Raw genomic sequence first — 47,804 nt, forward strand, 5'->3', positions numbered from 1 at the left:
GATCGGCGCCCGCCGCGGAGCGGCTGATGTCACTGCTGCCCCGCGTCTGCGGCATGATCCGCCGGACAGGCCCTAGGGAACCGGCCACCGAACGAACTCTTTTGCCCATCCTTTAATCTTGGTGGGCCACTCGGTCCTCCATGAAAGGTGTGAGCGTCCGCCCATGGGCGAACCTCCCAGTACGCGACATCGCGCGATCCTCCCTGCCCTGCCCGACCATGGGACGGAGGTGACCCGATGACGGAAGTGCTTCTGCTGCTGGTGGCGATCCTGCTCTCGCTGATCTGTGGTGCCTTCGTCGCCGCGGAGTTCTCGCTGACCACCGTCGACCGCGGCGATCTGGAGCGCGCGGTCGAGCGCGGCGAGCGGGGCGCGGCCGGGGCCCTGAAGGCCGTACGCAGCCTCACCTTCCAGCTCTCCGGCGCGCAGCTCGGCATCACGGTCACCAACCTGGTGGTCGGCATGCTCTCCGAGCCGTCGATCGCCGCGCTGATCGCGGGCCCGCTGGAATCGGCCGGCGTCTCCCGCTCCACGGCGAGCTCCCTGGCCCTGGTGCTCGGTACGGCCCTGTCGACGGTGTTCCTGATGGTCGTCGGCGAACTGGTGCCGAAGAACTGGGCGATCTCCTCGCCGCTGGCCGTGGCCAAGCGGGTGGGCAACGCGCAGCGCTGGTTCAGCGCCGCGTTCCGCCCCTTCATCACCCACCTCAACAACACCGCCAACCGTGCGGTGCGCCTCTTCGGGCTGGAGCCCGCCGAGGAGCTGGCCTCGGCGCGCGGGCCGCAGGAGCTGGCCGCGCTGGCCCGGCACTCGGCCCGGGAGGGCGCCCTGGAGGCGGACACCGCCGAGCTCTTCGTACGGACGCTGAACCTCGCCGACCTGACCGCGGAGAACGTGATGACTCCGCGCGTGCAGGTCATCGCCCTGGACGTCCAGGCGACCTGCGAGGACGTGGCGAACGCGACCCGGGCGACCGGCCTGTCCCGGTTCCCGGTCTACCGCGGCAACCTCGACTCGGTCGTGGGCACCGCGCACATCAAGGACGTCCTGGCGGTGCCCGCGGAGCTCCGCACCCGCGTGTCCGTGTCCGAGCTGATGCGCGAGCCGCTCCTGGTCCCGGAGTCCCTCACCGTCGACCGGCTCCTGGACCGGCTGTCCGGCAAGCGCACGATGGCCGTGATCATCGACGAGTACGGCGGCACGGCGGGCGTGGCCACGCTGGAGGACATCGTCGAGGAGGTCGTCGGCGAGGTGCGGGACGAGCACGACCCGCACGAGACGCCCGACCTGGCCCGGGCCGGCACCGACGACGAGGGCCGCGCCCTGTACTCCGCGGACGGCTCCACCCGCACCGACCAGCTCGCCCGCGTCGGCCTGAGGGCCCCCGAGGGGCCGTACGAGACCCTGGCCGGCCTCGTCGCGACGGAGCTCGGCCGCATCCCCGCCGTCGAGGACCGGGTCGAGGTCGCGGGCTGGCTGCTGGACGTGGTGGACGCGTCGGGCCGCAGGGCCGCGCGGCTGCTGCTGCACGCACCGCTGCATGAAGGGATGACGGAGGTGGAGGGCAAGTGACCGCCGTTCAGTTGCTGATCGGTCTGGCGACCCTCGTCGTCAATGCCTTCTTCGTGGGCGCGGAGTTCGCGCTGATCTCCGTACGCCGCAGCCAGATCGAGCCGCATGCCGACCAGGGCGACCGGCGCGCGAAGAGCGTGCTGTGGGGTCTGCAGCACGTGTCCGCGCTGATGGCGGCCGCACAGCTCGGCATCACGCTGTGCACCCTGGTCCTGGGTGTGGTCGCGGAGCCGGCCATCGCGCATCTGCTGGAGCCGGTGTTCCATGCCATGGGTGTGCCCGCCGGCGCCGGGCACGCGGTCTCCTTCGTGATCGCGCTGACCCTGGCGACGTATCTGCACATGCTGCTCGGCGAGATGATCCCGAAGAACATCGCGCTCGCGGAGCCGGTGCGCAGCGCGCTGGTGCTCGGCCCTCCGCTGGTCGCCCTGTCCCGGGCGCTGCGGCCGGTGATCTTCACGATCAACGCCTTCGCCAACACCCTGCTGAAGCTCCTCAGGGTCGAGACCAAGGACGAGGTCGCGGCCACCTTCTCGGACGCCGAGCTGGCCCGGATCGTACGGGACTCCGGCGAGGCGGGGCTGATCGACGACCGTGCGCGGGAGCGGCTGCACGACGCGCTGGAACTGGGGCGCCGGCCGGTGCGGGACGTGGTGCTCCCCCTGGAACGCGTCGTCTACGCGCGCGTGGGCATCACTCCGGAGCAGCTGGAGCAGCTCTCGGCCGAGTCCGGGTTCTCCCGCTTCCCGGTGGTGGACGACGGGCGCCGCATCGTCGGCTACCTGCATGTGAAGGACGCGCTGGACGCCGCTCCGCGGAACGTGCCGTTCCGGGTGCAGGACATGCGGCCCAGCGCCCGGGTGCGGGAGAGCACCCCGCTGGACGACGTCCTGACGGCGATGCGGGGCAGCCGTACGCATCTCGCGGCCGTGCTGGGCTCCGACGGGCGGCTGACCGGTCTGGTGACCATGGAGGACGTGCTGCGGGAGCTGTTCGGGCAGCGGGCCTGATCGGTGAGGTGCGGGGGCCCGGGCCGACCGACCGGCGGGTATGGCCCCGGGTTACCATCTGTGACGCCATGCAGAAGAACCCCACGTACACCAGCCTGGTCTCGGTCGGCGACTCCTTCACCGAGGGCATGTCGGACCTGCTGCCGGACGGCAGCTACCGGGGCTGGGCCGACCTGCTCGCCGGGCGGATGGCCGCCCACTCCCCCGGCTTCCAGTACGCGAACCTCGCGGTGCGCGGCAAGCTGATCGGGCAGATCGTCGCCGAGCAGATCGACGTGGCGGCGGCCATGCGGGCCGACGTGGTCACGCTGGTCGGCGGGCTCAACGACACGCTCCGGCCCAAGTGCGACATGGGGCGGGTGCGCGCGCTGCTGACGGAGGCCGTGGAGCGGCTCGCCCCGTCCTGCGAGCAGCTGGTGCTGATGCGCAGCCCGGGGCGCCAGGGCCCGGTCCTGGAGCGTTTCCGGCCGCGCATGGAGGAGCTGTTCGAGTGCATCGACGGCCTCGCCGAGAAGCACGGCGCGCTGGTGGTCGACCTGTACGGGGCGCCGTCGCTCGGCGATCCCCGGATGTGGGACGTGGACCGGCTGCACCTGAGCGGCGAGGGGCACCGGCGGGTCGCGGAGGCCGTGTGGCAGGGGCTCGGCTACGAGCCCGAGGACACCGAGTGGCGCACACCGCTGCCCCTCACACCACCGCCGGGCTGGGCCGCCCGCCGGGTCGCGGACGCCCGCTTCGCCCGCCAGCACCTGCTGCCGTGGATCGGCCGCCGCCTGACGGGCCGCTCCTCGGGCGACGGACTCCCGCCGAAGCGGCCGGAGCTGTCGCCGTACGAGGGGCCCGCGGAGTAACCCGCCATGGCCACGCGGGTGATCAACGTCAGGGGCCGGCTCCACGAGTACGGCCCCCGGCTGGAACACGCCCCGGCGGACGTGGTCTACGTCGGCCGCCGCTGGACCATGGGCGGCTGGGACCTGCCCCGGCACCCGTTGTACAACCCGTTCGCCTACGACACCCCGGCGAAGCGGCGGGACGGCACCCGGGCGGAGGTCATGGCGAAGTACCGGGCGTACCTCCTCGAGCGGCCCGGGCTGCTGGAGCTGGTGCCGCCGCTGCGCGGGAAGGCGCTGGCCTGCTGGTGTGCGCCGGAGTTGTGCCATGCGGAGGTGCTGGCGGAGCTCGCGGAGACGCTCTCGTAGGTTCCGACAAGGGCACCCGTGGCGCTGGCCTGCAGGAATCGCCAGTAGAATCCGTACACGTGACTTCCGCTCCCGCCAAGCCCCGCATCCCGAACGTCCTCGCCGGACGCTACGCCTCCGCCGAGCTCGCCACGCTCTGGTCGCCCGAGCAGAAGGTGAAGCTGGAGCGTCAGCTCTGGCTCGCCGTGCTGCGGGCCCAGAAGGACCTCGGGATCGAGGTGCCGGACGCGGCGATCGCCGACTACGAGCGCGTCCTCGACCAGGTCGACCTGGCCTCGATCGCCGAGCGCGAGAAGGTCACGCGGCACGACGTGAAGGCGCGGATCGAGGAGTTCAACGCCCTCGCCGGGCACGAGCACGTGCACAAGGGCATGACCTCCCGGGACCTCACCGAGAACGTGGAGCAGCTGCAGATCCGGCTCTCCCTGGAGCTGGTGCGCGACCGTACGGTGGCCGTGCTGGCGCGGCTCGGGAAGCTGGCGGGCGAGTACGGCGAGCTGGTCATGGCCGGCCGTTCGCACAACGTGGCCGCGCAGGCGACGACCCTCGGCAAGCGGTTCGCGACCGCGGCCGACGAGCTGCTCGTGGCGTACGGCCGGGTCGAGGAGCTCCTCGCCCGCTACCCGCTGCGCGGGATCAAGGGCCCGGTCGGTACGGCGCAGGACATGCTGGACCTGCTGGGCGGGGACGCGGGCAAGCTGGCGGATCTGGAGCAGCGGATCGCCGGGCACCTGGGCTTCTCGCAGGCGTTCACCTCGGTCGGCCAGGTCTACCCGCGCTCGCTGGACTACGAGGTGGTGACCTCGCTGGTGCAGCTGGCGGCGGCCCCGTCGTCGCTGGCGAAGACGATCCGCCTGATGGCCGGGCACGAGCTGGTGACCGAGGGCTTCAAGCCGGGCCAGGTCGGCTCGTCCGCGATGCCGCACAAGATGAACACCCGTTCCTGCGAGCGCGTCAACGGCCTGATGGTCATCCTGCGCGGATACGCGTCGATGACCGGTGAGCTGGCCGGCGACCAGTGGAACGAGGGGGACGTGTCCTGCTCGGTGGTGCGCCGAGTGGCCCTCCCCGACGCGTTCTTCGCGCTCGACGGTCTGCTGGAGACGTTCCTGACGGTGCTCGACGAGTTCGGCGCCTTCCCGGCCGTCGTCGCCCGTGAGCTGGACCGCTACCTGCCGTTCCTCGCCACCACCAAGGTGCTGATGGGCGCGGTGCGCGCCGGCGTCGGCCGTGAACTCGCGCACGAGGCGATCAAGGAGAACGCGGTCGCCTCCGCGCTGGCGATGCGCGAGCAGGGCGCCGAACGCAACGAACTGCTGGACAAGCTGGCCGCCGACGAGCGCCTTCCGCTCGACCGTGCCCAGCTGGACGCGCTGATGGCCGACAAGCTGTCCTTCACGGGCGCCGCGGCCGACCAGGTCGCCACGGTCGTCGGCCGCGTCGAGGAGATCGTGAAGCAGCGCCCGGAGGCCGCGGGTTACACCCCCGGAGCGATCCTCTGACCCGCTTCACTCCCGAGGAGTTGGAGGCCGCCCGCGACCGTCTGGTACCGGACGTCGTCGCGGACGGCCTCCGCGTGCTGTTCTGCGGCATCAACCCCGGCCTCATGACGGCCGCGACGGGCCACCACTTCGCCCGCCCCGGCAACCGGTTCTGGCCGGTGCTGCACCTGTCCGGGTTCACGCCGAGGCTCCTGAAGCCGTCCGAGCAGCAGGAGTTGCTGTCGTACGGGCTCGGCATCACGAACGTCGTGGCCCGGGCGAGCGCGCGGGCCGACGAGCTGAGCGCGGAGGAGTACCGGGAGGGCGGGCGGCTGCTGGCACTCAAGGTGGCCCGGCTGCGGCCGCGTTGGCTGGCCGTCGTCGGGGTCACCGCCTACCGGGCCGCGTTCGACGACCGCAAGGCCCAAGTGGGGCCGCAGGAGCGGACGATCGGGGACACGCGGGTGTGGGTGCTGCCGAATCCGAGCGGGCTGAACGCGCACTGGACGGCCGCGACGATGGCAGAGGAGTTCGCGCGGTTGCGGGTGGCGGCGGAAGCTTAGGGCAGGCGGCGGGGGCGGAGGCTCAGAGGCGGGGGCGGAGGCTCACAGACAGGGCGGAGGCTCACAGGCGGGTCCGGAGGGCAAAGGCAGGTCCTGGAGGCGCCCTAGAGGATGTCGGCGCCCCACGCCGTCGCCTGCGGCAGGAACCTGTTCTTGGCCGCGTGGGCCGCCATGCGGGCGTTGCGCGCCTGGGCCTCGGGGCCGTCCGGCAGGTGGAACTCCTCGCCCGCCCGCGCGGAACCGGCCTGCACGTCGGTGGCGGTCGCCAGCCGTCGGCTCACGTACCGGTCGAGCGCGTCGGGTACGTCGGCCGGGGTCGCACCCGTGAGGGCGTCGCCGAGTACGGCCGCGTCCAGGATCGCCTGTGCCGCGCCCTGCGCCTGGAACGGCACCATCGCGTGGGCGCTGTCGCCCAAGAGAGTCACCCGTCCGATGTTCCATCGGGCGAGCGGGGCACGGGTGTAGAGGCCGTAGCGGAACACCTGTCCCGCGCGTTCCAGGACGTCGAGCACGCGGGGGTCCCACCCGTCGAACTCCCGCAGTTGCTCTCCCGGTTCCGCCCGAGCGGTCCACGACTCCTGCGCCGCCTCTGTCCCGAACACGGCCACGACGTTGAGCAGTTCCCCGCGACGCACCCGGTAGTGGACGAAGTGCCGGCCCGGTCCGAGCCAGACGCCGAGTTCCGGCAGGTCCAGGTCGGCCACCTGGTCGGCCGGGAGTACCGCCCGGTAGGCGGCGGTTTTCGAGAACACCGCCTCGTCCGCGCCGAAGAGCCACTGGCGGGCCGCGGACCGTATCCCGTCGGCTGCCACAACCAGGTCCGCGCGCAGGTGCTCGCCGCCGGCCGTGGTCACGTAGGCGACGTCGTCGTCCTGGTCGATTCCAACGACAGCCGTGTTCAGGCGCACCGACCGGGGCGGCACCGCGGCGGCCAGGGCCTGCTGGAGATCGGCCCGGTGGAGCAGGAGGTAGGGCGCCCCGAACGCGTCCTCGACCTCGCGGCCCAGCGCGTAGCGGCAGATCTCCGCTCCGTCGGACCAGGTGCGGAAGCTCAGGTGGGAGGGGCGGGCGGCGTGCGCGGCGACCTCGTCGAGGAGGTCGAGTCGGCGCAGCACGCGGGTGGCGTGGGGCGCGAGTTGGATCCCGGCTCCGATCTCGGTGAACCGCGGCGTCTGCTCGACGAGTGTGACCTCATGGCCGGCGCGGCGCAGGCTCAGCGTCGCGGCCAGTCCCCCGATGCCCGCCCCTACGACGATCGCCCGCATGCCACGACCTCACTTCGACGCCAGTCGCGTGCCCCTCTCCCGACCGGCGGCCCTGCCGAACACGGGGGCGTCGGTCAACCGGAGACGTCCGAAATGGCCGGTAACAGCGCTCGGTCACGGCGGGTCGATCTCCGTGACCACGGCGAGGAGTCGGACCTCGTCGGACGGGTTCAGGTCGGCGACGGCCACCCCGACCCAACGGCCGGTGCCCTCCGCCTCCCACACGTACGCGAGGCGTGCGTCCGAGCTGAGCATCGCCCAGGGCTCGGGTATCTCCTCCCGCTCGGTACGCAACAGGGTGGTCTGCAGGCTCATTGGTGCCGTGTGTCCCCAGCGCGGCGCCAGCAGTTCGTACAGGGCGTCCCGGTCCTTTTCGTACTGCTCCACCGTCGTGGCGCGCACCCCGCATTCGCTGTCCGCCGCACCCTGGCTTCTCTCTAACACCGCGACGTGGTACCCGGGTCCCTCCACGCCGACGTCCGACGAGCCGCGCTCCACCGGAAAGGGTCGGAAGCACAGCTCGTCGATGAGCGCGATGTGCCGTGCGATGTTCATGTGGTCCAGTAAACCCGGCGCCACTGACAATTGGTGTGGCGTCAGGCATACCGGCGTCAGGCGTCCCGGCGCCGCACGCTCCACGCCCCCGCCAGCAGCGCCGCCGCCGTCCACAGCGCGGTCACCGCGAGCCCGGACCACGGGCCCAGTGGGCCGTCGTACGTCTGGTGGAGGACCACCTGGCCGGCCCTGTCGGGCAGGAAGTCGGCGACGGTGCCCGCCGCGTCCCCGACGACGAACGAGACGACGAGGATGAACGGGATCAGAAGGGACAGCGTGGCGACTCCGCTGCGCAGCAGGGCAGCCAGACCGGCCGCGAACAATGCCATCAGCATCAGGTAGATCCCGCCGCCCACGACCCCGCGCAGCTGCTCCTCGACGGTGAGCCCGCTCGCCGCTTCGCCGAGGCCGGCCCGTGCCACGACGAGGGCGACGAAGGCGGTGAGCAGTCCCACGAGGAGGGCGGGTACGGCGATCGCGGTCACCTTGGCGGCGAACCAGCGTCCGCGCTGCGGCACCGCGGCGAAGGTCAGCCGGAGCCCACCCCCGTGGAGTTCTGACGACACGGCCATCGCACCGAAGGAGATCGCGGCGATCTGGCCGGGCGCGACCCCGGACAGCGCCATGAACAACGGGTCGAACTCGGGGTCGGACGTCTCGGAGACCCCGGCGATGGCGGAGAAGGCGGTGGTCGCGGCGAACACCGCCAGCAGTGCTCCGCACAGCGAGCGCAGTGTGCGGATCTTCAGCCACTCGGCGCGCAGAACGGGTGCGAACGACATGTCAGGCCTCCTGCGGCTGCGTCGCGGACGGGTGGGCGGCGAACTCGGCTTCCGGGGCCGTGAGATCGAGATAGGCCTGTTCCAACGTGCCTTCCACAGCAGCCAGTTCGAGGACCGGCACGCCCGCGCTCGACATGAGGCGGCCGATGTCGTCCACGCGCGCGTGGTGCACGGTCCAGTGCCCGTCCTCGTGCTGCTCGGCGTCGTGGCCGTGCCGGGCGAGGACCGCCTTGAGCGCGGTGGGGTCCGATGTACGGATGCGTACGCGGGGCCGCACGCGCGCATGGATGAACTCCCGCATCGGGGTGTCGGCGAGCAGGCGGCCGCGGCCGAGGACCACGAGATGGTCGGCGAAGGACGCGGTCTCGTTCATCAGATGGCTGGAGACCAGGACCGTGCGTCCCTCGGCCGCGAGCCGGCGCAGCAACTCGCGGATCCAGATGATGCCTTCGGGGTCGAGGCCGTTCGACGGCTCGTCGAGCATGACCACTTCGGGGTCGCCGAGCAGGGCGCCGGCGATGCCGAGCCGCTGGCGCATGCCCAGGGAGTACGTCCGCACCCGGCGCCGCGCCACCGAGGCGAGCCCGGTCTCCTCCAGCAGTTCGTCGACCCGGCGGTCCGGGATGCGGTTGCCCGCCGCCAGGGTGCGCAGGTGGTCGCGGCCGGTGCGGGAGCCGTGTGCGGCCTGCGCGTCGAGCAGGGCGCCCACCTGGTGGAGGGGTTCGCGCAGCGTGGCGTAGGCGCGGCCGCCGATCGTGGCGGAGCCGGAGGTCGGCCGGTCGAGGCCGAGCACCAGCCGCATGGTGGTGGACTTTCCGGCGCCGTTGGGGCCGAGGAAGCCGGTGACGCGGCCGGGCAGGACACGGAAGGTGAGGTGGTCGACGGCTCGTCGGGTGCCGTACTCCTTGGTGAGGTCCTGGACGTCGATGCTGGTCATGGCAGCAGCCTGGCCGCGGGGAGGGGGGCGGGGCCTCCCCCGCGCGTGGAGATCGTCTCCCCCGTGCGGGGGAGGTCCGTTGTCAGTGGCGGCTGGCACGATGACGAAATGGCCCGCATGCTGCGCCCGTTCGGTCGGGCGGTGACCTACACACGATTGCTGCATTTGTTCATCGCCATCGTGTGGCCGAGCATGTGGCTGTTCATCGAGGAAGCGTGGTGGACCTGGGTGGTGGCGGCCGCGGTGCTCGTCCCGGTCGGGCTGGTGCCCGCGATGCGTACCGTGGAGGGGCTGCAGGCCAGGCTGCTGCTGACCGGTCACCGGCCCGACAGTGAGAGCACCGACATCGTCGTCGCGCCGTCCGCCTCCTGGGGCGACCGGGGGCGGCTCGTCGTGTGGCTGGAGGCGCGGCTGCTGCTCGGCTGCGCGACCTCGTTCCTCACCGTCCAACTGCTCCTCGCTTCGGTGGACTTGGTGTCGTCGGCGTTCGGCCGTGACGTCGAGGAGGGTGTGCTGTTCCTCCTCGACGGCCACCAGTGGTGGCACGTGCTGCTCGTGCCCCTGGCGCTGGTCGCGCTGGCGGTGACCGTGGTCGCCCCGGGCCAGCTCATCACCGCACTCGCCCGCCGCCTCCTCGGCCCCTCCCCCGCCGAGCGGCTCGCCGCCATGGAGGAGCGCACCGAGCAGCTGCTCGAGCGCACCCGCATCGCCCGGGAACTGCACGACTCGATCGGCCATGCGCTGACCGTGGCCGTGGTGCAGGCGGGCGCCGCGCGCGCGGCCGGCGATCCCGCGTTCACGGACCGCGCCCTGGACGCGATCGAGGAGACCGGCCGGGCCGCGCTGGAGGACCTGGAGCGGGTGCTGGGCATCCTGCGGGAGTCGCAGCGGCCTGTCAGCAGTCGCCCGACGCTCACCGACGCCGACCGTCTGCTGGAGTCGGCCCGCGCCTCCGGGGCGAAGGTCGACATCGACGTGACCGGGCCCCTGGACACCGTGCCCGGACCGGTCTCCCGCGAGGGCTACCGCATCCTCCAGGAGTCGCTGACCAACGTGTTGCGGCACGCGGGAGCCGTCCCCGTCCGGGTCCGCATCGAGGTGGACGACAGCAGTCTCGGCCTGGAGGTCCGTAATCCGCTCACCGCCGACATACCCGGCCCCGGCCGGGGCAGCGGCCTGCGCGGCATACGCGAGCGCGCGGCCCTGCTCGGCGGCCGTGCGCACACCGGGCCGGACCAGGGCGACTGGCAGGTGCAGGTCGAACTGCCGTTGCGCTGATCTACGCTGGCCGGATGCCGGTCACCGTTCTCCTCGTCGACGACGAGCCGCTCGTACGTGCCGGTCTGCGGGCCGTGCTGGAGGCGCAGCCCGACATCGAGGTCGTCGGGGAGGCGGCCGACGGGGCGGCGGTGATCCCGCTGGTGCGGCAGCTGCGGCCCGACGTGGTCGCCATGGACGTACGCATGCCGCTCATGGACGGCATCGAGGCCACGCGCGCGGTGCTGCGGACGGTCGACGATCCGCCGAAGATCCTCGTGGTGACGACGTTCGAGAACGACGAGTACGTCTACGAGGCGCTGCGGGCCGGGGCCGACGGGTTCCTGCTGAAGCGGGCGCGTCCGGCCGAGATCGTGCACGCGGTGCGGCTGGTCGCCGAGGGCGAGTCGCTGCTGTTCCCGGCCTCGGTGCGGCAGCTCGCCGCCGAGTACGGCGACGACGGCGGCAACCGCGCGGCCCGCGCCGTGATGGAGCGCGCCCAGCTGACCGAGCGGGAGGCCGAGGTGCTGCGGCTGATGGCCCGCGGCCTGTCGAACGCGGAGATCGCCGCCCGGCTGGTGGTCGGGACGGAGACGGTGAAGTCGCACGTCAGCGCCGTACTGGCGAAGCTGGGGGCGCGGGATCGTACGCAGGCCGTGATCGCGGCGTACGAGTCGGGGTTCGTGGCGCCGGGCTGACCGGAACGCGTCGGCGGGCCGACGGCCCCAAGGACGGGAAACCCGCGGTGGGCCCGGACGGCCGACCGGCCGGATCCGGTCGGCGGGGCCGGGAGGCCGTCTCGCGCGTCCCGGCACTCGCCGGGGTCCGCCGCGCCGAGTACGATCCGGCCAACACGCGCACGAGCTGGGAGGACGGACGTTGGGGCGGCTGACCGGCGGGGATCCCTCGCTGCTGCGAAGGATCAACTCCGCGGTGGTGCTGCACGCGCTGCGCGCCACCGACTGCGCGACGCTGACCGAGATCACCCGGGTGACCGGACTGTCCCGGCCGACCGTCGAAGGTGTCGTCGAAGGGCTTATCGAGGCCGGTTACGTCGTCGAGAAGGCGGCCGACGAGAGCGTGGAGCGGCGGCAGGGGCGGCCCGCGCGGCGGTTCCGGTTCCGGGCCGAGGCCGGGCATCTGCTGGGGGTGGAGATCGGGGCGCACCGCGTGGCCGCGCTCCTGTCCGACCTGGACGGCCGGATCATCGGCGCGCAGGCCAAGGACGTCGACGAGACGGCCTCGGCGGACGAGCGCCTGGAGCGGCTGCGCACCGCGGTGGCCGAACTGCTGCGCCGGGCCGGGGTCGCGCGCGGCTCGCTGCGGGCCGTGGGCGTCGCCACGCCGGGGATCATCGAGGCGGACGGCACGGTCCGGCTGGGGACCGCGCTGCCCGAGTGGACGGGGCTGCGCCTCGGCGAGCGGCTGAGCCGCTCCTTCAAGTGCCCGGTGCTGGTCGAGAACGACGCCAACGCGGCGGCGGTCGCCGAGCACTGGAAGGGCTCCGCCACCGAGTCCGACGACATCGTGTTCGTGCTGGCCGGGCTGAGCCCGGGCGCCGGCGCGCTGATCGGCGGACAGCTGCACCGCGGCTACGGCGGGGCGGCCGGCGAGATCGGCGCCCTGCACCTGCTGGGCCGCGAGGTCACCCCGGAGACACTGCTGTCCACCACGGGCGAGCCCCTGCACCCGCTGGACGAGCAGGCGGTCGCCGCGGTCTTCGCGCAGGCCCGCGAGGGCGACCAGCGGGCCCGCGCGGCCGTCGACCGGTTCATCCAGCGGCTCGTGCACGACGTGGCGGCACTCGTGCTGGCCCTCGATCCGGAACTGGTCGTGGTCGGCGGCTGGGCGGCCGGACTGGACGGCGTACTGGAACCGCTGCGCAGTGAGCTGGCGCGCTACTGTCTGCGGCCCCCGAAGGTCGCCCTCTCGCTGCTGGGCGAGGCGGCCGTGGCCACCGGCGCGCTGCGGCTGGCCCTCGACCATGTGGAGGAGCAGCTGTTCGCGGTGGAGAGGACGATGACGGCCCGGCGGTGAGGGCCACCCGCACGGAACAGCGCCCCGCAGCCGGCTGCGGGGCGCTGAGCATGGCACTACGGCGGTCAGGACGCCCGGCGCTCCGGGGCACCGACCAGGTGACTCAGGAGGCCCGCCGCTCGGGTCCCTGGTGGATCTCCACGCCACCGGAGTCCCCGAAGGTCAGCCGGCAGGTGTCCGCGCGGTAGGTGGCGACGGAGACCGCGGCCGTGCGGCCCTCGGCGATGTAGCGGGTGGTGACGACGAGGACGGGCGCCCCGGGGAGCCGGTCCAGCTGCCGGGCGTCGTCCGCGCGGGCGGAGCCCAGCTCGACGGCGCTCTCCTGGCCCTCCAGCTCCAGGCGCTGGAGCTCGCGCAGGACGGCACGCGCGCGTGCGACGCCGGCGGGCGCGTCTATGGCGGAGAGGTCGGGCACCGCCGACTCCGCGATGTAGAGCAGCTCGGCGGCGACGGGCTGGCCGTGGGTCGTGCGGGAGCGGCGCACCAGGTGCACGTTCTGCTCGGCGCCGGTCTCCAGGGCGGCCGCGACGGCCGCGGGCGGCACCTCCCGGGCGCAGTCGACGGGCTGCCAGTCGTCGCCGGCGGCTCCCGGCCAGACGTGCTGCTCCGTGCCGACGGCGACGCCCACGCGCGGCGGGGCGACGGTCGTACCGACTCCGCGGCGGCGCTGGAGGCGGCCTTCCAGTTCGAGCTGCTCCAGGGCCTGGCGGAGCGTGGCGCGGGCCACGCCGAAGCGGGCGGCGAGGTCGCGTTCGTTGGGCAGGATCTCGCCCACCGTGAACTCGGTGTCCAGTGCCTCACTCAGCACGGTCTTGAGATGCCAGTACTTCGGTTCCGGCACCGTTTCCAGCTGCGTGGTCCCCACCCTTGCCTCCGCAATCGCCGTTGTCCCGCGGCGTTTTAGCGCCCTTGTTTATTAAAGGTTGTTGCACTTCTCTGCGACCATAGGACGACCCCCACCCTTGGTCAAGACCAATCCTCGATCCCTGACGCAACGGACGACGGCGTTGCCGGGCAGCGTTCACGAGGCGTTCGTACGGCAGGGCCGGACGCCGGGCGTCAGCGGGCGGCCAGGGACCGCAGCTTGTCGGGGTTGCGGATGATGTAGACGGACTGGATGCGCCCGTCCAGGACGTCCAGCTGGAAGACGGAGTCGGGCTTGTCGCCGGACAGGACCAGGATGGCGGGCCCTCCGTTGAGTTCCAGGAAGCGGAAGGACAGGTCGGGGATGCCGCCCTTCTCCGCGACGCCGATCATGAAGCGGCCCACCTTGTCGGCCGTCTCCAGCACCCGCAGCGGCGCCTTCGCCTTGCCTCCGCTGTCACCCACGAGCCGCACATCCGGGGCGAGCAGGGACATCAGCCCTTCCAGGTCGCCCTCCCCGGCGGCGGCGAGGAACCGCTCGGTGAGGTCGCGGCGCTGCACGGGGTCGGCCTGGTAGCGCGGCCGGCGCTCCTCCACGTGCTTGCGGGCCCGCCCGGCGAGCTGCCGCACGGCTGCTTCGCCGCGCTCCAGCATGGCGGCGATGTCGGCGTACGGGTAGCCGAAGGCCTCCCTGAGGACGAACACCGCGCGTTCCAAGGGCGACAGCGACTCCAGGACGACGAGTACGGCGAGGGAGACGGAGTCGGCGAGGACCGCCCGCTCCGCGGTGTCGGGCACGGTGTCCCCGAAGTCGGTGACGTACGGCTCCGGCAGCCACGGGCCGACGTAGGTCTCGCCGCGTGCCTTGACCTGGCGCAGCCGGTCGATGGCGAGCCGGGTGGTGATCCGCACCAGATAGGCGCGCGGTTCGCGCACCTCGGTCCGGTCGGCGCCCGACCAGCGCAGCCAGGCCTCCTGCACGACGTCCTCCGCGTCGGCCACCCGCCCGAGCATGCGGTAGGCGACGCCCAGGAGGACGGGGCGGTGCTCTTCGAAGACGTCGGTCACTGTGTCGGCTGTCACGGCTCCATCCCAACGGACGCCCGCGGTCGTGTCCAGGCGATTGCGGTGCGCGCCGCCCCAGGAGCCCCAGCCCCAGAGACCCCAAGGGGCTACCCGCCGGTAGCAATTGCTGACAAGCTGTCTACGCCGCGTTCGTCAACGAGTTCCCCACCGTCGAGGAGCAGCCCCATGTCCGCCACCGTCGCCTTCGAGGTGCCCACCGCACAGGGCCCCCGGCCCGTCACCGTGTCCTACACACGCCGGGGCAGGGGCGAACCGCTGCTCCTGCTGCACGGCATAGGTCACCACCGGCAGGCCTGGGACCCGATAGTGGACATCCTCGCGACCGAGCGCGACGTGATCGCCGTGGACCTGCCCGGGTTCGGCGTCTCCCCCGCCCTGCCGGACGGCCTAGCGTACGACCTGCCCACGACCACCTCGGTGTTCGGCGCCTTCTGCGAGGCGATGGAGCTCGACCGACCGCACGTGGCGGGCAACTCGCTCGGCGGCCTCCTCGCCCTGGAGCTCGGCCGGGAGAAGCTCGTACGGTCGGTCACGGCCCTGTCCCCGGCCGGGTTCTGGTCGCAGGCCGAGCGGCGTTACGCCTTCGGCGTGCTCGTCACGATGCGGCGGATCGCCGAGCGGATGCCGCTCCCCATGGTCGAGCAACTGGCGCGCACGGCGGTCGGTCGCGCGGCCCTGACGAGCACCATCTACGCCCGGCCGACCCGCCGTTCGCCCGAGGCCGTCGTCGCCGAGACGCTCGCGCTGGCGCGGGCGACGGGATTCACGCAGACCCTCCGGGCCGGCACCAGCATCCAGTTCACCGACGACGTGCCCGGCCTCCCCGTCACCCTCGCCTGGGGCACGAAGGACCGGCTGCTCATCCGGCGCCAGGGCGTGCGCGCCAAGCAGATCATCCCCCGGGCACGGCTCGTGCGGCTGCCCGGCTGCGGGCACTGCCCGATGAACGACGACCCCGCGCTGGTCGCGCGCGTCATCCTCGACGGCAGCCGCTGAGGGGCCCGCCCCAGGGCACAAGGGACTTGAGGACCTCTCACCGACGGGTTGTCCTGCATCGCTGTGTGCGGCGAGTAGTTGACGGTGCGACCGGCCGTTGCGCGGTGGCTGTCAGCCGGGTCCCTTGTGGCGGCACGGTCAGTTGTTCACTTGTGGTTTCCATGGGCGCTGCGGCGTACGAGTAGGTGTGTCACTGCACACTGGCCGGAACCCGTCCCTGGAGGCGTATCCATGTCACACCGTCCCTTCCCGGGCCGCCGCAGCGTCCTGCGCGGCTCCCTGGCCGCATCCGCGGCCCTGACCCTGCCCGCCGCCGTCGGCGCGGCGCCGGCGTTCGCCCTGTCCGGGCGCCCCGGGGCGGGCTGGGGCGTCCAGACGGGAGACGTCACCTGCGACTCCGGCCTGGTGTGGGTGCGCTCCGACCGTCCGGCCCGGATGATCGTGGAGACCTCCGCCACCGAGTCGTTCCGCAACCCCCGCAGATGGCGTGGTCCGCTGCTCGGCGCGGACACGGACTTCACGGGGACGACCGCGCTGCGCGGACTGCCGGCGGGCGAGCAGATCCACTACCGGGTGCTGCTCGCCGACCCGGACGACCCGCGCCGCACCGGCGAGCCGGTGACCGGCACCTTCCGCACGGCGTCCGCGAAACGGCGCGACGGTGTGCGGTTCGTCTGGTCGGGCGACCTGGCCGGGCAGGGCTGGGGCATCAACCCGGAGTTCGGCGGCTACCGGATCTACGACGCGATGGCGAAGCTCGACCCGGACTTCTTCCTCTGCAGCGGCGACAACATCTACGCCGACGGCCCGCTCACCGAGACCGTGGCCCTGCCCGACGGGCGGACCTGGCGGAACATCACCACGGAGGAGAAGGCGAAGGTCGCCGAGACGCTCGCGGAGTTCCGCGGCAACTTCCGCTACAACCTGCTCGACGAGAACCTCAAGCGCTTCAACGCCCAGGTGCCGTCCATCATCCAGTGGGACGACCACGAGGTCACCAACAACTGGTATCCGGGCGAGATCCTCGCCGACGCCCGGTACACCGAGAAGAGCGTCGACGTCCTCGCCGCCCGCGCCCGGCAGGCCTTCTCCGAGTACTTCCCGATCTCGACGCTGCGCCGCCCCGACGGCCGGGTCTGCCGGGTGCAGAAGTACGGCCCGCTCCTCGACGTCTTCGTCCTGGACATGCGCACCTACCGCAACGCCAACTCGACGGACGACCAGGCCACCGACCCGCAGGGCATCCTCGGCCGGGAGCAGCTGGAGTGGCTCAAGCGCGAGCTGGCCCGCTCCCGTGCGGTGTGGAAGGTGATCGCCTCCGACATGCCGCTCGGCCTGGTCGTGCCGGACACCGGCGACGGCAGGCCGAACATCGAGGCGGTCGCGCAGGGCGACCCCGGCGCGCCGCTCGGCCGGGAGCTGCAGATCGCCGAGCTGCTGCGGTACATCAAGCACCGGCGGATCACCGGCACGGTCTGGCTGACGGCCGACGTCCACTACACCTCGGCCCAGCACTACGACCCCTCGCGGGCCGCGTTCAAGGACTTCGCGCCGTTCTGGGAGTTCGTCTCCGGGCCGCTCAACGCGGGCGCCTTCCCCGCGAACACGCTGGACGGCACCTTCGGCCCGGACCGGGTCTTCCTCAAGGCACCCACCACTGCCAATGTCTCTCCGGCCGGCGGGTACCAGTTCTTCGGCGAGGTGGACATCGACGGTGACAGCGGCGAGCTGACGGTACGGCTGCGGGAACAGGACGGCACCGTGTTGTTCACACAGGTGCTTCAGCCGGGCCAGGTGGGTCAGTAATGGCCACCAAAGAATCGTACAAAGAAAAATAAAAGGTACGGAACCACCTTTTACCGATCAGTCACAAAGCGTTCGTGATCACGCAACACCGGTCCTTCACAGTGGGTGCATGACTCGAAAAGTGTCCGATGTGACGCGCACCAAGAACGGTCGCCCCGTCCACCACTGGCGGCGCGACGTGGTCGAACTCGCTGCTCTGTTCACGGCCGTGGCGGTGGCGGACGCCGTGGCGAACCTGGTCGGGCACGGGCCCGACGGCCCGGAGCTGCTGCTGGTCTCGGCGATGGTCCTGGTCGCCACGGCGGGGTTCCACACATGGTGGTCACGCCGCCACGGTCACGCCCCTCCGACGGGCGATACAGGTGCCCGGCCGCTGCCCTTGGAGCAGCCGGCCGGGCCGTCCGACCGGGTGTCGGCGACGCCGGACCCGGTGGCCGGGGAGAGCACGCTGTGGCGGATGCGGACCACCGTGAAGGACGAGCCGGGCTCGCTGGCCGCCCTGTGCGCGGCCCTCGCCGGGCAGCGGGTCGACATCCTCAGCCTGCAGACGCACCCGCTGGCCGACGGCACGGTGGACGAGTTCCTGCTGCGTGCTCCCGGCGACCTCGCGGGCAGCGACATCACCCGGGCGGTCGCGCTGGCCGGCGGCAGTGACACCTGGATCGAGCGGGCGGACGCCCACGACCTGGTGGACGCGCCGACCCGGATGCTGGGCCTGGCCGCCCGTACGGCCCTGGACGCGGCGGAACTGCCGCTGGCCCTGCGCCAGTTGCTGGGCCGGTGCACCATCCGCTCGCTGCCCGCCAAGCCGGTGGCCGGCAGCGGCAACGGGCCGGAGGCCGTGCCGGCCGAAGGGGTGCTGGAGGACACCGTGATGCGGCTTCGGGCGCCGGAAGGCGGAGTGATCACCGTGGAGCGGCCGTACCTGCCGTTCACCCCGACGGAGTTCGCGCGGGTGCGGGCGCTGGTGGAGCTGGACGCTCGGCTCGGTCCGCGGGTGCCGCGCAGCCATGACGTGCTGACGCTGCCCGAGGGCAGCGACATCACCGTGCGCCGGGCCGACGCGGACGACCTGGAGGCCGCGAAGGCGATGCACGAGCGGTGCTCGCCGCGCACCCTCGGCATGCGGTACCACGGTCCGATCGGTGACGCCGACCACTACCTCAACCACCTGCTCAGCCCGCGCTTCGGGCGGACGCTCGCCGTGCAGACCGCCTCCGGACGCGTCGTCGGCCTCGGCCATCTGCTGTGGGACGGGGACGAGACGGAGGTCGCCCTCCTCATCGAGGACGCCTGGCAGCGGCGCGGCATCGGCAGCGAGTTGCTCCGCAGGTTGGTGGGGATGGCTGTCGAGGCGGGCTGCGAGAGTGTGTACGCCGTGACGCAGTCGTCCAACACCGGGATGGTCGCCGCGATGCGCGGGTTGGGGCTCCCCCTCGACTACCAGATCGAGGAGGGGACCCTGGTCATCACGGCCCGTCTGGAGACTCCGCTGGGAGCGTCGGAGGGCACCGTGGGGGTTACGAGGGCCGAGGCGCCGTAGGGGCTACGGGGGCGCTGGCGGCTGCGGGTTCTCTGTGGCTGGTCGCGCCCGCGCGGCGGAGCCGCACATGTTCCGGCCCCGCGCCCCTGTCGGGGCGCGCCAGCGCGGCGTCCAGATCAGCCCACAGGTCCTCCACGTCCTCCAAGCCCACCGACAGCCGCAGCAGCCGGTCGCTCACCCCCGCGCCCCGGCGGTCCTCGGCGTCCACGATGCGGTGGCTGATGGACGCCGGGTGCTGGATGAGGGTGTCGACGCTGCCGAGGCTCACGGCCGGGGTGATCAGGCGGACGCCGCCGATGACCTCGTGCGGGTCGCCGTACACCTCGAAGGCGATCATCGCGCCGCCGATGCGCGGATAGTGGACGCGGCCGACGCGCGGGTCGGCGGTCAGACGCCGGGCGAGTTCGGCGGCGTTCGCGGACGCGGCCCGTACCCGTACCGGCAGGGTCGCGAGCCCGCGCAGCAGCAGGTAGCCGGCCAGGGGATGGAGCACGCCGCCCGTGGCGAACCGGACCTGCCGCAGCCGCCCGGCGAACTCCTCGTCGCAGGCCACCACCCCCGCCATGACGTCCCCGTGCCCGCCGAGGTACTTGGTGGCGCTGTGCAGCACCAGCCGCGCGCCGTGCTCGGCCGGGCGTTGCAGGACGGGCGTGGCGAACGTGTTGTCGGCGAGCAGCGGCACCGAGCCGCAGGCGTGGGCGACGGCCCTCAGGTCCAGCTCGGCGAGCGTGGGATTGGCCGGGGACTCCACCATCACCAGGCCGGTTTCGGGCCGCAGCGCGTCCGCGATCCCGGCCGGGTCGGTCCAGGTCACCTCGGAGCCGAGCAGCCCCGCGGTCAGCAGGTGGTCGCTGCAGCCGTACAGGGGGCGTACGGCCACCACGTGCCGCAGGCCCAGGGACGACCGTACGAGCAGGACGGCGCTCAGGGCGGCCATCCCGCTGGCGAAGGCGACCGCGGCCTCGGTGCCCTCCAGCCGGGCGAGGGCGGTCTCGAAGCGGGCGACGGTCGGGTTGCCGAGCCGCCCGTACACGGGCGGGCCGTCCGGCTCGGCGCCCGTGGTCGCGAAGGCGTCGATGCGGGCGGCCTCGCCGCGGCTGTCGTACGAGGGGTAGGTCGTGGACAGGTCGATCGGCGGGGCGTGCAGGCCCTGCCGGGCGAGGTCGTCACGGCCTGCGTGGACGGCCTCGGTTGCCAGTGCTCGCGGTGAGTCCATGGACGGAAGGGTGAACACGGAACGGGCCGGAGGGATCATGCCCCGTGTTACGTTCGGCCCATGGCCGAATCTGTCGTACTGGATCCGGTGGACCTGCATCTGCTGCGCCTGCTGCAGAACGACGCCCGGACCACCTACCGGGACCTCGCCGCGCAGGTCGGGGTCGCGCCGTCGACCTGTCTGGACCGGGTCACCCGGCTGCGCCGCGCGGGCGTCATCCTCGGCCATCAGCTCCGGCTCGACCCGGCCAAGCTGGGCCGGGGCCTTCAGGCGCTGCTGTCCGTGCAGGTCCGGCCGCACCGGCGGGAGTTGGTGGGGCCGTTCGTGGAGCGGATCCGGGCGCTGCCGGAGTCCCGGACCGTCTTCCATCTCACCGGCCCGGACGACTACCTCGTCCATGTGGCCGTCGCGGACATGACCGACCTGCAGCGCCTGGTCCTCGACGAGTTCACGTCCCGGCGCGAAGTGGCCCGCGTGGAGACCCGGTTGATCTTCCAGCAGTGGGACTGCGGGCCCCTCCTGCCGCCCGATACGCCCTCGGCTCAATCCGGGTGACGTGCGGCGACACCTCGTACGAGGATGGTCCCCATGTCTGACACCAAGAGCCCGCTGCCCCGTGAGGTCGCCGACGCCTATGTCGACGAGCTCATCGCCCTCGACCCGGTGACCGGTACGTATCTCGGCGTGAAGGAGAGTTCGAGCCGGCTGCCCGACCTCTCGCCCGCGGGCCAGGAGGCGCTCGCGGAACTCCAACGGACGACACTGGCCAGGCTCGACGAGGCCGAGCGGCAGCCCGGTGCGGACAGTGACATCGAACGCCGGTGTGCGCGGCTGCTGCGGGAGCGGCTCGGCGCGGAGCTCGCCGTGCACGAGGCGGACGAGGGGCTGCGCACCGTGGGCAACCTGGCCACGCCCGCGCACTCGGTGCGGGACATCTTCACGGTCACGCCGACGGAGACCGACGAGGACTGGGCGGCCGTCGCAGAGCGACTGCGCGCGGTGCCGACCGCGCTGGCGGGCTACCGCGAGTCCCTCACACTGGGCCTGGAGCGCAAGCTGTACGCGGCCCCGCGGCCGACGGCCACCTTCGTCGAGCAGCTCACCGAGTGGACGGACACCAACGGCGAGGGACGCGGCTGGTTCGAGGACTTCGCGTCGGCGGGCCCCGACTCGCTGCGCACCGAGCTCGACGAGGCCGCCCGCGCGGCGACCGCGGCCGTGGCCGGGCTGCGGGACTGGATGCGCGAGGTGTACGTACCGACCATCGAGGGCGCCCCGAACACGGTGGGCCGGGAGCGCTACGCCCGCTGGTCGCGCTACTTCAACGGCACCGATCTCGACCTGGACGAGGCGTACGCGTACGGCTGGGCCGAGTACCACCGGCTGCTCGCCGAGATGAAGAAGGAGGCCGAGAAGATCCTGCCCGGCGCCGGGACGCCGTGGGTGGCGCTCGCCCACCTCGACGAGCACGGCAAGCACATCGAGGGCGTCGACGAAGTCCGCGACTGGTTGCAGGGCCTGATGGACCAGGCCATCGAGACGCTCGACGGCACGCACTTCGAACTCGCCGAGCGGGTACGGAAGGTGGAGTCCCGGATCGCCCCGCCCGGCGGCGCCGCGGCCCCGTACTACACGCCGCCGTCGGAGGACTTCTCGCGCCCGGGCCGCACCTGGCTGCCGACGATGGGCCAGACCCGCTTCCCGGTCTACGACCTCGTCTCGACCTGGTACCACGAGGGCGTCCCCGGGCATCACCTCCAGCTCGCGCAGTGGGTGCACGTCGCCGGGAGCCTCTCCCGTTACCAGGCCTCCATCGGCATGGTGAGCGCCAACGCGGAGGGCTGGGCGCTGTACGCGGAGCGGCTGATGGACGAACTCGGCTTCCTCACGGACGCGGAGCAGCGGCTCGGCTATCTCGACGCGCAGATGATGCGGGCCGCCCGCGTCATCGTCGACATCGGCATGCACCTGGAGCTGGAGATCCCGGCGGACTCCCCCTTCCACCCGGGCGAGCGCTGGACTCCGGAGCTGGCGCAGGAGTTCTTCGGCGCGCACAGCAGCCGCCCGGCGGACTTCGTGGAGAGCGAGCTGACCCGCTATCTGACGATCCCGGGGCAGGCGATCGGCTACAAGCTCGGCGAGCGGGCCTGGCTGCTGGGCCGCGAGAACGCCCGCCGGCGGCATGGCGACGCCTTCGACCTCAAGTCCTGGCACATGGCGGCTCTTTCACAGGGCTCGCTGGGTCTGGACGACCTGGTGGACGAGTTGTCACAGCTCTGATCTTTCAAAGACCGCAGATCAGCGCCGGAAGCCGCCCTCCGAGTCGATCACGTTGCCGGTGACCCAGCCCGCCTCGTCCGTCGCGAGCCACGCGATGAGGCGGGCGGGGTCGTCGGGCATGCCCCAGCGGCCGCCCGGGAACATCGCGGCGACGGTGTCGTACGCCTCTCCGGTCAGGTAATCCGTGTCCACGGGGCCGGGGTTGACGGTGTTCACCGTGACCGCGTGCTCGGCGAGCGTGGTCGACAGGGAGCGGGTGATCGAGGCGAGGGCGCCCTTCTGGAGGGCGTACGCCATCTCACCGGGCATGCCGGAGCCGTGGTCCTGGCCGGAGGTCATCATGACCACCCGGCCGCCCGGGGTGCGCGACGGCAGCTCGGCCCGCAGCCGGGCATAGGCCTGCACGAGCAGCAGCACCGAGCGGGTGTCGATCGCCCAGTGGGCGTCGAGCATCGCGGCGTCGATCGTGTCGAGGGTGCCGTCGGAGCCGCTGAGGGCGTGGTTGGCGACGAGGATGTCGAGTCGTCCGCCGAGTGCCGAGGCGGCGGTGGCGATCAGCTCGGCGGGAGCGGCCGGGTCGGCGAGGTCACCGGGGCCCGAGACGACCCGGGCGTCCGGGTCGCCCAGCACCTCGCGCACGGAGGCGGCGACCTCCTCGGGCCGGTCGGCGCCCCAGGGCATCTCCTCGTCGTGCGGGACGTGATGGTGCAGATAGACGCTCGCCCCGTACGCGGCGAGCCGCCGTGCCACCGCGTGCCCGATGCCGGCCCGTCGGCTGGCACCGGTGACCAGGGCGGTACGGCCGCGCAGGGGCAGCGGGTCGCGGCGCAGTTCTTCGGTGGTGGGGTGTGGGAGTCGAGGCATACCGATCAGGATGGGCGGCGGCCCGGCGGTGCCGCACCTCGATTTCCGAGGCGGGTCAGTCCGGCAGCCGCCGCAGCTGTACGAGCCCCAGCCATGTCTCGGGGCCGGGCTGCACATGGGCCGCGCGCACGGCGTACCGGCCGGGATCGAGGACGACCCTCACGTGCTCGGTGCGTGCGGAGTCGGTGCCGGGCCAGGCCGCGTCGAACAGGAGCACCGCGCCGGGCACGTTCCAGCGGACCTCCGTCTCCCACGCGGCCGCGTCGAGCGCCTTCGGGACCTCCGCGAGGAGCGCGGCCTCGGAGTCGGCCGCGGACCACCGCACGAAGGTGTGGTGTTCCGGGAGAAAGGTGGTGGAGGCGGGCTCGTCGCCGAAGACCAGCGCGGCGCTGTCCCCGACGGGCAGCAGGCCGATGAATCCGTCCACCTCGCACGCCCGGTCGTAGTCGGACGCCGTCTCGTCCCCGTCGGCCCCGGCCCAGAAGGGCAGGACCGTCTCCGGCACCGCTATGAGCGGACCGCCGCCCGACTCGACCCACTCCACCGTGCCCGGCTCCGCGTATCGCACCATGCGCCAGAACCTACACGCCCGCGCGGCCCGCCGAACTCCGGCCTCAGCAGCCGCAGTTCGCGGCGCCCACCGGCGCCGTCAGCGGGTCGGCGTCGCGCCGCCCGCGGCTCTCCCAGGTCTCGAACTCGAAGCCCTCGCGCACCCAGTACTCGAAGCCGCCGAGCATCTCCTTGACCTGGTAACCGAGTTCGGCGAGGACGAGCGCGGCCCGGGTGGCGCCGTTGCAGCCGGGTCCCCAGCAGTACGTCACGACCGGTACGGACTTGTCGAGGAGCTGCTCGGCCTGCTCGGGGATGAGCGCGGTCGGGAGGTGGACCGCGCCCGGGACGTGGCCCTGGTCCCAGGACTCGGTGGAGCGGGAGTCGAGGACGACGAAGCCGGGGTCGCCGCCGGCCGCGAGCACGGCTGCCACGTCGGACACGTCGGCGTGGAAGACGAGGCTCGCGCGGAAGTAGGCGGCGGCCTCGGCCGGGGCGGCGGGGGCGACCCGCAGGACGGGGTTGTCGATGGCGGTCGTGGTGGTCATGTCGAGGCCCTTCCATGGTCGTGCCGGATGACCAGAAATCTACGGCCGGTGATCCATGACCGGAAGGGGCATTCCACGGCACCGGCCTTGCTCTGCCGGGGATTCCCCTGCTATTCCTCGGGCATGACCGTGTATTCCCCGGACGCCACCGACTGGCGCATTCTCGATGTCCTCCAGCGGGAGGGCCGGGCCAGTTTCGCCGAGCTGGCCCGAGCCGTGTCCATGTCGCCGAGCGCGGTGACCGAGCGGGTCCGCCGGCTGGAGGAGGCGGGCGTCATCAAGGGGTATGCGGCCGTCGTGGATCCCGAGCGGCTCGGCCTGCCGATCCTGGCGTTCGTCCGCCTGCGCTACCCGAACGGCAACTACAACCCCTTCCACGACCTGGTCGCGGCGACGCCGGAGATCCTGGAGGCGCACCATGTGACGGGCGACGACTGCTTCGTCATCAAGGTCACGGCCAGTTCGATGCGCCATCTGGAAGAGGTGTCGGGCAAGATCGGCACCCTGGGCTCGGTGACCACGAGCGTCGTGTACTCCTCGCCGCTGCCGAGGCGCCCGCTGGGACGGTGAGGTCAGCCGACCCCGCGCTGCCGCAGCACCGACCCCGAGCGCCCCTTCACGATCTCCAGCTGGGCGTGGATGCGCCGTCGCAGGTCGGCGACGTGGCTGACGATGCCGACGCTGCGGTCGCGTTCGCGCAGGGAGTCGAGGACGTCGAGGACCTCGTCGAGGGTCTGGTCGTCGAGACTGCCGAAGCCCTCGTCGATGAAGAGCGTGTCCAGGCGGACCCCGCCCGCCTCGTCGGTGACGACGTCCGCGAGGCCGAGGGCCAGGGCGAGCGAGGCGAAGAAGGTCTCGCCGCCGGACAGCGTCGCCGTGTCGCGCTCGCGGCCGGTCCAGGCGTCGACGACGTGCAGCCCGAGGCCGCTGCGTCCGCGGCCGCTGCGGTCGTCGGAGTGGACGAGGGTGTAGCGGCCGGACGACATGCGCTGCAGCCGTACGGTCGCGGCGGCGGCCACCTGTTCCAGCCGGGCCGCCAGCACGTACGCCTCCAGGCGCATCTTGCGTTCGTTGTCCGACGAGGTGCCCGCGGCGAGACCGGCCAGGCGGGCCACCCGGTCGTACTCGTCACGCAGCGGCGCGAGGCGTCGTACCGACGTGGTCGCTCGCGTGGACAGCCGGTCGAGTTCGGTGCAGCGGCGGGCCGCCGCGTCGCGCGCGGAGGCCGCGTCGCGGAGGCGCTGGGCCGCGGCGGCCGCGGTCCGCTCCGCCGCGGTGAGGTCGGCGGGCGGCTGCTGGGCGGCGGCCGCGGTGTCGGTCTCGGCGAGGACGGCGCGTACGGCGGCCTCCTCGGACTGCCAGGCGTCCAGCCTGCGTTGCAGCTCGCGGTGGTCCGCCTCGTCGAGGAGGGCGGCGGCCGCGGCCTGCGGGGTGTCGAAGCCGGCCCGGAAGGCGGCGTCGGCGAGGCGGGCGTCGGCGTCCTTGAGGCGCTGTGCGGTGTCCTCGGCGGCGCGCGCGGTGTCGGCGGCGTCGGTGAGCAGCGCGACCCGCCGCTCCAGCTGCGCGGCCCGCGCGGCGACGCTCTCGGCGGTGCCGCGTGCCTGGTTCAGCTCGGTGTCCAGGGCGGTCTGTTCCCGGTCGAGCGCCTCCCGGCGCGTCGTACGGGACGCCGCGCGCACCTCCGCCTCCTGGCGCACGGTGGAGCGGCGTTCGCGCTCCCGCTCGGCCTGCCGCAGTGCCTCGCTCGCGGCGTGCAGTCCGGAGGCGAGGTCGCGGGCCTCGGCGTACTGGCGCTCCAACTCCTCGAATTCCTCCGCGAGTCGGTCGGTCGGGATGTCGCCGGCCTCCGCCTCGGCCGCGGCCAGCGCCCGGTGCACGAGGCCCAGGCGCTCCGCCTCCTGGGCACGCTGCTCCTCCACCCGCTGAAAGTCCGCCAGCGCCCGTTCCTCCGCCGCGCGGTCGACGTGTCCGGCGTCCTTGCGCGCGGGCGCGGGGTGGACACCGGAACCGCAGACGGCGCACGGCTCGCCGTCCTTCAGCTCCGCGGCGAGTTCGGCGGCGATTGAGTCGAGGCGCTGTTCCTTGACGTCCAGCCAGTGGGCGCGGGCCTGCTGCGCGCGTTCCGTCAGGGCGAGCACCTGTCGCTGAGCGGCTTCCACGTCGTGAGCGAGCTCGTCGCGCTGGCGGGCGGCCCTCAGCCGTCGTCCGGCCGGATCGCGCCGCCCGGACAGCTGCTCGGCTCGCGTCGCCGCTTCCTGAGCCGCGTCCACACGCGCCTGAAGCCCCGCGCGCCGCTCGTCCCAACCGGCCAGCCAGCTTTCGGCCTCCCGTCGGACGTCCTCGTCGTCCCGCTCCTGACGCTCCAACTCGGCTCGCTCTTCGCGGAGTTCGGCGAGCCGGCGTTCCCCACGCCGCGCCGACTCCAGGCCGCCCAGCTCCTCGGCTGCCCGGCGCGCGGCGGCGGCGAGTCCGGCGGCACCGGCGTCCCTGAAGGTCTCGGGAAGAAGCCCACGCGCGCGTGCCTCGGCGGCAGCCGCCCGCCGGTGTTCGGCGTCGGCGGCCTCCCGCAGGTCCAACGCCGGGGCCACCGCCTCCGCCTTGCGGGCCCGCTCCATGCGCGCCTGTGCCTGCCGGTACGCGTCGGACCGCTCCTCCAGCAGCGCGGCCCGCTCCCGCGCCTCGGTGAACCGCCGCTGCAACCGGGCCAGTTCGCGTACGTCGGCCAGGGCGCGGTCGGCCGACGCGTGGGCGGACTCGGCGGCCGTGAGACGGCAGTGGGCGATCGTCAGGTGCTCGCGGGCGATGCTCCGGGCGACGGCGGCCGCGCACAGGACGGCGTCGGCGAGGCCCGGTTCGCCCGGTGCCAGGTCCGGCAGCTCCATGGCGGCACCGGCCGCCTGCTGCATGCGGTGCGCGTCGGCCAGCAACTCGGAGTCACCCTCGCGCACTTGGGCCTCGGTCGCGCGCCGGCGTTCGGCGAGCCGCTTCTCGACCTCGGCGAAGCGGTGGGTGTCGAAGAGGCGTCCGAGCAGCCTGCCGCGGGCTTCGGCGTCGGCGCGCAGGAAGCGCGCGAAGTCGCCCTGGGGCAGCAGCACGACCTGGCAGAACTGCTCGCGGCTCATGCCGAGCAGCTGGGTGATCTCCTCGCCGATCTCCTGGTGGGAGCGGCTGAGGTCCTTCCAGGCGCCGGCCGCCGCGTCGTACTCGCGCAGCCAGCTCTGGGCCTTGTCGAGGGTCGTGCCCGAGCCGCGCTTCTTGGGCCGCTCCCACGGCGGCTGCCGGGTGACCTCCAACCGGCGTTCGGCGACGGTGAGTTCGAGGCGTACCTCGGTGCGGGTACCGGCCGCGGCGTGGTCGCTGCGCAGCGTCATGCCCTGGCCGGACTGCCGGGCGCCCGGCACGGTGCCGTACAGCGCGTAGCACACGGCGTCCAGGACGGAGGTCTTGCCGGCGCCGGTCGGCCCGTGCAGCAGGAAGAGCCCGGCGGTGGACAACTCGTCGAAGTCGACGGTCTGGGACCCGCCGAAGGGCCCGAACGCGGTGATCTCCAGCTGATGCAGCCTCACCTCGCCACCTCCCGCACGGCCTCGTCCGCACGCGCCGCGTCGAACGCGTCCCGCAGCACCCGCTGCTCGCGCTCGTCGGGTCCGGCGCCGCGCACATGGGCCACGAAGTCCTCCGCGATCTGCTGGTCGGTGCGCCCGGCGAGCCGCTTGGCGTACGACACGGCCGGGTCGTCCGGCGTCCGCTCGGGGTCGAAGGCGAGGCTGAGCGTGTGCGGGAACCGCTCGCTGATCCGGGCCATGGGGTCGGCGGGCCGCACCGCGTCGGTGAGGGTCGCCTCGACCCAGGCCTCCTCGTGCCGGGCGAGGTCCGGATCGGCGAGCAGATCCTCCAGGGTTCCCCGGATGCGGGCCAGCGCGCGTGGCACCGGGCAGTCGACGCGCTCGGCGGTGACCGCGCCGTCGGCGTCCAGGTCGACGAGCCACATGCTCTTGCGGTGCTCGGCCTCCGAGAAGGAGTACGGCAGCGGGGAGCCGGAGTAGCGCACGCGCTCGGTGATGGTCTGACAGCCGTGCAGGTGGCCGAGGGCCACGTAGTCGACGTCGTCGAAGACACCGGCGGGCACGGCGGCCACTCCGCCCACGGTGATGTCCCGTTCGCTGTCGCTGGCCTCGCCGCCGGTGACGAAGGCGTGCGCGAGGACGACGGAGCGGGTGCCACGCGCGCGCGTGGCGAGGTCCGCGCGGACGCGGTCCATGGCGGCGGCCAGCACCGCCTCGTGTCCGGCCCTGTCCACCCCGAACTCGTCCTTCACCAGGGCGGGTTCGAGATACGGCAGCCCGTAGAAGGCCACGTCACCATGGGCGTCGCAGAGCATCACCGGCGTCCCGCACGCCGACGGCTCGGTCCGCAGATGGATGCCCGCGCGGTCGATGAGGCCGGCGCCCACGCCCAGTCGGCGGGCCGAGTCGTGGTTCCCGGAGATCATCACCGTGGGCACGCCGAGCTCGGCGAGTCGGTGCAGGGCGTCGTCGAACAGCTCGACCGCGGAGAGCGGCGGCACCGCGCGGTCGTACACGTCTCCCGACACGACCACCGCGTCCACACCGCGCTCCCGCACGGTAGCGACGACGTGGCCGAAGAACTCGGCCTGGGCACCGAGCATGTTCACCCGGTGGAAGGCCCGGCCGAGATGCCAGTCGGAAGTGTGCAGCAGTCTCACAAACCCACTCCGAACCGCATATCTCCCCCTGCTCCGCCCCTGGAACCAGCACGAACCAACACAAGCTCGCCGTCAGCAGCAACCACGCTAACGCCTGTCGGCACCTGATCCACCACGAACCTCGGCCTGCCACCCGCATCCGACACAGATGGCAGGGAATGTCCTTGATGTGCAGATTGGCGAAGTGGCCGAGGGGATCGGTGAGATGCCGACGACCGGGCCTCAAGGCGAACGAACCGTGACATCGGACAGGCGGCGCACCCATGCCGGTCTGCCTACGGACGAGGAACAGCCGCTCCCCGCCCGAGGGTTCGCCCGCGCTGTCGCCGGCCGGCCGGTCAGGCCGTCCGGCGCTCCGGTTCCCCGTGCCCCTGCCAGAACCGTGCGAGGCCGACGAGGGCGACTCCCGCCGCGGCCACGGAGGTCAGCATGATCAGGGCCATCGGGAGCGAGGTGTCCTCTCCGAAGAGGCCGACCAGCGGCGCGGCGAGGGCGCCGAAGAAGAACTGGAGTCCGCCGAGGAGTGCGGAGGCGGCGCCCGGGGCGGTCCGGCCGACGGCCTGACCGATGCTCATACCGGCCGGGAAGACCAGGCCGATCCCGGCGACCGTCACGAAGAGGGTGACCCAGGTGCCCGCCAGCGTCTCGCCCACGGACACGACCAGCAGGACCTGCCCCAGTGCACCCAGCCCGGAGACGCCGACGCCGGCCGCGAGCAGGGTGTTCAGCCGTACGCCCCGCCCGGCCAGCCGGGCGAAGACGGCTCCGGCGGCCAGCATGCCGACCGCGTTGGTGGCGAAGATGAGGGAGTACGTCGTCGACGACACGCCGTGCAGGTTCTCGAAGACGAAGCTGGAGCCGCTGATGTAGGCGAACAGCGCCGCCGCGACAAGGGCGATGACGAGGACGTACCCCATGAACTCCCGGCGGCCGAGCAGCGCCCCCATGGCGTGGAACGTGCTCGCGAACCCACCGGTGTGACGCCGCTCCGGCGGCAGGGACTCCGGCACGGCCCGTACGACGGCGAGCAGCAGCAGGACGCCCAGCACGGTCAGTACGGCGAACACCGCGCGCCAGGTGGACACGGCCAGGACCGCTCCGCCGAGCACCGGCGCGGCGATCGGGGCCACCCCCATGACCTGGGAGAGGACCGCGAAGTAGCGGGGCAGTTCGGCGCCGTGGAAGCGGTCGGTGAGCACGGCCCGGGCGAGGACCATGCCCGCCGCGCCGGCCACGCCCTGCAGGAAGCGGGCACCGGTCAGCAGGGTGACGTTCGGGGCGAGGGCACAGAGGACGGAGAAGAGCACGAAGCCGGCCGACCCGGATATGAGCAGTCTGCGGCGGCCGAGCCCGTCGCTGAGCGGACCGATGACCAGCTGCCCGACGACGAGGCCGGCGAGGAACGCGGCCATCGTGAGCTGCACGGCCGAGCTGCTCGCACCGAGGGCGTCGCCCATGGCCGGGAAGCCGGGGACGTACATGTCGGTCGCGAGCGGGGCGACCGCGGTGAGAGCGCCGAGGACGGTGACGAGGGCGGCCGTACGCCCGGCGGGGGCGGGGGCGGGGGCGGGGGCTGTGGCGGCTGTGGCGGCGGACTTCGGGGTGGTACGGGAGGGGGACGGGGATACCATGAGCGCAACGATAACCAATAGTTCACTGGTTAACAAACAAACTGCCGAGAAGGCGAGCCGCATGCCCTTCCCCGCCAACATCCGCGCCCAGTGGTCCCGGCACAACCCCGGCCTCGACACGTCCCCGATGGATCTGGTGGCCCTCCTCAAACGCGCCACCGGCCTCCTCGACCGCGCCGTCGAGCCCCTCTACGAGGGCGCCCCCCTCACCGCGCCCGAGGTCGACATGCTCATCCCGCTGCGCCACGCCACCGACCCGGTCATCGCCCGCCGGCTGGCCACGAACCTGGGTCTGTCCCGCGCGGGCGTCAGCAAGACCCTCGCCAAGCTGGAGAAGCGCGGGTTCATCTCCCGGGCCCCGAACCCCGCCGACCGCCGGGCCGCGCTGGTCACCATCACGCCCGCGGGCGCCCAGGCCGTCGATGACCTCTTCCCCCGCCAGCTCGCCGCCGAGGTGGAGCTGCTGGCCGGGCTCGGGGAGGACCGGGAGTGGGTGCTCAAGGCGCTGGGGCGGCTGGTGGAGGCGATGGAGGCGCACACGTCGGCGCGGTCCGCGGTCGACTCCTGAAAGTCACGCGCCCCCTGAGGCTCACGAGTCCCCTCCTGGGCTCACGCGTCCCCGTACGCCTCCCCGCCCAGGTCGAACCCGGCCGTCCCCGCGGTGGCGTCCGCGAGCCAGGCCCGGAAGGCCTCGACGTCCGTGTCCGGCAGGCCGATCTCGATCGTGACCGCCTCGCCGTAGCGCACGTCGCGGACCTCGCGGCCGGTCGCGCGCAGGTCGTTCTGGATCTTGCCGGCGCGCTGGTGGTCGAGTGTCACCGTGGCCAGCCGGAAGCGGCGGCGGGTGATCGTGCCGACGGCGTCCAGGGCCTCGCCGACCGCTCCGCCGTACGCCCGGATCAGGCCGCCCGCGCCGAGCTTGACGCCGCCGTAGTAGCGGGTGACGACGGCGACGACGTACCGCATGTCGCGGCGCAGCAGCATCTGGAGCATGGGGACGCCGGCGGTGCCGCCGGGTTCGCCGTCGTCGCCGGCCTTCTGGATCGCGGCGTCGGCGCCGATGACGTACGCGAAGCAGTTGTGCGTGGCGTCCGCGTGCTCCTTGCGGATGCCCGCGACGAAGGCCTGGGCCTCCTGCTCGATGGCCGCCGGGGCGAGGGCGCACAGGAAGCGGGAGCGGTTGACCTCGGTCTCGTGCACGCCCGCGCGGGCGACGGTGCGGTACTCGTCCGGCATCCGGCCACCCTATGCGCAGCGATCCGCCTCCCGGTCTTCGGCGGTCTTGCGGTCACTTCTCGCGCGCGCCACGTCCCTGTCCCGGTCACTTCTTCTTGCCGCGCGCCACGATCACATCCGTGAGCAGGGCCGTGCCCGGGGCGAGGTCCTGCCAGTCGGTGCCTCGCCAGGCGAGGACGGCGATCGCCGAGGTCGGGAACTTCAGCCGGACCTCGTCCAGCGCGTGGTCGAGGCTGTCCCCGGCGAGGGCGAGGACCAGTTCCTCCAGGCCGGGGTTGTGCCCGACGAGCAGCAGTGTGTCGACCTCGGCGGGCACCTCGTGCACGACGGCCAGCAGCTCGGGCACGTCCGCCGCGTACACCCGCGCGTCGTGCCGCACCGGCGGCGGGGTGCCCCACTGCGCGGAGGCCAGCTCCCAGGTCTGCCGGGCGCGTACGGCGGTGGAGCACACGGCGAGGTCCGGCAGCAGGTCGGCGTCGGCGAGGGCCCGGCCCGCGGCCGGGGCGTCCCGGCGGCCGCGCGGGGCGAGGGGGCGTTCGTGGTCGGGGACGCCGTCCGGCCAGGCGGACTTGGCGTGCCGCAGGACGACCAGATGCCGCAGCGGACCGGCTCCCGCCCGCGCGATCACGGCGTCGATCCCACGTCACGGGTGAGTTCGACACCGAGCAGCCGGTCGGCGTAGGCGTACGTCTCGAAGCGGGCGCCCTCCGGCAGGTCCGAGGTCTCGACCGACTTGAGGACCCGCAGCACCGCGCACACGTCCAGGTCGTCCTCCCAGGCGGTACGGAGCTGCGCGCGCACCTCCTCGGGGATCGCCCGCGAGGGCCTGCGCGCCCAGTCGGCGACCGCGCGGCGCCACCGTGCGAGGGTCTCGCCGGCCTCCCCCAGAGCATCCGCGTCGAGCCGCACGGGCTCGTTGCGGCGTTTGGAGAGCAGCGCCAGGCGTACGACGGCGGGGTCGGCGCCCTCCGGGAGTGCGGCCGGCGCCTGCTCCACGGGGGCGACGGTGATACGGACGCCGTCGGGGGCGGGCCCGCTGTCCGCCACCACGTGGATGACCTGGGCCTCCCCCAGCCCCGCCGAGACGTCCCGGCTGTCCTCGAACGGCCGGATGCCGAGGGCCGCCGCGGCCGCCCGCAGTTCCGCCTGCTGCCGCTGCTCCCCGGTCAGCAGTGCCCAGACGGGCGTGCCGCCGAGTTCGAGGGCCCGGAACAGGACGTCGGCGACGAGCAGCACACGCAGGGCGGTCGTGTCGTTGCCCTCCGTATGGACATGGACACGGGTCAGCCCCCGGCGGGCGGGAGCGGCTTCGGCGGGCTCGCCGGTACGGGCGTCGATGATGCGGAGCACGGGGTGAGCGTAGGCGTGCGGCGAGGACCGCGCCACCGTCGGCCCGAACACGCGTTCAGACCAGCGTGCCCAGAAAGCGCACATAGGGCCGCTCCCCCGGCCCCTCCCGGGTCACCGCGGCCCGCACCCCGTACACCTCGGCGATGAGCCGCTCGGTCAGAACGTCACCCGGCGTGCCGCCCGCCACGACCCGGCCCGTGTGCAGGACGAGCACCTGGTCGCAGTACATCGCCGCGAGGTTGAGGTCGTGCAGGGCGACGACGGTGGTGACCGGGAGGGCGGTGACCAGGGCCAGGAGGTCGAGCTGGTGGTGGATGTCGAGGTGGTTGGTGGGTTCGTCGAGGAGGAGTTCGCGGGGTTCCTGGGCGAGCGCGCGGGCGATCTGCACCCGCTGGCGTTCACCGCCGGACAGGGTGTGCCAGGGCTGGTCGGCGCGGTCGGTGAGTCCGGCGCGTTCCAGGGCGGCGCGCACGGCCCGCTCGTCGTGCGCGGAGGCGGGCGTCCAGGCGCGGCGGTGCGGGACGCGCCCGAGCCGTACGACGTCCAGGACCGTCAACTCGACCTGAGTGTCCGCCTGTTGCTCGACCACGGCGAGGCGCCGGGCGACCTCGCGACGGGGCAGCGCGGGCAGTGCGGTGCCGTCGAGCGTGACGACACCGGTGCTCGGGGCGAGCAGGCCCGCCAGCAGCCGCAGCAGCGTGGACTTTCCGGAGCCGTTGGGGCCGAGGAGGCCGACGGTCGAGCCCTGCTCGGGGGCGAGGGTGACGCCGTCGAGGATGAGCCGGCCGTCGGCGCGGCGGCTCACACGGTCGGCGTGGAGGCCGGTGGCTTCGGCGTGGCGGCCGGTGGCTGTGGCGTGGAGGCCCGTGGTTGTGGCGGCGGGCGCCTCGGACTCGGTGGGCGAGGTCTCCTTCACCGCACCCTCCGCGTCCGGTACAGCACCGCCACGAAGGCCGGTACTCCGATCAGGGACGTCACGACGCCCACCGGCACCTCCTGCGGGTCGAGGACCGTGCGGGCCAGCGTGTCGACCCACACCAGGAAGACCGCCCCGGCCAGCGCGGTGACCGGCAGCAGCCGGGCGTGGCCCGGGCCGACCAGGGCGCGGGCGGCGTGCGGCAGCACCAGGCCGACGAAGCCGATGGCCCCGGCCGAGCTGACCAGCGCGGCCGTGAGCAGGGCCGTGACGCACAGCAGCACCAGACGGGTACGGGCCACCGACACCCCGAGGGCGGCCGCCGCGTCCTGCCCGAAGGCGAAGGCGTCGAGGGTGCGGGCGTACGACAGGCACACCACCAGCGCCACGGCCAGGACGGCGAGGCATATCCATACGTCGGTCCAGCCCGCCCCGCCGAGCGAGCCGAGGAGCCAGAAGAGGACGCCCCGGGTGGTCTCCGCGTCGGCGGCCGTCATCACGACGAACGAGGTCAGCGCGGAGAAGAGCTGCATGACGGCGACGCCCGCGAGGACCACCAGGTCGGTGCTCCCGCCGAGCGTGTGGCTGAGGAACAGCACAAGCGCGAACGACACCAGGGCACCGAGGAACGCGCCCACCGGGACGGACAGCGCGCCCCCGCCGACGCCCAGCACGACCACCAGCACGGCCCCGGTCGACGCACCCGAGGACACTCCGAGGACGAACGGGTCGGCGAGCGGGTTGCGCAGCAGCGACTGCATCACCGCGCCGCACACGGCGAGTCCGGCGCCGCACACGGCCGCGAGGAGCGTGCGCGGCAGCCGGAGCTGCCACACGATGCCGTCCCGGATGGGCGTCAACTCCGAGGAGCCGAGGCCGAGATGGGCCGCGACGACCGACCACACGTCGGCGACCCGCAGGTCGGCCGGGCCGATGGTGATGGCGACGGCCAGGGAGCCGCACAGCAGGACCGTCCCGACCACCCCGAGCAGGACCGCCCGGGCGGTCACTTCACGAGTCCGAACTCGCGCAGCCCCGCCGCGACCCGCTCCACGCCCTCGATCGTGCGGATGGTCGGGTTCATGGCCTGCCCGCTGAGCAGGACGTACCGCTTGTGCCGGACGGCGGTCATGTTCCTGGTGACCGGATCGGACTCCAGGAAGGCGATCTTCTTCTCGGCCGACTCGGCGGTCTGCGACCTGCGGGTGAGGTCGCCGATGACGAGGACGTCGGGGTCGCGGTCGGCGACCGTCTCCCAGTTGATCTGCGGCCATTCGTCGTGCGTGTCGTCGAAGACGTTCTTCGCGCCGAGCGCGCGGGTGACGACGCCGGGAGCGCCGCAGCAGCCCGCCATGTAGGGCGACTCGGAGTTGGCGAACCAGTACAGGAGGGTCACGTCGGAGGCGTCGATGCCCGAAGTGGCCTTCGCCATCCGCGCCTTGAGCTCTGCGACGAGTTCCTCTCCCCGTTCCTTCACCCCGAACACGGCGGCCAGGTCCCGGACTTCGCCGTAGACGGTCTCGGCGGTCAGGGGATCGGTCCGTGCGCCGTCCCCGTCGCCGGAGTTGTCCTTGCCGGCGCAGTCGGACGGGGAGACGTAGGTGGGCACGCCGAGCTTCTCGAACTGGTCCCGGGTGGCGACGCCGCCCTTGCCCAGCGTGGAGACGAAGGAGGCGGCGACGAAGTCCGGTTCGGCGTCCAGGACCCGTTCGAAGGAGGGGTTGTTGTCGGCGATCCGCGCCACCTTCGCGTTCTCCTTCTCCAGCCCCTTCATCACGGGGTCGGTCCAGGTCGCCGTGCCCGCCATACGGTCGGCGAGCCCGAGGGAGAGCATGATCTCGGTGGTGCCCTGGTTGAGGGAGACGGCCCGTTCGGGCGGGGCCTCGACGCGTACCGTACGGCCGCAGTTGTCGAGGCTGACGGCAGCCGTCGTGGCGGAGGTGCCGACGTCGCCGCAGCCGGCCAGGAACAGGGAGCCGGCTACGAACAGGGCGGAGGGACGGGCAAGACGTGCTGTCTGCACGGAAGTTGGTCCTCGATCGTCGAGGGCTCGAACGCGGAGCCCGGTCGTACGGTGCTCCCCCGCCGTACGTCACCGCGGGGGCCGCCAGCAGGTCTTCGGACTCGGGATCATCCGGTCGGGGCGCCTTCCCAGACGACATTCGAGTCGTCCAGTGGCCGAGGCCCCGCCCGTCACCCTCACCGCTGCGCGTCAGCTCCGGATTCGCACCGGATTCCCTGACCCACGTCTCATGGGTTCGACTGGCCTCGGCAAGCTATCACGGTGGGGAATCGCCGATCGCGGTGCGCTGTTGTGCGAGAGGTCAGGGCATACGCGACCCCAAGGAGACCCACGGTGTACGGCGACGAGGCAACAGTCCGCAAGATCCTCACCGGGCTCGGCGACACCTGGGCCGTGGTCGGCCTGTCGTCGAACCGGCAGCGCGCCGCGTACGGCGTGGCCGAGGTGCTCCAGCGTTACGGCAAGCGGGTCGTGCCCGTGCATCCCAAGGCGGAGACGGTGCACGGGGAGCGGGGGTACGCCTCGCTCGCGGACATCCCCTTCGACGTGGACGTCGTGGACGTGTTCGTGAACAGCGACCTCGCCGGGGCCGTCGCCGACGAGGCGGTGGCGAAGGGCGCGCAGGCGGTCTGGTTCCAGCTCGGGGTCGTCGACGAGGCGGCGTACGACCGCACTCGGGCCGCGGGCCTGGAGATGGTGATGGACCGCTGCCCGGCGATCGAGATTCCCCGCCTGGGCTGACGGATCCAGTTGTCATACAGGTTTCCGTTGCGTCCGTAATTCCTGAAACGCTGTCCAGGAAATCCCCGTACGCCAGTCAAAATTCGACAACCACCTTCAGCGGAACAGCGCTTGATTCCTAATCTGAGGCCTCTTGCATGGTGAATGCATCTCCTTTATGAGAGGCCCCCTAAGAAATGGTAAGCGTTGACCAAGCCGCCCCGGAGGACAGCAGGGGCCCGGGCGGCGGCCTGCGGCGGGACGTCGGACTGATCGGGCTCATGTGGGCGTCGGTCGGTTCCATCATCGGATCCGGCTGGCTCTACGGAGCGGAAAAAGCGGTTACCGCGGCCGGTCCCGCGGCGGTCATTTCCTGGGTGATCGGCGCGGTGGCCATCGTCCTGCTGGCTCTCGTGCACGCGGAACTCGGCGGCATGTTCCCGGTCGCGGGCGGCACCGCACGATATCCGCACTACGCGTTCGGCGGCCTGGCCGGCATGTCCTTCGGCTGGTTCTCCTGGCTGCAGGCGGCGACCGTGGCACCGATCGAGGTCGAGGCCATGATCGGCTATGCGGGGCACTGGTCCTGGGCCCGGGGTCTCGAACACAGTGACCAGACGCTGACGGCCTCGGGCCTCGTCACCGCCGTCTTCCTGATGGCCGTCTTCGTCACGGTCAACTTCTTCGGCGTCCGCGCCCTGGCACACACCAACAGCGCGGCCACCTGGTGGAAGATCGCCGTTCCGTTGGGCGCCATCTTCGTCATCGCCGCGGGCAACTTCCACCCGGGCAACTTCACCTCGGAGGGCTTCGCCCCGCTGGGCGCCAAGGGCGTGCTGAGCGCGATCAGCGGCAGCGGCATCATCTTCGCCCTGCTGGGTTTCGAGCAGGCGATCCAACTGGCGGGCGAGAGCCGCAATCCGAAGCGGGACCTGCCGCGGGCCACTCTCGGCTCGGTCGCGATCGGTGCCGTCATCTACGTCCTGCTGCAGATCGTGTTCATCGGCGCGCTGCCGCACAGCTCCTTCGCACACGGCTGGGCCGAGCTCGACTTCCCCGGCATCAGAGGCCCGTGGGCGGGACTCGCGACCCTGGTGGGCCTGGGCTGGCTGAGTGTGGTGCTGTACGTCGACGCGGTGATCTCACCCGGCGGCACCGGCCTGATCTACACCACCGCGACCTCCCGCGTCTCCTACGGCCTGGCCAAGAACGGGTACGCGCCGAAGGTCTTCGCCCGCACCGACAGGCGGGGCGTGCCCTGGTTCGGCCTGATCGTCTCCTTCGTGACCGGCGTGGTCTGCTTCCTGCCCTTCCCGAGCTGGCAGGAGCTGGTCGGCTTCATCACCTCGGCGAGCGTCCTGATGTACGCGGGCGCCCCGCTGGCGTACGGCGTCTTCGCCGACCGGCTGCCGCACCACGAGCGCCCGTACCGGCTGCCCGCCGGCAAGGTGCTCTCGCCGCTGTCGTTCGTGGTGGCCAACCTCATCATCTACTGGGCCGGCTGGGACACCCTGTGGCGGCTGGGCATCGCGATCGTCCTCGGCTACGTACTCCTGGGCGGCTACGCCTGGTTCGCCACCGCCACCGGCCGCCCCGACGCGCCCCGGATGGACTTCAGGGCCGCCCAGTGGCTGCCGGTCTACCTGCTGGGCATGGGCGTCATCTCCGCGGAGGGCGGCTTCGGCGGACAGGGCAACATCGGTCTGTGGTGGGACATCCTGGTCATCGCGGTCTTCTCCCTGGTCGTCTACTACTGGGCGCGGGCCTCCGCCTCCCGGCCCGAGGAGATCGAGCGCAGCATCGACGAGGTGGTCGTCACGGACGCACCCGCACACTGAGCCGCACGACCGCTCCCCGCCCGCGCCAAGCACCCACATAATGTTCGGGTGACCTCCACTCCCCACCCCAACTCCGGTGCCCCGCAACGCTTTCCGGTCGTCATCGTGGGCGCCGGGCCCGCCGGCCTCACCATCGGCAACATCCTGCGGGCCGCCGGCGTCGACTGCCTCGTCATCGAGTCGGAGACACGCGAGTTCATCGAGCAGCGGCCCCGGGCGGGCGTCATCGAGGAGTGGGCCGTGCGCGGCCTCCAGCAGCGCGGTCTCGCGGACACCCTGCTGGAGCGGGCGCAGCTGCACACCGAGTGCGAGTTCCGCTTCGGCCAGGAGCGCTTCCGCTTCTCCTACATCGAACTGACGGGTACTCACCACTTCGTCTATCCCCAGCCGTTGCTGGTGACGGACCTGGTGCGCGAGTACGCGGACATGCGGGGCGGGGCGGCCCGGTTCGGCGTCCGGGACGTCCAGTTGCACGACCTCGACACGGCCAACCCCTCGGTGTCGTACCTCTCGGCCGAGACGGGCGAGCGCGAGGTCGTCGCGTGCGACTTCGTCGCGGGCTGCGACGGGGCCCGCGGGGTGACCCGTACCGTCCTGCCCGAGCACGCGCACATCTCCCGGCACGACTACGGCATCGGCTGGCTGGCCCTGCTCGCCGAGGCGCCGCCGTCCAACGACTGTGTCGTGTTCGGCATCCACCCCGACGGCTTCGCCGGCCACATGGCCCGCAGTCCCGAGGTGACCCGCTACTACCTGGAGTGTCCGCCCGGCGACGACCCGGAGAACTGGTCGCACGAACGCGTCTGGTCACAGCTCCGGGAGCGCCTCGCGGCGACGGACGCCGGCCCGCTCATCGAGGGGCGGCTGATCGAGAAGCGCGTCCTGGACATGCACAGCTCGGTCGTCGAACCCATGGTGTTCGGCCGTCTCTTCCTCGCCGGGGACGCCGCCCACCTCACCGCGCCCATCGCCGCGAAGGGCATGAACCTGGCCCTGCACGACGCCTTCCTCCTCGGTGACGCCCTCGTCGGCTACCTGGCCAAGGGCGACGAGACCGGCCTGGACGGCTATTCGGAGGCGTGTCTGCGACGGGTGTGGGACTACCAGGAGTTCTCGCAGTGGCTCTCCGAGGTGTACCACGGCACCTCGTCGGGCGACGCGTATCGCGCGGGCACCACCTTCGCCCGGCTCCGCCGCCTGTTCACCTCGCCCGCCGCCGCGGCGGCCTTCGCCGAGCAGTACCTGGGTACCGCCACCGCCTACTGAACCGGACCCGCCGCGTCCGTCAGTCGTGCAGCGGCCGGTCACTGAGCCGGTGGTCCGCCACGTTCAGCGCCTCGTCCACCAGCCGGCGCAGATGGCCGTCGCGCAGCGAGTAGATCACCCGGCGGCCCTCCTTGCGCGTGTTCACCAGCCCGGCCAGCCGCAGCCGCGCCAGATGCTGGCTGACGGCCGGCCGCGCCGCCCCGCACGCCTCCGTGAGCGTGGTGACATCGGCCTCCCCCGCGGTCAGCGCGTACAGCAGGGTGAGCCGGGTGCGGTCGCCGAGCAGGGCGAGCAGCTCGGCCGCGAGCGCGAACTGTTCCTCGCCCGGGGTGCGCGAGTGCGCATCGGTCGCAGGTGATAGGTGCATGCGTGCGCTCATACGCACATAATGGCCTGGTGGGCGTCGCGCGTCCACTCCCGGCGCACGGAAGGGGACCCACGTGAGCGACCGGCACGAGCACGAGCACGGACATCACCACGACCACGGGCATGAGCACGGACATGCGCACGACCACCGGCCCACCCGCTCCGGTCTCCGCCACCGTCTGCCCCACCGCCTCGCCCACCTCCTCACCCCCCACTCCCACGAGACCGCCGACAAGCTCGACTCCGCCCTGGAGTCCTCGGCCCGCGGCATGCGGGCCCTGTGGATCTCGCTGGCGGTACTGGGCGCGACCGCTCTGGCGCAGGCGTTCGTGGTGGCCGTCTCCGGGTCGGTCGCGCTGCTCGGCGACACGGTGCACAACACCGCGGACGCGCTGACCGCCGTACCGCTGGGGATCGCGTTCATACTCGGGCGGCGCGCGGCCACCCGGCGGTTCACGTACGGCTACGGCCGGGCGGAGGACCTCGCGGGCATCGTGATCGTGCTGACGATCGCCGCGTCCGCGGCCTTCGCGGGGTGGGCGGCGATCGACCGGCTGCTCGATCCGCGCCCTGTGCACCACGTGCCGGCGGTCGCGGTGGCCGCGCTGGTCGGTTTCGCGGGGAACGAGTGGGTGGCCCGTTACCGGATCCGGGTGGGCCGTGACATCGGCTCGGCCGCGCTGGTCGCCGACGGACTGCACGCCCGTACGGACGGATTCACGTCACTGGCCGTGCTGTTGGGCGCGGGCGGCTCGGCTCTCGGCTGGCAACTGGCCGACCCGATCGTGGGATTGGCCATCACCGCCGCCATCACGCTGGTGCTGCGGGACGCGGCGCGCGAGGTGTTCCGGCGGGTGATGGACGCCGTCGACCCGGCCCTCGTGGACCGGGCCGAGCAAGCGCTGCGGGAGGTCGAAGGAGTGCGTGCGGTGGGCGAGTTGCGGCTGCGCTGGATCGGGCACCGGCTGCGCGCCGAGGTGGCGGTCGTGGTGGACGGCGAGGCGACGGTACGCCAGGCGCACGGCATCGCCGTGGATGCCGAACACGCCCTGCTGCACGCCGTCCCGCGCCTCACCGCGGCCCTGGTGCACGCCGACCCGGCACCGGTGCCGGGCGAGGCGGATCCGCACCACGCCCTCGCCCACCATGCGGCGGCCTGAGCGTCAGGAGACCCCCAGCCCCTCCAGCACCACCGCACCCGGCAGCTCCGCGAACGCCTTCCCCGGCACCAGCAGCTTGCCGCGACGTCGTCCGCTGCCGACCAGGACGTACGGCAGGTCGACGACGGCCGAGTCCACCAGCACGGGCCAGTCCTCGGGCAGTCCGATCGGCGTGATGCCGCCGTACTCCATGCCGGTCTCCCCCGTCGCCATGTCCATCGAGGCGAACGAGGCCTTGCGGGCGCCGAGTTGGCGGCGGACGACGCCGTTGACGTCGACCCGGGTGGTGGAGAGCACGACGCACGCGGCCAGGGTGCTCTCGCCGCCGCGCCTGCCCGCGACGACCACACAGTTCGCGGACTGCTCGAGCAGCTCGCGGCCGTAGTGCTCCACGAAGACGGCGGTGTCGGCCCACTGCGGGTCGGTGTCGACGTAGACGATCTGCTCGGCGGGGACGCTGCCGCTCCAGTGGCGTACGGCGTCGGCGACCGGGCGGGTCAGCTCGTCGAGGCAGTCCGGAGCGGGCGTGGCGTGGTCGAAGTGTCCGATGGGTGCGTCCATGACCGCACGCTAACAAAGCCGCCCGGTCCGCCTCAGTGCACGGGCGGGACGGAGACGGCCATCAGCATCCCCATCGGAACGTCGCCCTGGTTGCCGTACGTGTGCGGGGCGTTGGCCTCGAAGGAGGCGGTCGCGCCCGCCGGGACGCGGTACTCCACGCCGTCCACGGTGAGCGTCAGTTCGCCCTCGGTGACGTGGACCAGCTCGGCGGTGCCGGTGGGATGCGGGTCGGAGGAGCTGTTCTCGCCCGGCATCAGCCGCCACTCCCACAGCTCCAGGGGGCCGGGTGCCTCCGTTCCGGCGAGGAGGAGGTTGTAGCTGCCGGCGTCGGTGTGCCACAGCCGCACGGCCTGGTCGGCGGGGACGATCCGGACCTTGGGCCCCTGCTCGTAGTCGAGCAGGGTGGTGATGCTGATCCCGAGCGCGTCGCCGATCTTGACGACCGTGCCGAGGCTGGGATTGGTGCGGGCCTGCTCGATCTGGATGAGCATGCCGCGGCTGACTCCGGCCCGGGCGGCGAGCACGTCCAGGGTGAAGCCGCGCACCGCGCGCCAGTGCTTGACGTTGCGCGCCAGGGACTGGGTCAGCAGGTCGAGGTCCGACACATTCCGTCCAAGATTCTCAAGACTCGCGTCCAATATTCTGGATGACAGAGTTCACTTCACTGCACTACGTTGTGGTGCACCCGATCGTTCACCGAACTGTACTGCGAGGCCGCCGTGACAGCACTCTTCGCCCTGGCCACCAGCCTGCTGTGGGGACTGGCCGACTTCGGCGGCGGACTGCTGACCCGACGCACCCCGGCACTGACGGTCGTGGTCGTGTCGCAGACGATCGCCGCGGTCGTGCTCGGCGTGGTCGTGGTGGCCACCGGCGGCTGGACCGAGACCGATCCGCGCCTGTGGTTCGCGGTGGCGGCCGGTGTGGTGGGGCCCGTCGCCCTGCTCTGCTTCTACAAGGCGCTCGCGCAGGGCCCGATGGGCGTCGTCTCCCCGCTCGCCACCCTGAGCGTGGCCGTCCCCGTCGGCGTGGGCCTCTTCCTGGGCGAGCGTCCGGGTGTCGTGCAGGTCGCGGGTATCGCGGTCGCCGTGGCCGGGGTCGTCCTCGCGGGCGGGCCGCAGCTGCGGGGCGCGCCGGTGCAGCGTCGGACCATCCTCCTGACCCTGGTCGCCGCCCTCGGCTTCGGCACGGTGTTCGCGCTGATCGCGGAGGCGTCGACGACGGTCACCGGCCTGTTCCTCGCCCTGTTCGTGCAGCGCGTGACCAACGTGGCCGTCGGCGGCGCCGCGCTGTACGTCTCCGTGCGGCGGGGCGGCGAGGCCCTCCCGGCGGGCGGCTTCCCCTGGGCCTCGCTGCCGGCGCTCGGCTTCGTAGGCCTGGCGGACGTCGCGGCGAACGGCACCTACTCGGTCGCCGCCCAGCACGGCCCGGTCACCGTGGCCGCCGTCCTCGCCTCGCTGTACCCGGTGGTGACCGCCCTGGCCGCGCGCGGCTTCCTCAGCGAACGCCTGCGGGCGGTCCAGGCGGCGGGCGCGGGCCTGGCCCTGGTGGGCACCCTGCTGCTCGCGGCCGGCTGAGCCCTCGTCAGTCCAGCTCGGCGAGCTTCGCCGCCGTCTCCTCGTCCAGGCCCGCCAACCGGCGCAGCTGCTCCGGGGTGACCCCCTCGGGAATCGGCACCGGCGCCGGCGTCCTGAGCGGCGGCTGCCAGCCGTCGTCGGGAGTCCAGCGCCGTACGACCCGGGCGGGCGCCCCCGCCACCACCGCGTGGTCGGGCACCGCACCCCGGACCACGGCCCCGGCGGCGACCACCACGTTCCGCCCGATCCGCGCGCCGGGCAGGATCACCGCCCCCGTCCCGATCCAGCACCCCGGGCCGATCGTCACCGGCTCCATCCGGGGCCACTGCTTGCCGATGGGCTCGTGCGGGTCGTCGTACGAGTGGTTGGTGGACGTGACGTAGACGTACGGCCCGAAGTAGCAGTCGCTGCCGATGGTGACCGTCGTGTCGGCGATGACATGGCTGCCGCGGCCGAGGACGACTCCGTCGCCGATGCGCAGGATCGGGTCCGGGCCGAGGTCGAGGTCGGGCATCAACCCGGCGGTCAGGGTGACCTGTTCGCCGACGATGCAGTGCGCCCCGAGGTGGATCCAGGCTTCACCGAAGACCGTGCCGAGCGGGAAGGCCAGCCGGGTGCCGGTGCCGAGCGCGCCGAAGCGGAACCGTCCCGGGTGGGCGGCGGTGACGGAGCCGGTGCGCTGCACCCAGGCCCAGCCCGCGTGCACGGCCCGCTGCGCCAGGCCGCGCGACCATGATGAGAACGTGTTCTTGCGCTTCGGCACCCGCTCACCGTACTCAGCGTGACGTGAACCCATGAGTTCGAGGGCCTGTGATCTTCGCCCCACCCGGTGGCATACGGTGCCGGTGTTGTCGACGACGAGGAGAGGGCGAGGAGACGGCGATGGTGCAGAGAGCGTTGATCACGGGAATCGGCGGCAAGGAACCGAACATCCACGAGGAGGCGTTCGTGGCACCCACGTCCTCGGTGATCGGCGACGTGACGCTGGAGGCGGGCGCGAGCATCTGGTACGGCGCGGTGGTCCGGGGCGACGTCGAGCGGATCTCCGTCGGGGCCCAGTCCAACATCCAGGACAACTGCACGCTGCACGCCGACCCCGGCTTCCCCGTCACGATCGGCGAGCGGGTCTCCGTCGGCCACAACGCCGTCGTGCACGGGGCCACGGTCGGGGACGACTGCCTGGTCGGCATGGGTGCGACCGTGCTCAACGGCGCGGTGATCGGCGCAGGGTCGCTGGTCGCCGCGCAGGCCTTGGTGCCGCAGGGTATGCAGGTGCCGCCCGGCTCACTCGTCGCCGGTGTCCCCGCGAAGGTCAGGCGGGAGCTGACGGAGGAGGAGCGTCAGGGGGTGACCCTGAACGGCACCATGTACGCGGAGTTGGCGAAGGCGCACAGCGAGGTGCACCAGGCCTGAGAGACCGAGGGACCGAGGCACCGATTGCGCTGAGGGACCGATCTCAGTCGGCGGCCGGGACGGGTTCCGGCTCGCGTTCGGCCGCCTGCTTCTGAGCCGTCGCGTTGTCCGCCGTCGCGTTCTTGGCCTTGCGCTTGATGACCAGCATCGACGTGAGCCCGACGAGCACGGCCGCCACCAGACCCAGCCACGAGAACCGCTTCAGCCACGACTCGGCGACGATCCCGACGTAGTAGATGACGGCCGTCGTGCCGCCCGCCCACAGGATCCCGCCGAGCACGTTGGCGATCAGGAACTTCCAGTACGGCATCCGCAGCACACCCGCGAGCGGACCGGCGAAGATCCGCAGCAGGGCGACGAAGCGGCCGAAGAAGACGGCCCACATGCCCCACTTCTGGAAGGACCGCTCGGCCGTGGCGATGTGCCCCTCGCTGAAGTGCCTGGGGAACTTCTTGCCGAGCCAGGCCAGCATCGGCCGCCCGCCCTTGCGGCCGATGGCGTAACCGATGGAGTCGCCGACGATCGCGCCGACGGTGGCACACACCCCGAGAATCACCGGGTCGATGCCCGCGTGCTGCGAGGACAGCAGTGCGGCCGACACCAGGATGATCTCGCCGGGCAGCGGGATGCCCAGGCTTTCCAGACCGATGACGATTCCCACGAGGGCGTAGACGGCGGCCGCGGGCACCGTGTCGAGCCAGTCCTGGACGTGCAACGCCGGTTCCTCCGATTCGCGTCCCTGCATTCCCGGCGCGCGCCTGCGGACAGGCGCACGCCGGGAAGCCTACCGGGTCACCCGGATGCCTCTGCGTCCCACGGGTCGCACTGGTGTTCCCGGCCCACGGTGCCGCCCGCGTCGGTCTCCTTGTGCGGTCGCCGTGCCCCGGAGGGAGCAGTGTCCGGGCCCTGGGGCGTGTTGGCTCCTATCGTGGAACGTCACAGTGACGCTCGGCGCCGAGGCAGGCTACACATGACGGATCCGCAGATCGACTATGCGGCGGTCTTCCGGGCCCTGCCCGGCATGGTGGCCCTGCTCACCCCCGACCTGGTGTACGCCGACGCCAACGACGACTTCCTGCGGCTGGCCGGGCGCACCCGCGAGCAGCTGCTGGGCCGCTACATCTTCGACGTCTTCCCGGAGAACCCCAACGACCCGGCCGCGGCCGGCATGCGGGAGACCCGGGAGTCGATGCTGCGGGTGGTGGCCACCGGCGAGCGCGACACCATGGCTCTGCTGCGCTACGACATCCAGGATCCCGAGCGGCCCGGCCACTGGCAGGAACACTATTGGAGCCCCGTCAACGCACCCGTGCGCGACTCCGACGGGCGGGTGGTGCTCGTCGTGCACCGGGTGGAGGAGGTCACCGAACTCATCCGCGCCCGCGGCGGCCCGGACGGCGACAGACAGGCCCGTGTGCTGGAGGCCGAGCTCTACACCCGGTCCCGTGAACTGCAGGAGGTCAACGAACGCCTGCGCAAGGCACACGCCCACGAACGCGAGGTCGCCCTGGCCCTGCAGGCCGCGATGCTGCCCGCGCCCCGCCCCACCGGCACGCACGGGGCCGCCGTGCGCTACCAACCCGCCATCGGCGCCCTGAACGTGTGCGGCGACTGGTACGACCTGGTCGAACTGCCCGGCCAGGGCCTGGCGGTCGCCGTCGGGGACGTCGTCGGCCACGGTCTCGCCGCCGCCTGCGCCATGGGACAGCTGCGCAGTGCCCTGAGCGCGGCCTGCCGGGTCGCCGCCGGACCGGCCCAGGCCCTGGAGGCTCTCGGGCTGTACGCCCGTTCCGTCGACGGCGCCGAGTCGACCACCGTCGTGACGACCTTCATCGACTGGGACAGCCACGCCATCACCTACAGCTGCGCCGGCCACCCTCCACCCGCCCTGCTCCGTCCCGACGGCACTGTCACCTTCCTCGACCAGGCCACGGACCCCCCGCTCGCCGCCCGGCCCGACCATGTCCCCCGTCCCCAGGCGCGCATCCTCTTCACCGAGGGCACCACCCTCGTCCTGTACACGGACGGCCTGATCGAACGCCGTACCGAGGACATCGACACCGGCCTGGCGCGCCTCGCCGATTCCCTCACCCGCCACCGGCGATCCGCACCCGAGGCGCTGGCCGACGCCCTCCTCGCGGACCTCCTGCCCCCCACCGGCACCACCGACGACACGGCGCTGATCGTCATCCGGCTCTGACTCCACGTGCGCTATCGGTGCTCATTGCGCGGATGCCGGCGCGCCGTCCGCTCGTTGCCGCGTCGGTAGTTACCCGTCCAGCGGGCCATCGCCAGCTGCGGATCCCCATCCGCCGCCTCCCGAACGAACTGTGCCGCCCGGCTCCCGCGCAGCACCGTCGCCACACGGCCGCGGTGCAGGATCACCACGGAGCCGTCGCCCCGCTCCTCGTATGCGAATCCCTGTGCTGCCGCCACCCGGCGCCCCCTCCACGTAGGGGACCAGGGTGCCGACCGGCCGGTCCTTGCGCGAGCGGTTTTCCGCCGCCGCTCGGGTGGGGATCGCGGCTGCGCACCGACTAGGGGGTGTTTCGAAAGTCCCGCACAGCACCCACGGCGCCCGGCACGCACTCTCGCCGCACCGGCCGAAACC

The 47,804-nt window shown here is 72.5% G+C and carries 48 protein-coding genes and 1 riboswitch; of the genes, 23 read left to right on the forward strand and 25 right to left on the reverse strand.

Features of this window, described 5'->3' with window-relative positions:
- Positions 1 to 237 precede the first annotated feature (237 nt).
- The 6 genes from AC5P09_RS39225 to mug all read left to right on the forward strand — a co-directional run bounded on the left by AC5P09_RS39225 (position 238) and on the right by mug (position 5,825).
- The gene (locus AC5P09_RS39225; RefSeq protein ID WP_493878474.1) at positions 238 to 1,572 is read left to right on the forward strand and encodes a hemolysin family protein; all 1,335 of its coding nucleotides are present in this window, start codon (positions 238 to 240) and stop codon (positions 1,570 to 1,572) included.
- Entirely contained in the window at positions 1,569 to 2,582 is a 1,014-nt protein-coding gene (locus tag AC5P09_RS39230) for a hemolysin family protein (protein WP_493878475.1), read from the forward strand. Before AC5P09_RS39225 ends, AC5P09_RS39230 begins: the two co-directional genes overlap by 4 nt.
- Positions 2,583 to 2,650: 68 nt before the next feature.
- Complete coding sequence (locus AC5P09_RS39235; protein ID WP_493878476.1) at positions 2,651 to 3,433, forward strand: SGNH/GDSL hydrolase family protein; 783 nt, start codon at positions 2,651 to 2,653, stop codon at positions 3,431 to 3,433.
- A 6-nt stretch (positions 3,434 to 3,439) separates the two neighbouring features.
- Positions 3,440 to 3,781, forward strand: a complete 342-nt coding sequence (locus AC5P09_RS39240) for a DUF4326 domain-containing protein (protein ID WP_493878477.1) — start codon at positions 3,440 to 3,442, stop codon at positions 3,779 to 3,781.
- A 59-nt stretch (positions 3,782 to 3,840) separates the two neighbouring features.
- Positions 3,841 to 5,283, forward strand: a complete 1,443-nt coding sequence (gene purB, locus AC5P09_RS39245) for an adenylosuccinate lyase (protein ID WP_493878478.1) — start codon at positions 3,841 to 3,843, stop codon at positions 5,281 to 5,283.
- A complete protein-coding gene (gene mug, locus AC5P09_RS39250; protein WP_493878517.1) occupies positions 5,280 to 5,825 on the forward strand; it encodes a G/U mismatch-specific DNA glycosylase in 546 nt (181 codons plus the stop codon). The genes purB and mug overlap by 4 nt, the downstream gene beginning before the upstream one ends.
- A gap of 104 nt (positions 5,826 to 5,929) precedes the next feature.
- Here mug and AC5P09_RS39255 read toward each other — a convergent pair whose 3' ends face one another.
- From AC5P09_RS39255 to AC5P09_RS39270, 4 genes are all read right to left on the reverse strand, one after another.
- Positions 5,930 to 7,090 (reverse strand): FAD-dependent monooxygenase, encoded by a 1,161-nt coding sequence (locus AC5P09_RS39255; RefSeq protein WP_493878479.1) that lies wholly within the window; start codon positions 7,088 to 7,090, stop codon positions 5,930 to 5,932.
- A gap of 114 nt (positions 7,091 to 7,204) precedes the next feature.
- Positions 7,205 to 7,645, reverse strand: coding sequence for a hypothetical protein (locus AC5P09_RS39260; protein WP_493878480.1), 441 nt, complete (start codon positions 7,643 to 7,645; stop codon positions 7,205 to 7,207).
- Positions 7,646 to 7,701: 56 nt separating this feature from the next.
- Positions 7,702 to 8,427 carry an ABC transporter permease gene (locus AC5P09_RS39265; protein WP_493878481.1) on the reverse strand — a complete coding sequence of 242 codons (726 nt, stop codon included), beginning with the start codon at positions 8,425 to 8,427 and terminating at the stop codon, positions 7,702 to 7,704.
- Position 8,428: 1 nt separating this feature from the next.
- The gene (locus AC5P09_RS39270; RefSeq protein ID WP_493878482.1) at positions 8,429 to 9,364 is read right to left on the reverse strand and encodes an ABC transporter ATP-binding protein; all 936 of its coding nucleotides are present in this window, start codon (positions 9,362 to 9,364) and stop codon (positions 8,429 to 8,431) included.
- Between the two features lie 108 nt (positions 9,365 to 9,472).
- Between AC5P09_RS39270 and AC5P09_RS39275 the strand changes: the two genes are divergently transcribed.
- The 3 genes from AC5P09_RS39275 to AC5P09_RS39285 all read left to right on the forward strand — a co-directional run bounded on the left by AC5P09_RS39275 (position 9,473) and on the right by AC5P09_RS39285 (position 12,658).
- Positions 9,473 to 10,642 (forward strand): sensor histidine kinase, encoded by a 1,170-nt coding sequence (locus AC5P09_RS39275; RefSeq protein WP_493878483.1) that lies wholly within the window; start codon positions 9,473 to 9,475, stop codon positions 10,640 to 10,642.
- A 14-nt stretch (positions 10,643 to 10,656) separates the two neighbouring features.
- Positions 10,657 to 11,319 carry a response regulator gene (locus tag AC5P09_RS39280; protein ID WP_493878484.1) on the forward strand — a complete coding sequence of 221 codons (663 nt, stop codon included), beginning with the start codon at positions 10,657 to 10,659 and terminating at the stop codon, positions 11,317 to 11,319.
- A 181-nt stretch (positions 11,320 to 11,500) separates the two neighbouring features.
- Positions 11,501 to 12,658, forward strand: a complete 1,158-nt coding sequence (locus tag AC5P09_RS39285; protein WP_493878485.1) for an ROK family transcriptional regulator — start codon at positions 11,501 to 11,503, stop codon at positions 12,656 to 12,658.
- A 103-nt stretch (positions 12,659 to 12,761) separates the two neighbouring features.
- Here AC5P09_RS39285 and AC5P09_RS39290 read toward each other — a convergent pair whose 3' ends face one another.
- Positions 12,762 to 13,523 (reverse strand): GntR family transcriptional regulator, encoded by a 762-nt coding sequence (locus AC5P09_RS39290; RefSeq protein ID WP_493878486.1) that lies wholly within the window; start codon positions 13,521 to 13,523, stop codon positions 12,762 to 12,764.
- Positions 13,524 to 13,717: 194 nt separating this feature from the next.
- Positions 13,718 to 14,605 carry an RNA polymerase sigma-70 factor gene (locus AC5P09_RS39295; protein WP_493878487.1) on the reverse strand — a complete coding sequence of 296 codons (888 nt, stop codon included), beginning with the start codon at positions 14,603 to 14,605 and terminating at the stop codon, positions 13,718 to 13,720.
- Positions 14,606 to 14,773: 168 nt separating this feature from the next.
- Between AC5P09_RS39295 and AC5P09_RS39300 the strand changes: the two genes are divergently transcribed.
- The 3 genes from AC5P09_RS39300 (at position 14,774) to AC5P09_RS39310 (ending at position 18,953) form a co-directional block, all read left to right on the forward strand.
- Positions 14,774 to 15,604, forward strand: coding sequence for an alpha/beta fold hydrolase (locus tag AC5P09_RS39300; RefSeq protein WP_493878488.1), 831 nt, complete (start codon positions 14,774 to 14,776; stop codon positions 15,602 to 15,604).
- A 231-nt stretch (positions 15,605 to 15,835) separates the two neighbouring features.
- A complete protein-coding gene (locus AC5P09_RS39305; RefSeq protein ID WP_493878489.1) occupies positions 15,836 to 17,410 on the forward strand; it encodes an alkaline phosphatase D family protein in 1,575 nt (524 codons plus the stop codon).
- 109 nt (positions 17,411 to 17,519) lie between these two features.
- On the forward strand, positions 17,520 to 18,953 hold the full coding sequence (locus AC5P09_RS39310) for a GNAT family N-acetyltransferase (protein ID WP_493878490.1): 1,434 nt from the start codon (positions 17,520 to 17,522) through the stop codon (positions 18,951 to 18,953).
- On the opposite strand, the gene AC5P09_RS39315 is transcribed toward AC5P09_RS39310, so the two are convergent.
- Entirely contained in the window at positions 18,931 to 20,169 is a 1,239-nt protein-coding gene (locus AC5P09_RS39315; RefSeq protein WP_493878491.1) for a trans-sulfuration enzyme family protein, read from the reverse strand. The genes AC5P09_RS39310 and AC5P09_RS39315 overlap by 23 nt on opposite strands.
- 60 nt (positions 20,170 to 20,229) lie before the next feature.
- Here AC5P09_RS39315 and AC5P09_RS39320 point away from each other — a divergent pair, with 60 nt between their 5' ends.
- Complete coding sequence (locus AC5P09_RS39320; RefSeq protein WP_493878492.1) at positions 20,230 to 20,724, forward strand: Lrp/AsnC family transcriptional regulator; 495 nt, start codon at positions 20,230 to 20,232, stop codon at positions 20,722 to 20,724.
- A gap of 33 nt (positions 20,725 to 20,757) precedes the next feature.
- Positions 20,758 to 22,449 carry a DUF885 domain-containing protein gene (locus AC5P09_RS39325; RefSeq protein ID WP_493878493.1) on the forward strand — a complete coding sequence of 564 codons (1,692 nt, stop codon included), beginning with the start codon at positions 20,758 to 20,760 and terminating at the stop codon, positions 22,447 to 22,449.
- 18 nt (positions 22,450 to 22,467) lie between these two features.
- On the opposite strand, the gene AC5P09_RS39330 is transcribed toward AC5P09_RS39325, so the two are convergent.
- Genes AC5P09_RS39330 through AC5P09_RS39340 form a run of 3 tightly spaced genes read right to left on the reverse strand, consistent with a single transcriptional unit; the run spans position 22,468 to position 24,410 of the window.
- On the reverse strand, positions 22,468 to 23,313 hold the full coding sequence (locus AC5P09_RS39330) for an SDR family oxidoreductase (RefSeq protein WP_493878494.1): 846 nt from the start codon (positions 23,311 to 23,313) through the stop codon (positions 22,468 to 22,470).
- A gap of 55 nt (positions 23,314 to 23,368) precedes the next feature.
- Positions 23,369 to 23,884: an immunity 21 family protein gene (locus AC5P09_RS39335; RefSeq protein ID WP_266443586.1), complete on the reverse strand. Its 516-nt coding sequence runs from the start codon at positions 23,882 to 23,884 to the stop codon at positions 23,369 to 23,371.
- A gap of 43 nt (positions 23,885 to 23,927) precedes the next feature.
- On the reverse strand, positions 23,928 to 24,410 hold the full coding sequence (locus AC5P09_RS39340; RefSeq protein WP_493878495.1) for a rhodanese-like domain-containing protein: 483 nt from the start codon (positions 24,408 to 24,410) through the stop codon (positions 23,928 to 23,930).
- 123 nt (positions 24,411 to 24,533) lie between these two features.
- Here AC5P09_RS39340 and AC5P09_RS39345 point away from each other — a divergent pair, with 123 nt between their 5' ends.
- Positions 24,534 to 24,980 carry an Lrp/AsnC family transcriptional regulator gene (locus tag AC5P09_RS39345; RefSeq protein ID WP_493878496.1) on the forward strand — a complete coding sequence of 149 codons (447 nt, stop codon included), beginning with the start codon at positions 24,534 to 24,536 and terminating at the stop codon, positions 24,978 to 24,980.
- A gap of 2 nt (positions 24,981 to 24,982) precedes the next feature.
- Here the strand turns inward: AC5P09_RS39345 and AC5P09_RS39350 are convergent, their stop codons facing one another.
- The 3 genes from AC5P09_RS39350 to AC5P09_RS39360 all read right to left on the reverse strand — a co-directional run bounded on the left by AC5P09_RS39350 (position 24,983) and on the right by AC5P09_RS39360 (position 30,767).
- The gene (locus AC5P09_RS39350) at positions 24,983 to 27,976 is read right to left on the reverse strand and encodes an AAA family ATPase (protein WP_493878497.1); all 2,994 of its coding nucleotides are present in this window, start codon (positions 27,974 to 27,976) and stop codon (positions 24,983 to 24,985) included.
- The gene (locus AC5P09_RS39355) at positions 27,973 to 29,136 is read right to left on the reverse strand and encodes an exonuclease SbcCD subunit D (RefSeq protein WP_493878498.1); all 1,164 of its coding nucleotides are present in this window, start codon (positions 29,134 to 29,136) and stop codon (positions 27,973 to 27,975) included. The genes AC5P09_RS39350 and AC5P09_RS39355 overlap by 4 nt, the downstream gene beginning before the upstream one ends.
- A 338-nt stretch (positions 29,137 to 29,474) precedes the next feature.
- The gene (locus AC5P09_RS39360) at positions 29,475 to 30,767 is read right to left on the reverse strand and encodes a multidrug effflux MFS transporter (RefSeq protein WP_493878499.1); all 1,293 of its coding nucleotides are present in this window, start codon (positions 30,765 to 30,767) and stop codon (positions 29,475 to 29,477) included.
- 61 nt (positions 30,768 to 30,828) lie between these two features.
- Between AC5P09_RS39360 and AC5P09_RS39365 the strand changes: the two genes are divergently transcribed.
- Positions 30,829 to 31,335 (forward strand): MarR family winged helix-turn-helix transcriptional regulator, encoded by a 507-nt coding sequence (locus AC5P09_RS39365; protein WP_493878500.1) that lies wholly within the window; start codon positions 30,829 to 30,831, stop codon positions 31,333 to 31,335.
- 41 nt (positions 31,336 to 31,376) lie between these two features.
- Here AC5P09_RS39365 and AC5P09_RS39370 read toward each other — a convergent pair whose 3' ends face one another.
- From AC5P09_RS39370 to AC5P09_RS39395, 6 genes are all read right to left on the reverse strand, one after another.
- Complete coding sequence (locus AC5P09_RS39370) at positions 31,377 to 32,003, reverse strand: YigZ family protein (RefSeq protein ID WP_493878501.1); 627 nt, start codon at positions 32,001 to 32,003, stop codon at positions 31,377 to 31,379.
- A gap of 85 nt (positions 32,004 to 32,088) precedes the next feature.
- Complete coding sequence (locus AC5P09_RS39375; protein ID WP_493878502.1) at positions 32,089 to 32,631, reverse strand: SixA phosphatase family protein; 543 nt, start codon at positions 32,629 to 32,631, stop codon at positions 32,089 to 32,091.
- The gene (locus AC5P09_RS39380) at positions 32,628 to 33,353 is read right to left on the reverse strand and encodes a hypothetical protein (protein WP_493878503.1); all 726 of its coding nucleotides are present in this window, start codon (positions 33,351 to 33,353) and stop codon (positions 32,628 to 32,630) included. The genes AC5P09_RS39375 and AC5P09_RS39380 overlap by 4 nt, the downstream gene beginning before the upstream one ends.
- Before the next feature lie 55 nt (positions 33,354 to 33,408).
- A complete protein-coding gene (locus AC5P09_RS39385; RefSeq protein ID WP_493878518.1) occupies positions 33,409 to 34,158 on the reverse strand; it encodes an ABC transporter ATP-binding protein in 750 nt (249 codons plus the stop codon).
- A 107-nt stretch (positions 34,159 to 34,265) separates the two neighbouring features.
- A complete protein-coding gene (locus tag AC5P09_RS39390) occupies positions 34,266 to 35,279 on the reverse strand; it encodes a FecCD family ABC transporter permease (protein WP_493878504.1) in 1,014 nt (337 codons plus the stop codon).
- Positions 35,276 to 36,292 carry an ABC transporter substrate-binding protein gene (locus tag AC5P09_RS39395; protein ID WP_493878505.1) on the reverse strand — a complete coding sequence of 339 codons (1,017 nt, stop codon included), beginning with the start codon at positions 36,290 to 36,292 and terminating at the stop codon, positions 35,276 to 35,278. Before AC5P09_RS39395 ends, AC5P09_RS39390 begins: the two co-directional genes overlap by 4 nt.
- A 69-nt stretch (positions 36,293 to 36,361) precedes the next feature.
- A riboswitch (cobalamin riboswitch) is annotated at positions 36,362 to 36,551 on the reverse strand.
- Between the two features lie 74 nt (positions 36,552 to 36,625).
- On the opposite strand from AC5P09_RS39395, the gene AC5P09_RS39400 reads away from it, so the two are divergent.
- The 3 genes from AC5P09_RS39400 (at position 36,626) to AC5P09_RS39410 (ending at position 40,116) form a co-directional block, all read left to right on the forward strand.
- On the forward strand, positions 36,626 to 37,033 hold the full coding sequence (locus AC5P09_RS39400) for a CoA-binding protein (RefSeq protein WP_493878506.1): 408 nt from the start codon (positions 36,626 to 36,628) through the stop codon (positions 37,031 to 37,033).
- Positions 37,034 to 37,209: 176 nt separating this feature from the next.
- Complete coding sequence (locus tag AC5P09_RS39405; RefSeq protein WP_493878507.1) at positions 37,210 to 38,850, forward strand: APC family permease; 1,641 nt, start codon at positions 37,210 to 37,212, stop codon at positions 38,848 to 38,850.
- A 48-nt stretch (positions 38,851 to 38,898) separates the two neighbouring features.
- Entirely contained in the window at positions 38,899 to 40,116 is a 1,218-nt protein-coding gene (locus AC5P09_RS39410; protein ID WP_493878508.1) for a 4-hydroxybenzoate 3-monooxygenase, read from the forward strand.
- A gap of 19 nt (positions 40,117 to 40,135) precedes the next feature.
- On the opposite strand, the gene AC5P09_RS39415 is transcribed toward AC5P09_RS39410, so the two are convergent.
- Positions 40,136 to 40,495: an ArsR/SmtB family transcription factor gene (locus AC5P09_RS39415; RefSeq protein WP_493878509.1), complete on the reverse strand. Its 360-nt coding sequence runs from the start codon at positions 40,493 to 40,495 to the stop codon at positions 40,136 to 40,138.
- Positions 40,496 to 40,556: 61 nt separating this feature from the next.
- On the opposite strand from AC5P09_RS39415, the gene AC5P09_RS39420 reads away from it, so the two are divergent.
- Positions 40,557 to 41,642: a cation diffusion facilitator family transporter gene (locus tag AC5P09_RS39420; protein ID WP_493878510.1), complete on the forward strand. Its 1,086-nt coding sequence runs from the start codon at positions 40,557 to 40,559 to the stop codon at positions 41,640 to 41,642.
- A 3-nt stretch (positions 41,643 to 41,645) separates the two neighbouring features.
- Here AC5P09_RS39420 and AC5P09_RS39425 read toward each other — a convergent pair whose 3' ends face one another.
- The gene (locus AC5P09_RS39425) at positions 41,646 to 42,203 is read right to left on the reverse strand and encodes a YbaK/EbsC family protein (protein ID WP_493878511.1); all 558 of its coding nucleotides are present in this window, start codon (positions 42,201 to 42,203) and stop codon (positions 41,646 to 41,648) included.
- A gap of 32 nt (positions 42,204 to 42,235) precedes the next feature.
- On the reverse strand, positions 42,236 to 42,808 hold the full coding sequence (locus AC5P09_RS39430; RefSeq protein WP_493878512.1) for a helix-turn-helix domain-containing protein: 573 nt from the start codon (positions 42,806 to 42,808) through the stop codon (positions 42,236 to 42,238).
- Between the two features lie 114 nt (positions 42,809 to 42,922).
- Here AC5P09_RS39430 and AC5P09_RS39435 point away from each other — a divergent pair, with 114 nt between their 5' ends.
- A complete protein-coding gene (locus AC5P09_RS39435) occupies positions 42,923 to 43,780 on the forward strand; it encodes an EamA family transporter (protein ID WP_493878513.1) in 858 nt (285 codons plus the stop codon).
- Between the two features lie 7 nt (positions 43,781 to 43,787).
- Here AC5P09_RS39435 and AC5P09_RS39440 read toward each other — a convergent pair whose 3' ends face one another.
- Entirely contained in the window at positions 43,788 to 44,543 is a 756-nt protein-coding gene (locus AC5P09_RS39440) for an acyltransferase (RefSeq protein ID WP_493878514.1), read from the reverse strand.
- Between the two features lie 119 nt (positions 44,544 to 44,662).
- On the opposite strand from AC5P09_RS39440, the gene AC5P09_RS39445 reads away from it, so the two are divergent.
- Positions 44,663 to 45,193, forward strand: coding sequence for a gamma carbonic anhydrase family protein (locus tag AC5P09_RS39445; protein ID WP_329342731.1), 531 nt, complete (start codon positions 44,663 to 44,665; stop codon positions 45,191 to 45,193).
- Between the two features lie 43 nt (positions 45,194 to 45,236).
- Here AC5P09_RS39445 and AC5P09_RS39450 read toward each other — a convergent pair whose 3' ends face one another.
- Positions 45,237 to 45,908 (reverse strand): DedA family protein, encoded by a 672-nt coding sequence (locus AC5P09_RS39450; RefSeq protein WP_493878519.1) that lies wholly within the window; start codon positions 45,906 to 45,908, stop codon positions 45,237 to 45,239.
- 255 nt (positions 45,909 to 46,163) lie between these two features.
- Here AC5P09_RS39450 and AC5P09_RS39455 point away from each other — a divergent pair, with 255 nt between their 5' ends.
- Positions 46,164 to 47,393: a PP2C family protein-serine/threonine phosphatase gene (locus tag AC5P09_RS39455; RefSeq protein WP_493878515.1), complete on the forward strand. Its 1,230-nt coding sequence runs from the start codon at positions 46,164 to 46,166 to the stop codon at positions 47,391 to 47,393.
- 11 nt (positions 47,394 to 47,404) lie between these two features.
- Here AC5P09_RS39455 and AC5P09_RS39460 read toward each other — a convergent pair whose 3' ends face one another.
- Positions 47,405 to 47,629: a hypothetical protein gene (locus tag AC5P09_RS39460; RefSeq protein WP_493878516.1), complete on the reverse strand. Its 225-nt coding sequence runs from the start codon at positions 47,627 to 47,629 to the stop codon at positions 47,405 to 47,407.
- Between the last annotated feature and the right edge of the window lie 175 nt (positions 47,630 to 47,804).

Source organism: Streptomyces sp. a15 (assembly GCF_059026085.1).

Bases quoted from the DNA above. Each gene is read 5' to 3' on its own strand.
- AC5P09_RS39225 (WP_493878474.1), top strand. From the start codon at position 238: ATGACGGAAGTGCTTCTGCTGCTGGTGGCGATCCTGCTCTCGCTGATC.
- AC5P09_RS39235 (WP_493878476.1), top strand. From the start codon at position 2,651: ATGCAGAAGAACCCCACGTACACCAGCCTGGTCTCGGTCGGCGACTCC.
- AC5P09_RS39240 (WP_493878477.1), top strand. From the start codon at position 3,440: ATGGCCACGCGGGTGATCAACGTCAGGGGCCGGCTCCACGAGTACGGC.
- AC5P09_RS39255 (WP_493878479.1), bottom strand. From the start codon at position 7,090: ATGCGGGCGATCGTCGTAGGGGCGGGCATCGGGGGACTGGCCGCGACG.
- AC5P09_RS39260 (WP_493878480.1), bottom strand. From the start codon at position 7,645: ATGAACATCGCACGGCACATCGCGCTCATCGACGAGCTGTGCTTCCGA.
- AC5P09_RS39265 (WP_493878481.1), bottom strand. From the start codon at position 8,427: ATGTCGTTCGCACCCGTTCTGCGCGCCGAGTGGCTGAAGATCCGCACA.
- AC5P09_RS39270 (WP_493878482.1), bottom strand. From the start codon at position 9,364: ATGACCAGCATCGACGTCCAGGACCTCACCAAGGAGTACGGCACCCGA.
- AC5P09_RS39275 (WP_493878483.1), top strand. From the start codon at position 9,473: ATGGCCCGCATGCTGCGCCCGTTCGGTCGGGCGGTGACCTACACACGA.
- AC5P09_RS39280 (WP_493878484.1), top strand. From the start codon at position 10,657: ATGCCGGTCACCGTTCTCCTCGTCGACGACGAGCCGCTCGTACGTGCC.
- AC5P09_RS39300 (WP_493878488.1), top strand. From the start codon at position 14,774: ATGTCCGCCACCGTCGCCTTCGAGGTGCCCACCGCACAGGGCCCCCGG.
- AC5P09_RS39305 (WP_493878489.1), top strand. From the start codon at position 15,836: ATGTCACACCGTCCCTTCCCGGGCCGCCGCAGCGTCCTGCGCGGCTCC.
- AC5P09_RS39310 (WP_493878490.1), top strand. From the start codon at position 17,520: ATGACTCGAAAAGTGTCCGATGTGACGCGCACCAAGAACGGTCGCCCC.
- AC5P09_RS39315 (WP_493878491.1), bottom strand. From the start codon at position 20,169: ATGGACTCACCGCGAGCACTGGCAACCGAGGCCGTCCACGCAGGCCGT.
- AC5P09_RS39320 (WP_493878492.1), top strand. From the start codon at position 20,230: ATGGCCGAATCTGTCGTACTGGATCCGGTGGACCTGCATCTGCTGCGC.
- AC5P09_RS39325 (WP_493878493.1), top strand. From the start codon at position 20,758: ATGTCTGACACCAAGAGCCCGCTGCCCCGTGAGGTCGCCGACGCCTAT.
- AC5P09_RS39330 (WP_493878494.1), bottom strand. From the start codon at position 23,313: ATGCCTCGACTCCCACACCCCACCACCGAAGAACTGCGCCGCGACCCG.
- AC5P09_RS39335 (WP_266443586.1), bottom strand. From the start codon at position 23,884: ATGGTGCGATACGCGGAGCCGGGCACGGTGGAGTGGGTCGAGTCGGGC.
- AC5P09_RS39340 (WP_493878495.1), bottom strand. From the start codon at position 24,410: ATGACCACCACGACCGCCATCGACAACCCCGTCCTGCGGGTCGCCCCC.
- AC5P09_RS39345 (WP_493878496.1), top strand. From the start codon at position 24,534: ATGACCGTGTATTCCCCGGACGCCACCGACTGGCGCATTCTCGATGTC.
- AC5P09_RS39360 (WP_493878499.1), bottom strand. From the start codon at position 30,767: ATGGTATCCCCGTCCCCCTCCCGTACCACCCCGAAGTCCGCCGCCACA.
- AC5P09_RS39365 (WP_493878500.1), top strand. From the start codon at position 30,829: ATGCCCTTCCCCGCCAACATCCGCGCCCAGTGGTCCCGGCACAACCCC.
- AC5P09_RS39370 (WP_493878501.1), bottom strand. From the start codon at position 32,003: ATGCCGGACGAGTACCGCACCGTCGCCCGCGCGGGCGTGCACGAGACC.
- AC5P09_RS39405 (WP_493878507.1), top strand. From the start codon at position 37,210: ATGGTAAGCGTTGACCAAGCCGCCCCGGAGGACAGCAGGGGCCCGGGC.
- AC5P09_RS39415 (WP_493878509.1), bottom strand. From the start codon at position 40,495: ATGAGCGCACGCATGCACCTATCACCTGCGACCGATGCGCACTCGCGC.
- AC5P09_RS39425 (WP_493878511.1), bottom strand. From the start codon at position 42,203: ATGGACGCACCCATCGGACACTTCGACCACGCCACGCCCGCTCCGGAC.
- AC5P09_RS39445 (WP_329342731.1), top strand. From the start codon at position 44,663: ATGGTGCAGAGAGCGTTGATCACGGGAATCGGCGGCAAGGAACCGAAC.
- AC5P09_RS39455 (WP_493878515.1), top strand. From the start codon at position 46,164: ATGACGGATCCGCAGATCGACTATGCGGCGGTCTTCCGGGCCCTGCCC.